Here is a 57,671-nt window from a genome sequence, read left to right as displayed (position 1 = left end):
TCTCGCCCGTTGCAGTCGATCCGCCGAGACGGCTTCCGCCTTGCCCGGTAATGAACGAGACCACGAGAACCAGGATCAGCATCAAAGCGGGAATCGTTATCGCCACGGTGACGAGTACCGAGCCGTCAAAGGGGAACAGCAAGAAGAATTGAATGAACGAGAACAGTACGAGCATCAAGAAGCCCATGACCATCAACACGAGAGACCAGATCCGGCGGAACCGGATGTTCTGCTCGCGCGATTGCTCGGGGGCATTCGCGTCGATCTGCTGTTTGCTTTTGCGGATTACCGTATTGATGGACGCGAAGATGAAGATCAGGACCAGCTGCATCACGTTCGGGAAAAAGACGTTCCAATACGTTTTCGGCTCGGTGGCTGTCGGGTTACCCTGCATATCGTACCGCGACACGAGAATGTCCGGAAGCTTGTCGTAATTCCACAAAGCAATGACGGCGCACAGAGCGACGAAGGCCAGATGAACCAGATACCACCAGTCGGAATACGTCGTTTTCCGGTTCCGAAACGAGGTGTCGACGGCAATGAACCGGGCGCTGGCGTTTTCCGCGGGACGCGCAGCCTTCCACCGCTTCATTTTGTTATAATAAACGAGAAAGCTGACCGTCGACGCCGCCAAAAGCGCCAAGGTAAAGCCGATGATGAACAGTCCTTGCTGCGTCTCGTTCGTTCGCTGGATGCCAAAAAGCAAAACGATGAGGAGCACGGCTCCGAACGCCCCGTTCCACCAGGCATAGCGGCGGCGCATCGATTGCAGCTCGGGATCGTGATAATGCCGTGAATCGATCGATACGCCAAAATGATTCGTCGTTCTCGTAAAATAGGGTAAACCGGCCAGCATTACAATGACCGGCACAAAAATGGCTGCGACCAGCAACGCGATTCCAATATGCATGTAGCCCCCTCCTTAGTTCCCGGCACCTTTGATTTCGTTGAAAATGCCCTGAATAAACCCGAGCAGCTCCTCCTCGCGCATGCCGCGGCAGATGGCTTCGGCTGCGATCGGCGTCAGTTGCTCGCGCAATTTATTTTTATACGCCTCGGTTACCTGGGGCATGCCGTCGGGCTGGACGACAACCCCTTTTTGGCGGTGAATTTGAATGAAGCCTTCCTGCTTCAGAAGAGTGTAGGCTTTATTCACGGTATGCAGATTGATGCCGATATCCGAAGCGAGACTGCGTACGGAGGGAAGCGCCTCGCCGGGCTTCAAGGCGCCGCTCGCGATGCCTTCGAGAATCTGGTTCATCAACTGGGCATAAATTGGAGTCTCCGACTGTAAATCCAATTTAATAATCATGAAATCCCCTCGTACCTTGGGCTTCCGGGGTTAGCCCCGTAGTCCGGCCTCAAAATTAGTTTTTGCCTGTCAGCCACCCGGCGATATCGTCAATCACGTAGGACGGCACGTTGCCGGGAAGGGCGTATTCCTTGCCGGTGGAAGGCTGGTCGGACTCGACGAACCCGTGGTTCAGCTTCGGATAAAGCTTGTAAACGACGTCTTGGCGTGCAGATAGGGCCGACTTCCAGCCGTCCAGATTGCTTGGGGTCACTTGAAAATCGTTATCGCCCTGCAGGATGAGGAGCGGCGTCGATTGACGCTTGGCGATTTCGCCGCCCCGATAGTTCCGGAAGTCGAACCACCAGACCGGATTACCCAGCGCAAAATCTTTCGGTATGTTCGTCTCGGAATATTGAGGGTCCTTCAACAGAGCGACTTGATGCTCCATCGCTTTCACCTGCTGTTCCAGCCCTTCGGTCGGCTGCCCTGCTTCCTTCGCCCATGCGAGCGCTTGTTTATTTTGCTCCAGAACAATGTCCTCTAACGGTCGGGAAGGGCCGGCCATCACAATCGCTCCGGCAATGCTTTTCTGCTTGTCGGACCCGATGATGGACGGGACCAGCATCCCGCCCTGGCTGTGGCCGAGGACAAAGATGCGCTTCGCATCGATGCGGCGGTCCTTTTGCAGCGTATGCACCGCGGCGATCGCATCGTCAACCGTTTCTTCTTTGACGGTAAAAGCCGGATGGAGCGCGCTCTTGAGCGTGTGCACCCGCGTCCGCTTCTCGTAACGGAGCACGGCGATGTTGTTGGCGGCCAGACCGACGGCCAGATCGCGGAATGTCTTGTAGCTGCCGAGCGTTTCGTCTCGGTCGTTCGGCCCGGAGCCGTGGACGAGCACGACGGTGGGGAACGGCCCTTCGCCCTTCGGCAGCGTCAGCGTGCCGGGGAGCGGCGCTTCGCCTTCGCCGACTGTCACTTCCTCCTCCGAATAAAGCTCCGGCTTGTCGTACTCCGGCACACGGTAATTGCCAGCGGGAGAAAGCGGCATGAAAATATCGTCGATTTTGCCGTTCGCGTCAAACCGGACGGCGATGCCCAGCGGCGTCGATTTTTCCGTCATATAGCCGAGCAGGGCGTTGCGCTGGACCGCCGTAATTTCCCGCTTGAGCGAGATGAGCCGTTTCGGCGCCCCTAAGATGCCGGTATTGCCGGTCCAGTACCCCGCAAGCTTCGCTTCCGGCAGCCCGGCCCGCAGCTTGTCGCTCAGCATCCGGCTTGCCGCTTGAAATTGACCGCTTTGCAGCAGGTAAATGAAGTGGCTTCCCGCTGCGGTCACATCGGAAGGATCGATGGCCAGCCCGTTTGCGTCGTCCCATTCGATGGAGACTTGAAAGGCTTGCCGAATCGTCTCCAGAGGAATCCGTGTCGTATCGTTAACGATAGCAGCTTCCTTCGTCATGGAGATCGTTGTGGTTCCATTGACTTTTGCGTTCCGTTCGCCGATTTTTACGGAGAGCTGGTTTATGCCGCGGTTGACGGTAACCAGCCTGTTCTCCGCGTCCCATTCGACCTCCGCGCCAATGGCTTCGGCGACGGCCCGCAGCGGGACCATCCGTGCGAGTGCGCTGGAAGAGCCGGTATCGGCTTCCTTGGGTGCTGCCGCTTCTTGGGCGCTCATCTGTTCCGCAGGTACGCTTTCCGCCAGGGCGCTTACCGGTTGGACGATCGCCGCTGCAAGCAGCGAACCGACGGCCAATTGTTGCACGCTGTGATTCCATCGTTTTTTGCTCATATGCTGTTCCTCCCCCAATTTGTTGGTTTCATAAACGGCCGAGTCGCCGTGCGGACTGGAGCTGCTACGCGACATCAACAAAGAAACGACCGAAGCGCGCTTGTCCAAGATTGCGAAGTTATATCTGTTATACTATATATATAACAGATAACCATAGAGAGTCAAGGATCGGTTGCAAATTTCAGATGCTAAATTATAATTATTACTACTAAGCTCGAAGGCGATCCGACAACCCGTTCGGTTTTCTGTTATAATGGGAACAACGGATAAGCTTGATTAGGATGAAGGCGGTGTTATGTCTTGGAAAAAGTGCTGCAAGATCAATGCGATGAGACCTGTGAAGGCACCTCTCAGATTGAAGATTTGAAGGAAAGTCTGATCCCGGAAGCGACGGCGGCTGGACTGGCGGACGTATTCAAAGCGCTGGGCGACCCGACACGGGTGAAGATCATATATACGCTGCTGCAAAAAGAGCTCTGCGTGCACGACCTGACCTTGGTTCTGGAAATGGGGCAGTCGGCGATTTCGCATCAGCTTCGCTATTTGCGCAATTTACGCATCGTGAAGCGGCGCAAAGTAGGGAAGACGGTATTCTACTCGCTCGACGACGAGCACATCGAGCAAATTTTTGTCCAGATGCTGCAGCACGTCAAGCACGGCTAGCGGTAAGTGAGCATACTAAAGCAGGGGGAGATCCTCCTGCTTTTTTATTTTTTTTTTTCATTGCTGCTTCAAAAAAGAAGGGCGGACGACGGTTGACAGATCTGCAATGGATGACATAAGATGGTAATAAACGTATGAACAATTAATCATGTATTGTATAGAGGAGATGGAGATATGTCCGGCAAACCATCCTGCTGCGGGTCCGGAGCGCCGCACGGCAGCAAGCCTGACGTTCATGGAAACAGCGATCCCCGGCACGGCCAAGAGCTTAAGCATACGCATGATGCCGGGTGCGGACACGGCCACGATCACGAGCATGGTCATGATCACAGTCACAATCACGGTGACGCTCACGATCACGGCCACAGCCATGACGCCTGCGGCTGCGGGGATCATCACGATCATAACCACAGCCACGGCCACAATCATAGCCACGATCACGGCGCTTGCGGCTGCGGAAGCAGCCACGAGGAGGATGCGGCCAACGCCGCCCTGGCGTCGGCTGCTGCGGAAGCTGCGGCGGCCGGAGCGATATCCAGCGTGTACCGCATCGAAGGAATGGACTGCGCGGATTGCGCGCGGAAGCTGGAGAAACGGGTCGGGGCGCTGGCGACCGTTCAGATCGCTTCGGTCAATTACGGGGCCGCCAAAATGACCGTCATCCATGATGGGACGGCCGGTGAAGCTGTCGTGCAGACGGTAAGGCAGGCGGGCTACACGGCCATCGCCGACAACGGCACGCTGTCTGGGACCCACGGCGAGCAGCCGTTCTGGAAACGCAACAAAAAAGCGGTGCCGACGGCGGTGTCCGGAGCGGTGTTTTTGGCTGCCTGGCTGCTTGCCTCAATCAAAGTCGCGCCGGAGTCGGTCGTCACGCTGCTGTATGTCGCGGCCATGGTGATCGGCGGATTCCGCATCGCGCGTACCGGCATCTACGGGCTCAAGTCGGGGACGATCGGCATGGATCTGCTCATGACCGTAGCCGCGGTCGGCGCCGGCTGCATCGGGCAGTGGGAGGAAGGGGCCGCCGTTGTGGTGCTTTTCTCGCTCGGCGAGACGCTCGAAGCCTACACGATGGACCGGACCCGCAGGTCGATCCGCGGATTGATGGATTTGTCGCCCAAGGAGGCGCTGGTCCGCAGGCAAGGCAGCGAGATGAAGCTGCCGACGGGGCAGATCGAAGTCGGGGACATTCTGCTCGTAAAGCCCGGCGAAAAAATCGCCATGGACGGGATGGTCGTTCAAGGAACTTCGTCGGTGAATCAAGCTCCGATTACGGGCGAATCCGTTCCGGTGCTCAAGGAAACGGGCAGCGAAGCGTTCGCCGGCACGATCAACGGGGAAGGGGCGCTGGAAATCCGGGTAACCCGGCGCGTGGAAGACAACACGCTGTCCCGCATCATCCGTATGGTCGAGGACGCTCAGGCGCAGAAAGCGCCGTCGCAGCGGTTCATCGACGCCTTTGCAAAGTACTATACCCCTGCTGTGCTCCTTATTGCGCTTGGGATTGCGGTGATTCCCACGCTGGCCTTCGGCCAGCCGTTCGAGCCGTGGTTTTACCGCGCGCTGATGATGCTCGTCGTGTCTTGCCCTTGCGCCTTGGTCATTTCTACGCCCGTCAGCATCGTATCGGCGATCGGCAACGCGGCAAGACACGGCGTATTGATCAAGGGCGGCGCGTATTTGGAACGACTCGGCGCTGTAGAGGCTGTCGCCTTCGACAAGACCGGCACGTTGACGGCAGGCGTGCCCGAAGTAACGGAATGCATTCCGCTGGGAGGAAGAACCGCGGAAGAGGTGCTGACGATCGCAGGAGGGATCGAGGCCCGGTCAGGGCATCCTGTCGGCGAGGCCATCGTCAGGAAAGCGAAGCGGGAGGGCGTGCCGCTTGCGGACATCGCGGAGTTTGCCGCCGTGCCCGGACGGGGGGCCAAAGCTCAAGTGGGCGGCAGCTTATTCTTTATCGGGAGCCCCCGGTGGTTCGTCCAAGAGCTGGGGATTTCCCTGGAATCGCTGCAAGGGGAGCTGGAGCGGCTGGAAAGCCAAGGAAACACCGTCATGGTGCTGGGCACCGCGAAGGAGCCCTGGGCCGTATTTGCGGCCTCCGACGAGCTTCGTCCGAACAGCCGTACGGCGTTAGAGCAGCTTCGCGCCGCGGGCATCCGTCAAGCGGTGATGCTGACCGGCGACAACCGGGGAACGGCAGAGGCGACCGCCTCCAAGCTGGGCGGGATCGCCTACCGCGCCGAGCTGCTGCCGCAGGACAAAGTAACCGCCGTCCGCGAGCTGATGAACGAGCACGGGCATGTCGCGATGGTGGGGGACGGCGTCAACGACGCGCCTGCGCTGGCCACGGCTACCGTAGGCATCGCAATGGGGGCGGCCGGCACCGACACGGCGCTTGAAACGGCCGATGTCGCCCTGATGGCAGACGATCTGTCCAAACTGGCGTACACAGTACAGCTAAGCCGTCGTGCACTGCGGATCATTAAGCAAAATATCGCCTTTTCCCTGCTTGTGAAGGCGGTCTTTCTCGCTCTCATCTTCTTCGGAGCTTCGACGCTCTGGTTGGCGGTGCTCGCCGACACGGGCAGCTCGCTTATCGTCATTGCCAACGGCATGCGGCTGCTCCGCATCAAGCCGTAAAGCCGCGAGGCTCCATGTCCAACCGCCTTTCTTTGCGAAAGGCGTTTTTTTTGCTTCAGCCTGAAAGCCGCGCCGTTCGTTTCCATCCGCTCCGTCTTTTTCCCGGCCGGTCCGCATAGACTGTAACAGACAGGCCGTACAGGCCGGGGAAGGGGGAGCCGCGGTGCTGAGGCGCAGATGGAGAAGCAGTCCCTCGGGCAAAAGCAAGCTGAAGCGCACACTGTTGATTGTGCTGGTCGTTCTGCTGCTTCTCTGCATGCAGGCTTATTTGTACGTTGAGCGAAATTTAAAGGAACCGCTGGTGCATTTGGCGCGGGTGCGCGTGAAGCAGATCGCGACGGAAGCGATCAATTCGGCGATCGCGGACCGGATGGCACAGAACACCAATTTCGAGAAGCTGATCGATTGGCGTACCGACAACAGCGGCAAAATTACGGGCTTCATGCTGAATTATGCGGAGCACAGCCGGATTACCGCCGATACGGTCAATATTGTCACCAAGCAGCTCGAAGCCGTAGGCTCCGTCCCGGAGCATATCCCGCTCGGTCAGGCGATGCATTCGCCGCTCCTCGCTTCGTTCGGGCCGAACATTCCGATCCGGCTCGTACCTGCGGGCACGGCCAAGGTCGAGCTGAATACGCGCTATCAGAGCGCCGGCATCAATATGATTTTGGTGGAGGTATACGTTCATGTGACGGTCGAAATGACGGTCATTATTCCATTTGATTCCGCGCCCGAAGTGATGGAAACGGAGCTGCCCGTATCCTATTCACTGGTGGTCGGAGATGTGCCTACCTATTATTTCGACGGCCGGGGTAATCCGGTAGGCCAGTCGGGGCCGCTGCCCCCGGGGATCTCGCTCCCGAATGTAAACGTTCCGGCAGCAAAGCCCGACGCATCGGAGGCGCGAAGCAAGGAGTCGTCCGTTGAGCCGAAAGCAAAATAAATCCGGTACGGGATTCACGGAAGCTTCCGCGTTTACGCACCGGATCATTTGCAAATGTATCCCCTCTTAGGCAGAAGGAAGCTCCGTCACGGGGTAGTTGTCTTGCGCCGCATACGCTCTTCCCGCTCCCATTTGCGCAAATGGGGGTACGGGTCGAAGGACCATTCCGTCAGCCCGTTGTCCCGGTATAACCCGTAATGCAGATGGGGCGGAAACTTCCCGGACGTGCCGGGCTTCCCATAGCCGGAGCTGCCGACCCAACCGACCACTTGGCCGGGCTTCACGATACTGCCCTGCTGCACTTCTTTTTTATTAAAGCCGGACAAGTGTGCGTAATAGTGATACACGTTGTTTAAATCGCGAATCCCGATGCGCCAGCCGCCGTACGGATTCCAGCCCATCACTTCGATGATGCCGTACGTGGCGCTGCGCACCGGAACGCCGTAGCCGGCGAAGATGTCGGTTCCTTCATGAATGCGGTATCCGCCCCAGCCGCGGCTGGCCCCCCATGTGCTGCGGTAGGAATAATCGGCACCAAGCGGCATCACGAAGCAGTGCTCGTACAAGTCGAGCGTATCGAAATGGGCGTAGATTCGGGCGAATTGCTGAATCCGCTCGACGCTTCGGGTATTTTGGTAATAGTCCCAGAGTCCGATACGGAGGTCTTCCTCGGCGCTCCCTTTTTTAAGCATGTTGGCAGCCATGGCATACAGCCGGTCAATATCGTTCATCCGGTCCGCCAAGCCATCTCCGGAGCCGTCTTTGCCGATTCCTCCGAACCATTGAATGCTCTTTACATTTTTGTCCTCGTGGTCGGGGTTGAGCATGCCGCCCCACTGCAGATCGGTAAAATAAATGGCGACTAGTCCGTCAGGGGCCGGGCGCTTTTTGGCCAGGTTGATCGTCCGTTCGTATTGATCGACTGCGGCCAAATAATACCAAGGAATGCCGGTAACCGCACTGACTTTGTCGAACAGATCCTTGCGCTCGGCCAACACGGCTTTCATTCCATTCACCGTCTTGCTTGCTTTCGGGAATGCAGGAGTCTTGGCTGCGGGAGCATAGGCGAACCCCCGGTTTTCCAGGCTCCCCCATACCGGACCAATGAGCAGAGCGGCACACAGAGCCGCTGCGGTTAACAATCGTGCGTGGGATGCCGCCATACCGTATAGCTGCCTCCTTCGTTCGGGTATCGATACACTGGTTTCATTTAACTGTAGCATGTGCAGGGCGCTGCCTTTTTATCCCTTGTCCGGTTTGATATGATGAAGGCATGGGGGGATGCCGGATGCCGTTTGATCACCGGGAAGAGCATGTAGATGACCGCATGCTTATTTTGCAGGCTAATATCGACGACATGAATCCGGAATATTGTTCGTACGTGACCGACCTGCTGCTGGAGCAGGGGGCCAACGACGTATACTGGATTCCGATCATAATGAAAAAAGGACGTCCCGGCGTCATGCTGAACGTACTGACCGACGATGCCGGCGCGAAGCGAATGGAGGACGTCATTTTCCGGGAAACAACGACGCTTGGCTTGCGTTATTTGCGGGCCTCTTGCCACCGCCTGGGAAGAGAGTTTCACAGGGTCGATACGCCCTGGGGGCCGATTCAGGTAAAAGCGGGATTCCATCAGGGAGAGCTCGTCCAGTTCGCCCCGGAGTTTAAGGAATGCGAGCAGGCGGCCAAAACGCACGGCGTGCCGCTCAAGCAAGTGTATGACGAGGTTCGGCGGCGGTTTATGGAGCGCGGCCGCGCTTAAACAAGCCAACGGACGACTCTGCCGTAGCAGACCTTACGTAGTATCTGCTGGCGGAAGCCGTCCGTTGGTCGTTTTACCGTAGTAGAAGTAGAGAACGAAAAAGCGGCCTTTTCCCTGAGGAAGAGACCGCTCGTTTTACCTATTGCCGTATGCAAGTATCATCCGGACCGTCATTGTCATGCTTGTGGTGAACGTGAGGATTCTCCTCATCGTGCGAGTGATCGTCATGGCTATGTTTTTCGTGCCCGTGCTCATGGCCATGTTCGTGCGAATGCCCGTGATGGTGGTGCTCATGGTCGTTTTCGTGCGAATGCCCGTGATGATGGTGGTCATGGCCGTGTTCGTGCGAGTGTTCGTGATGATGGTGCTCCGGCTGATGATGTCCGTGCACGTGCTCGTGCGAGAACTCTTCGTGGTGCACCTGCCACTTGTTCAAATAGGGATCGGCCTGCCCGACGACGACGCGCAGCACGTTAGGCTGGTTTGGCAAATCGCGCGTTCCGGCCCCGTAGCCGATTGACTCCACGATCATCGGTGGAAGGCCCTTGGCGAATTCGTCGACGAGTCCGGAGACGATGCCCGCGCCTGTCGGCGTCGTCATCTCCAGCGAGTACGAGGTCGGCGCGATGGGCAGCCCTTTCATCATTTCCAGCGTCGCTGGGGCCGGCACCGGATAAATGCCATGATCGCAATGTACCGTTCCGGAACCGAGAGGTACGGCGGAGGACAAAATTTTCTCGATCTCCAGCGAATCGATAGCCAAAGCTACCCCGATCACATCGACGATCGAATCGATCGCGCCTACTTCATGAAAATGAACGCGCTCGATCGGGATGTTATGTATTTTAGCTTCCGCTACCCCGATCTTCTCAAAAATCGCGAGGCTCAGCTTGATGACGCGCTCGTTGAAGCCGGCACGATGAATCATCTCCACGATTTCCGAGTAATGGCGGTGGTGCGCCGGCGGCGTATGCGGATCAAGCACGACGTCGAGCTTCAGCGCGGATATGCCGCGCTTGTTCACGCGTCTCCATTCCAGCGTGAACGGTTCGATCTGAATTTTGCGAAGTTCCTCTTCAATATAGTGACGGTCCGCGCCGGCGTCGACAAGCGCGCCCAGCGTCATGTCGCCGCTGATTCCGGAGAAGCAGTCCAAATACAAGATTTTCAATTTTCATCCCTCTTTGTCCCGTTTTGGTGGATTAATGCGGCGTTATATCCGGCGCCGAAGCCGTTGTCGATGTTGACGACGGAAATGCCGGGCGCACAGGCGTTGAGCATGGATAGCAGCGCGGCGACGCCTTGAAAGCTGGCGCCGTAGCCGATGCTTGTCGGCACCGCAATGACCGGCACGGCCACCAGGCCGCCTAAGACGCTGGCGAGCGCCCCTTCCATCCCGGCGACGACCACGACTGCGCTCGCTTCGCGGATAACCGGCAGCCGGCGGAACAGCCGGTGAATGCCGGCCACGCCGACGTCGTAGACGCGCTCCACGCGGGAGCCCAGGCACTCGGCCGTCACGGCGGCTTCCTCCGCCACGGGCACGTCCGACGTGCCCGCGCAGACGACGGCGATGTAGCTGCCGCCGTCCGGTACGGCTTCGCCGCTCCGCAGCCAAGTCAGCGCCCGCGCCTCGGGGTGATGCTTCACGCCCGGGATGCGCTGCATGACATAGGCGGCTTTATCCGCGTCGACGCGCGTCGCCAGCACGCGGTCCGTATGGGCGGCCAGCCGCTCGAAGATCGCGGCGATTTGCTCCGCCGATTTGCTTTCCCCGTAGACGACCTCGGGGAAGCCGGTCCGTGCCGGACGGCTCAGATCAAGCTGCGCGTAGCCTAGACTGTCGTCGACGGCTTCCTCCGAAAGCGACAGGAAGGACGCCGTGCGGCGCATCGGCGTTTCCCCGGAGGCCTCTTTTACCGTTTTATCGATTGCCGGCTGCTCCGGCGTTCTTCCGGCCTGTACGGCCGTTTCTAGCCGACCGGCCGGGGCGGTATGCGCCCCGGATAGCCCTTCCTCCAGCAGCCGTTTGGCTTCGGCGATGTCCAGATCGCCGGATTGTACCAGTTTCAGTATGTTGTCGATGTTCATCATCGTGAATGCTCGAACCTCCCGCTCCCAAAAACCTTACTTCAGTGTACCATATTTCAACTCCCAAAGTAATTTCGAAAGTGGATTGTTAGCCTATTCGTGTTATAATAGCTTCAAATCCAAGCGCAAGAAAAGCTTGCTGCGGAACAGGAGTGCATCCATGGCGACTCATCAAATAGAACGCAAGCCCGAATGGCTGAAAATCAAGCTGACGACGGGGGACAACTACAAAGAGCTGAAAAACATGATGCGCGGCAAAACGCTGCACACGGTATGCGAGGAAGCGAAATGCCCGAACATCCATGAGTGCTGGGCGGCCCGGACCGCTACCTTTATGATTTTGGGCGACATCTGTACGCGTGCATGCCGATTCTGCGCCGTCAACACCGGGATGCCGACGGAGCTGGATCTGCAGGAGCCGGAGCGCGTCGCGGAGGCGTCGGAGCAGATGGGCTTGCGCCATGTCGTCGTGACATCCGTTGCGCGTGACGACCTGAAGGACGGCGGGGCTTCGGTGTTCGCCGCAACGATCCGGGCGATCCGGGGGCGCCTGCCACTGGCCGGGGTCGAAGTGCTCATTCCCGATTTTCAAGGGGACGAGGAGGCGCTCCGCACCGTGCTGGAAGCGAAGCCCGATATTTTGAACCACAACGTGGAAACGGTGGAACGGCTGTCCGACAAGGTGCGGGCCAAGGCCAAATACCGCCGTTCGCTGGAACTGCTTGAGCGCTCCAAGCGGATTGCTCCTTCGATACCGACAAAATCGAGCATCATGCTCGGCGTAGGAGAGACGTGGGACGAAATTTTACAGACGATGGACGACTTGCGCGCCGTCGATTGCTCCATTATGACGATCGGCCAATACTTGCAGCCTTCGCTCAAGCATTTGCCGGTGTCCAAGTACTACACGCCGGAGCAATTCGCGGAGCTGAAGCAGGAGGGCTTGAAACGCGGGTTCAGCCACGTGGAATCCGGTCCGCTCGTTCGCAGCTCGTATCATGCGCATGAACAGGTCCAATCGGCGAAGCAGTCGTAAACTCGGGGAGGTGACACGGTGATTCATATTGCGGGAAAAACGTACGAAGTAGTCGTTGACCATAAGAACGGCTGGCGTTTCGAGGCGTTCCGCGACCGGTACAGCGAAGTGCTGGAGCGGTACGATTATATTGTAGGCGACTGGGGCTACAGCCAGCTCCGGCTGCGCGGTTTTTTTAAGGACAACCATCCGAAAGCAACGAAGGACAGCATGATCTCCACGCTTCAGGATTATTTGAACGAGTACTGTAATTTTGGCTGCGCCTATTTCATCATTGAGAAGGTGCCGAACAAGAGCGGAGTGGAACCGACCGGGTCGCCGGGGGACTTCTATGAGGACAGTCCGGCAGCCGAGGCAGGCGCAGGGACGGAACAAGGCGCACAGCCCGCTGTAACGGCCGAAGCCTCTGTACACCGGCATGAGGATACGGCCGCTGCTGCGGCCCCCCGCACGCCACAGCATCAACGCTACAACCCGTCCGGCAAGACGTACGGTTCCCGCCATGGACAAGGCCAGCAGTCCGGCGGCCAAAACCAGTCCAAATCGCAGCACGGTTCTGCGCGGCAGGGCGAGGGAAGATCAGGGGGGCGGCATCAAGGCCAAGGCCAGAACAGGCAGCAGGGGCACGCGTCCAAGCCGAAAGGCGGACAGCCCTCCCAAAATCCGCCGAAACCCAAGCCGGAATCGTCTCGCGTAGAGGCGTAACGACAAATAAAGACCCGTTGCTTCGTCCCCCTGCAAAAGTACTGGGAGGACGAGGCATCGGGTCTTTTTACGCCAGCCCATTGCAGCATGATCAGACCATGTCATAGCCGATGAACGCTTCGCGCACGCGGCTCCAGAACGGAAACGGGCGGAAGCGGGCGAACTTGACCTTTTTGCCGGCGGCGACCAAGCTGCGGATTGAGATGATATCGTTGCGCTGCATGTACAAGTGATCGAGCGACAGCAAAATATTTTGGTTCGCGCGCGGATAAATGTCGCAGTGGTGGTGCTTCGGCAGCAAGATCGGCGAACCGAGCGTACGGAATACGCGGTTGTTGATCGAAGCGATCTCCGCAATCTGAATGGCATCGAGCGACGGATGCACGATGGCGCCGCCCAAGCTTTTGTTGTAGGCGGTACTTCCCGACGGCGTGGAGATGCAGATGCCGTCGCCACGGAACGTCTCAAGCAGCTCGTCGTTAATATGCAGCTGGGCAACCAGCGTGGCATCGACGCCTTTCAGCGTAAATTCGTTCAGCGCAAGCTCCGTTTCAATCCCTTGGGGAGTCGTGATCTGGATCTCGACCAAAGGATATTTGACGGCGCGCAGGTCGTTTTGATTGGCGCTCTCGCCCATCAACTGGGCAAGCAGCTCGACCTCATCCGGCTTCCAGTCGGCATAAAAACCGAGTCTTCCGGTGTGAATCCCGGTAAATGCAATGTGATCGAGCTGGTCCTTATATTGATGAAACGCATGAAGCAGCGTCCCGTCGCCGCCAATGGACAGTACGATATCGGGGGACGCTTCTTCGTGAATGAGCCCGTACTGACGGATCAATTCGTGAAACCTGTGCATCAATTGGATGGAGATGTCATCGCCACGGTGTATCACATTGTACTTCAACCGGTTATCCTCCTATAACTATCCGCTTTCGTCAGCTGTCGGCTCCCGAAGCGGAGCAATACTCCTCCATAAGCGCGGCAGTGCTGTCCGGAACACGATGGAACCGCACGGCTACCCGGTAAGCATCGCTGCTGAAATGGGCCACGCGCACGATTTCCCCATAGACCGTAATCTTCTGGGCAATGCCGGGAAGAACAAAAGATAATTCCAATTCGAGCGGGCAAAACACACGGGTCGACGTCATAAACGCCATCCCTCCGCTGGACAAATCCAGGATTTGTCCTGTAAACGCTACGTTCTGATGCGATATTTGCTCCCGTACCCCGACGATTCGGGAAGTAACCGGCGTGCGGGTAGGCAGGGCAATACGCGGATAGCGCCTTTTCTGCGACTCTTTCAGCTCCAGCGGCGCGGTTAAGGTTAACGTGCATACATTGCGCTTCGTTTCCAAATGCAGCAGATCAACCAAAGCATAATACAGAATGCCCTGCTCGCGGAAAGAAAATTCAATAAAGCATACATGATGCAGCTTCTCCAGCGGATGGATCGACGCGGCATCGAGTGTAACCGTCAATTCCTCCGCGGAAGCTTTGAGAAGCGTAAAGTTGTCCTCGTAGCAAAAGGGCGAGCCCTCTTTGGTTTCGCCTACCACGATGAGACTGCAGCTTCTGGGGAACACAACTGTTTCGTTTGCCAAGGCCAAGGTCCAGTTCATCAGTTATCACCACACGGTATGATTTTCTGAAACTTTCATTACCGTTTACATCCATAATAATCAATAATGTAAAATAACACAATGCCGGAGCGCGGAGTTTGGGTTCGTTCCAGCGTCTTCCCGGCTTTGCGCGCGCGAGTCTGCCCTCCTGACGCTTTCGGTCGGAGAGCAGGCTCTATTGTTTTGTGCCGTTCCGAGCACGAGATGATATTTATCACCCGAAAGAGATGATACGAATAACTACAGCCTCAGGCCGCGGAATTATATGATTTAACCAAGGAAGTTAACCCGAACAGCAAAGGTGATGAAATCATGAAGCACGCGATCGAACTCGAACATGTAACCAAGCAATACCACGAGAAAAAAGCCGTGGACGACATGACGCTGCATATCGAGCAAGGCAGCATCGTTGCGCTGCTTGGGCCTAACGGCGCAGGCAAATCGACGACCGTCAACATGGTATTGGGACTGACCGCCCCCACGGCAGGCACCGTACGGTTGATGGGCGGCAGTCCGCGGGATCGGGCCGTCCGCAACCGGATCGGCGCGATGCTGCAGGAGGTAAGTGTGATCGACAGCCTGAAGGTGGAGGAGACGATCAATCTGTTCCGCAGCTACTATACAAGTCCGTTATCGACCGGAGAGCTGCTGCGAATGTCCGGGCTCGAAGACGACCGGGGCAAGTACGCCACTTCACTGTCCGGGGGACAGAAGCGGCGTCTGGGCTTCGCACTGGCGATGGCCGGCGACCCGGAATTGATTTTCCTGGACGAACCGACGGTGGGGATGGACGTGACGTCGCGGCAGTTGTTTTGGCGGACGATCCGCTCCTTTGCCGGCAGCGGGCGGACGATTATTTTGACGACCCACTATCTGGAGGAAGCCGACAGCATCGCTGACCGGGTCGTCGTCGTCAACCAGGGCAAAATCGTCGCCGACGGAACGCTGGCCGAGATTAAGGAAAGCGCCGGCAACCGGCACGTGTCCTTCACCGCCGGAGCGAATGTTATGACGAGCGAGCTGCTTGATCTCCCCGGCGTCACCGACTTGCAGTGGACCGGCCGCCGCGTGAAGCTGTACGGCAAAGATACGGACGGCTTGCTCTACGCCTTGGTCCGCAGCGATCTGGACATTCAAGATATCGAAACGCATAAGGGCGGGCTGGAAGACGCATTCCAATCGCTGATCGGCTCGCCGGAATCGGAAGCAACGGTCTAAAGCACTCGAAAGCACAGGAGGATTATAAAATATGAATATGTTCATTGACCAATGCAAGGCAGAACTGCTTCGCTCGCTTCGCAACAAAAAGGTCGTTATATTTTCCATCGGCGTTCCGATGCTGTTTTATCTTATTTTTACGAATTCCGCCGGGGGCAGTGCCGATATGGGCGGTACCGCCTGGAAGACGTATTATCTCATGTCGATGACGGCCTTCGGACTGCTGTCCATCAGCATTAATACGCTCGGAGTCCGCATGTCCCAGGAGCGGGCGCAAGGCTGGGTGCGCTGTCTGCATGTAACGCCTTTGCCTTCCGGCGCGTACGTCGGCGCCAAAATCGTCTCGATGTCGGTGGTGAATGCGGCGATTATCGCAGTGATGTTTTTGGCGGGCGGCTTGATTAAAGGGGTTCAGCTCAGCATGTCGCAATGGGTCGGCTGCGGCCTATGGCTGCTAATCGGTTCGCTCACGTTCCTTGCGCTCGGCACGCTCGTCGGCATGGTCAAAAAGGCGGAATTCGCCCAAGTGATCGCCAGTCTGCTGCAAATCGGGTTGTCGCTGATCGGCGGCCTTTGGATGCCCGTCGACGCGATGCCGCCGCTGATGAAGGCCATCGCCGTTTGGACGCCGTCCTACAATTTCGGAAACGGGACTTGGTCGCTGATTGCCGGCCATTTGCCCGAATGGACCAGCTTGATGGTTTTGGCTGCGTATTTGGTTGTTTTTGTGATACTATCTTCTTATCTTGCTAAAAAACAGGAAGCGGTGTAAATGAAGCTGCGTTTACCATTCCGGTTGTTTCCGGAAAATATGAGGCATTTCGGATTCATTTGGATCATCAATATGACGATCCCTCTATATTACTTGCTGCAGCTGCCTTTCCAGAAAGCGTGGATCGGCTATGCGGCTGTAGCCATCCTGGCGTTTGCCTTCCGGCAGGCGCTTTGGAACACGGAGGGGCGTCTCGTTTATGCGCTGATCCAGATTACCTCCGTCGCCATTTTGGGGTACGTGTATAACCCCTCCTTTTTATATTTCGGCTTCTACTGCATCATGGCGATCGGCATGCTCCCTACCGTCCGCAAAGTGGCGTTTACCGTCGCGTACATGGTGGCCGCCTTCGTCTTGACGCTGTATTTGTTTTATCAAAAAGCGGGCGAAGCGGTACATCTCGACTTTATTCCCAGCCTGATCATTCTTGCCATACTGCCCTTCGCCATGAACTCCCACCGGAAGGCGGAACAGCTGCGCAAGCAATTGCGGTCTGCGAACGACGAGATTGAGCGGCTGATCAAAAACGAGGAGCGCCAGCGAATCGCGAGAGACCTGCACGATACGCTTGGCCATACGTTGTCTCTGATTACGCTGAAGGGCGAACTGGTCGAGCGGCTCATCCCGCACGATCCCGAAAGGGCGGTGCAGGAGGCGAAGGATATCCAGGCGACGTCGAGAACCGTGCTGAAGCAGGTCCGGGAGCTGATCTCCGATATGCGCGCGGTGCATCTTGCGGACGAGCTTCGGCAAGCCGGGCAAATTTTGAGCTCGGCCGGTATCGGTTTCGAGACGGCGGGGGATGCGAAGCGGATTCGGACGTCCCCTGTCGTCATGAACATCCTAAGCATGTGCTTGCGGGAAGCCGTGACCAACGTAGTCAAGCACAGCAGGGCGAAGCATTGCAAGGTGGAGCTGATGGAGAAAGCCGGTTCCTATGTACTCAAGGTACACGACGACGGGGTAGGGATCGACGGCGCGGGAAGCGAGCTCGGACAGGCCGGAAGCGGCATGCTGGGGATGAAGGAAAGGCTGTCGCTCATTGAAGGGACACTGGAGTTCTCCAAGCGGGAGGAGACGGGAACGACGTTGATTATTACCGTTCCGAACGTTGTTAAACGGCAGCAAACGGAGGGAAATCGATGAACATCGTCATTGCGGAAGACCAGGGCATGCTCCGGGGCGCGATGAGCACGCTGCTCTCGATGGAAGAAGATATCGAGGTCGTCGGTCAAGCCGGGGATGGGGAAGAGGCGCTGCGGCTTATCCTGAGCCTGGACCCCGATCTTTGCGTCATGGACATTGAAATGCCGGTGCTCAGCGGACTCGACGTGGCCGAGCGCTTGAAAGCGGAGAGAAGCCGGTGCCGGATCGTCATCGTGACGACATTTGCCCGGACCGGCTATTTTCAACGCGCGATCCGGGCGGGGGTACAGGGGTATCTGCTGAAGGACGCCCCCGTATCCGAACTGGCTGGCGCGCTGCGCACCATTCATGCGGGCGGCCGGGTCATCAGTCCCGAGCTCGCCTACTCGATGTGGGAACAAGAAAACCCGCTCACGGAGCGGGAGCAGGATATTTTGCGGCATTTGGCCCAAGGATCGACGGTGGGCGAAATTTCCGGCGCCTTGTTTTTATCTCCGGGCACGGTTCGCAACTACATCTCGGAAATCATGCAGAAGCTCGAAGCCAAAAACCGAATCGACGCCGTGGCGATCGCCCAAAACAAAGGCTGGATCGAGACTTGACCCGGCGTTCCGTTAAAAGGTCGTAACCAGCGGCAGCTCGAAGCGGCGGGCGAAGTTTGCGCTCACCGGATACACGCGCACGCTGTAATGGGGGCCGTGCTGAAGATGGGGCGGAAGGACCGCCCGGTACAGCACGGTATTGTCTCCGAGCTCGCGCACGGGCTCCATCGTCACGATCACCGGGTCCCAGCCCCCCGCCTTTTCCTCGTAGTAGACAATCTCGACCGCCGTATCTTTATACCAGACCGGTCCGAACTTCACCGTGGCCGTGACCTCCTTGGGGGAGGTTGCATTCGTATGGGCCAGGGGATCGTTCAGTTCGGCGACGCGGACGTGATGCCAGTTTTTCCGGATAAACCTCTTATAGTCGGCGACTTTGGTCGCTTCGTCATAGCGGCTGGCTACAAAATGCTGCGTCCGCTTCAGGGCGGGGACGTAAAAGTCGTTCACGTACTCCATGACCATCCGGTCCGAATTGTATGCCGGCGCGAGCGTGCGGATCGAGCGTTTCATCCGGGCGACCCATTGGGCCGGGATCGGGCGTTGATTGTAATAAAGCGGCACGATCTCCGTTTCGAGCAGACGATAGATCGCTTGGGTGTTCTCGTGCTCCTGCGTACCGGCATCCGCCCCGTCGCTCGATTCGATGCTCCAGCCGTTGGCGCCGTCGTAGCCTTCCTCCCACCAGCCGTCCAGCACGCTGAAGTTGATGACGCCGTTCATCGCGGCTTTTTGACCGCTGGTGCCGCTCGCCTCGTACGGCCGCCGCGGGTTGTTGAGCCACACGTCCACCCCTTGCACCAGATGGCGCGCCATGTTCATGTCGTAATTTTCAAGCAGCACGATTTTGCCGCGGAACCGGTCCGTCTCGGACACCCTGTAGATCTCGCGAATCAGCTCCTGCCCGGGGCGGTCGGCCGGGTGCGCCTTGCCCGCGAAGACGAACTGCACCGGCCGGTTCGGATCGTTCACCAAGCGGTCCAGCCGATCCAAATCGTTGAAGATCAGATTGGCCCGTTTGTACGTGGCGAACCTGCGGGCGAAGCCGATGGTCAGCGCGTCGGGGGACAAGTAGTCCCGGACCTCCTCGATCCGATCCGCCGGCAGGCTGTTGCGACGCCGCTGCTCGCGCAAGTTGGCGCGGGCGAGCCGGATCATCCGCTGCTTCAGCTCCAGATGAACGGACCAGAGCGATTCGCTTGGCACCAGATCGACGGTTTTCCACGAGTCTTTATTGGCTTGATGGCTCAGCCACGTCCCCGGCAAAAAGCGGACGAACAGCTCCTTGAGCTCGGGGGCGAGCCACGTGCTCAGGTGGACGCCGTTGGTCACGTGCCCGATCGGTACCTCCGGGACGTCGATGCCGCCGTGGAAAGCCCGGAACATCTCGCGCGACACGTGGCCGTGCAGCTTGCTGACCCCATTGCGCAGCGCGGAGGTGTTCAAGGCAAGGTGGGTCATGTTGAACAGCTGCTTCGACTCGTCGAGCCCAAGCTGGGTCCATTCACGCCGGGCGGACGGGTAATCGACGAACAGGCGGCTGAAATAATATTCGAACATCGGGAGCGGGAACGCATCGTGCCCGGCCGGTACCGGCGTATGCGTCGTAAATACGGTGCTGGCGCGGATGACCTCCAGCGCGACGTGAAACGGCAGGCCTTTGTCGAGCTGCTCGCGGATGCGCTCGAACGTTAAAAACGCCGCATGCCCTTCGTTGATATGGAACGTGCCGGTCGGAATCCCGAGCGCCCGAAGCGCTTTGACGCCGCCGACGCCGAGCAGCACCTCCTGCGCAATCCGGATATCCTGATTCCCGCCGTATAACTGAGCTGTCAGCTCGCGGTCCCAGGGGCTGTTTTCCTCCAGATCGGCATCGAGCAAATAGACCGGCACGCGGCCGACCTGCACCTGCCATACCTTCAAGCGGACGGTCCGGTCGGCCAGCGGCACGTCAACGGTCAACTCCCGCAGCGGAGGTGCGCCGTCCCCTTGACCTTCGGCGGGCTCTTGGCCTTCCAGCACCGGAACATAGGCGGGGACGATCGGCAGCTTGTTGAAGTCGTAGGCGATATTTTCGGCCAGCTGCCCTCCCTCCGTATCCAGCTTTTGATCGAAGTAGCCTTTCTTGTAAAGCAATCCTATACCGACCAGCGGTACGCCCAAGTCGCTGGCCGATTTGCAGTGGTCCCCCGCCAGAACGCCAAGCCCTCCCGAGTAAATCGGAAGCGATTCATGAAAGCCGAATTCCGCCGAGAAGTAAGCGATTGCCTGGCGGACGTGCTGCGGGTATTCCTTCTGAAACCACGTTTCCGCCTCGCGGTACGCGTCCCACTCGGCCATGACGTCACGGTATCGCTGCAGGAAGGCTTCGTCCTCCGACCGTTCCTTCAGCACGGCCGCATCCGTTTCCGTCAATAAACGTACGGGATTGTGCCGAAACTGATCCCACAGCTTCGGCTCGATAGCCGCGAACAGCTCCTTGGCCCCGTCGTTCCAGCTGAACCACAGGTTGAAAGCAAGCTCGGTCAATCGCCCGATCGCAGGCGGCAGCGCCAAATCTCTTCGATGGAACATCGTATACATCGTTTCACCTCGACCCTGAATTTGGTTCTTCGACTGCGGAAGCAGAAGGAACCGGTTACGCTTCTGTTGGCTCCTAGTAGTATCTTATGATCGAATCCGCTTCATACATCTTTTCCCTATAAGAAAGCAGAAGGATAGGAGCAGCGATGCGCCCAGCACCGCGGCAAACGTAAGCCCGGCCGCCGGAAGCGTATGCTGCGCCAGCGTCTCCAGCGGGCGGTTCATATCCGGCACGGGGAAAAAGGCGGCAAGCGCGGCATGATAAGGGGCAAGCGGCCGCCACAAAGCGATGACAAGCCCGACTGCCAGCAGGCCGTGGACGAACCGGGCCGCGACGAACGGCGCGTAGCGCAGGTTCGTATGGTGCAGCAGGCTGATGATCTGCGCATGCACCGAAAGGCCCCCCCAGGACAGCACCCAGGCGGCGATCGCCACCTGATACACCAGCGGGACGCCGGCTGCCGCACCCGCGGCTTTGGCCCCGAGCGTCACTTCGAAGAAGCCGCTCGCTACCGCTTCGGCGAGCGGGAGCGGCAGTCCGAAGATGCCCAGCACCGATTCGATGACCGCATAGAACAAGCTCATCACCTTTGCGGAAGCCATTACTTCCATGACGACGGAGAAGAACACGACGAGCCCGCCGATCACGAATATCATCTGCAGCGCCGAGGCGAGCGCTTGGTGCAGCATCGTGCCCAGCGTCCGGCCGTCGTTCATCCGGGCATGGTGCATGGCTTCGAAAGCGCGGCGCCACAGCGGCTGGCCGGGGGAGGCTTCCAGGAGAGACGTGAACGCCGGTTGGCGGTAGTCGTCGACTTGCTTCCCGGGCCTGCCGTGAAACCGCATCAGGAGGCCGATCAGCAGAGCCGAGCCGTAATGCGCCGCGGCGAGCACGCCCGCAAGCGCGGCATCGTGGAAAAAACCGACGGCTACGGCGCCGATCAGAAAGATCGGGTCGGACGATGTCGTGAAAGCGACCAGCCGCTCGCCCTCTTCCCGGTTGACGAGCCGCTGCGTCCATAGCTGCGACGTCAGGCGCGCGCCAATCGGATAGCCGGAGGCGAAGCCCATAGCCATAACGAAGCCTCCGATGCCGGGAATGCGGAATACCGGCCGCATCATCGGATCGAGCAGCATGCCGAAAAAATGCACGATACCCAGCCCGAGCATGATTTCGGCGATAACAAAGAACGGGAACAGCGCCGGAAACAGCACGTCCCACCAGATAGACAATCCTTTTAGCGAGGCGTGAAACGCCTCGGCGGGGAAAGCGAGCATCAAGCAGGCCAGCAGGACGGCGAGCGATGCAGCGATATGGACGGATATTCGTTTGCCAAGCAAAGGTACCACTTCCTTTCGAGAAAGGCCTGTCATTCTGATATATGAGCCGCTGCGGGGAGACATGCCTCCCGGGCGTGCCGGCATAGAGACGAAAAAGTTGCCGGACCGTCAGAAAAAGGCTGAATTTTCGAGCTATGTATGGTACAATAGTACCAATATGAGAATGGGAGTGATTTCAGATGATGGGTATCATTGCTGGAATTCTCGTATGCGCTTTTGTGTATGTCATTAGGGAGACGTTGATGACGTCGGGCGAAGAGGATGTATAAAGCGTTTTACAAAATAACGATGCTAAGGTGCAAGGCAGCTTAGCATCTTTTTTCGTTGGGAGATGAACCGCATGACCCGGGAAGAACGGGAGATGACGTTTTACGAAGCGATCGGCGGGGAGGCGGCCATCCGCAGCATTGTGGAGGCGTTCTACCCGAAGGTGCAGGCGCATCCGCTGCTGGGGCCCCTGTTCCCGGAAGACATTACGCCGGTCATGGAAAAGCAGTACTTGTTCTTGACGCAATTTTTCGGCGGACCGCCGCTGTATTCCGGGCAGTACGGGCACCCGATGATGCGTGCGCGGCATTTGCCGTTTCCGATCACGCCGGAGCGTGCGGACGCCTGGCTCGGCTGTATGGCGGAGGCACTGGAAGAAACGGGGATGGAACGAGAGCTTCGGCTTGCCGTACTGGAGCGGCTGAAGGGCCCGGCGTATCATTTTGTCAACAGCCATAGCAATAGCTAACGAAGCTTATCGAAACCAGAAAACGAAGCTGAGGAAGTGTGTTCCGTGGTCGAACCTTTATTTCAAGTCAGCGTCAGATGTCATCACTGCGACGCCGTATTTCAAACGTCCCGCGTCCGCCCGAGCTTCAAGAAGGCGTCCGGCACCGACACCGATTTCTGCGTTCATTATAAGGACATTAACCCAGACTATTATGTCGTACGCATCTGCCCCCACTGCGGGTTTGCGGGGACGGAGAATTCCAAGGACCGGCTAACGCCCGCACAAAAAACGGCATTCCGCGAAAAAGTCGCCGACCATTGGACGTACAAGGACTACGGGGGCGAGCGGACGTGGGAGGATGCGCTTTACGCCTACAAGCTTGCGCTCGTTACGGCCCAGACGGTCAACGATAAAGGGCGCATTACCGCCGGGATGCTGCACCATATCGCCTGGCTTTACCGCTACCGGAACGACAAGGAGCAGGAAGCCCGGTTTTTGCAGCATGCGCTGGATGAGTATACGCGGGCATTCGAGACGGAAGCGGCGGAGATGAACAATGCCCGTCTCATGTACCTGATGGGGGAGCTCAGCCGCCGGCTGAAGCAGTATAACCAAGCGGTCAAATGGTTCTCGCGCGTCATTAACGACAAGCGCATCATGGATGCCGGCATGATTCGGGCATGCCGCGAGCAATGGGCCGTGACCCGTGAGGATATGCATGCGGATTCGGTTGTGCTCGAACCCGAGGCCCAGGAATTGACCTGATGCCTTCAACTCAAAAACGCTTCAAGCTTCCCGGCATCGATCCGAGAACGCTTCAAGCGTTTTTTTGCTGTGTTTGTGTTTGATCCGCCCGATAGAACGTATAGCGGTTTTTGCCCGATTGCTTGGAGACGTACAGCGCCTCATCCGCTTCGGCAATAAGCCGGCGGAGCTCGTCTCCCGGCATGCGGGAGATGGAGATGCCGATCGAAATCGTCGTTCCGGCCACGGAATCCCCGTAAAAGCGGTACTCTTCAATGTTGTGGCGCAGCCAGTCCGCATAGTGTGACAGCTGGGCTTCATCCGTCATGTGGCTTAAAATAATGAATTCTTCTCCGCCGTATCTGGCGATGTAATCCTGCTCGTGGACGGCCGTTTTCAGCAGCTGTCCGGCTTCCCGAAGAAGCTGATCTCCGTGCAGGTGTCCGAACGTGTCGTTGTACCGTTTGAAATTGTCGATATCGATCATCATGATCGCGATGCGCCGGCTGCGGACGGTCCGCTTGGCGATATCCATAAAGCCGCGCAGATTCGGCAGCCGGGTCAGGTTGTCCTGCTTCGCTTCGAGCTCCAGCTTCCGCTGCATGATCCAGATTTTGTTCTCGTCGTTGAACATATAGATCAGGGCCATGATCGCCAGCCCCGAGTAGACGAGCATCAGCAGCTGCGACAGCCAAAACACCGAGGTCTGGGTAGTCTCCAACTGGACATGCGAAACCACGCGTACTACGGTAAGAATCGCGCAGACGCTCCACCCGTCGGTCAGCCGGATGAAAAAATAACCGGAATCGTATTCTTTCCGATGAAACAGCGAGCTGATGATGGCGGGCAGCAGAAGGGATTGAACGGCTTCAATCCCCCAGTCCGGCTTGTGCTCCAGCAGCATGTACCCCGCAGGAAGCAAGGTGGACAGCAGAGAGGAGACCCAGCCGAACCGCAGGCCCGCCATGACGATCGGCGCGAATTTCAAGTCGCTAAACAGGGAGTCCCCCGGCAAGGACAAGAGCATCATCACGATGCTGGCGGCTCCCGTCAGCACAGGCACGGCTATTGCTTGTAAGCGTTCGATAACCAGCCAATTGCGTATCTTAAGTGCCATATAGCTGAGCGCTATCAAGGTACAAGCATGCGTAAGCGCAAAGAAATCCATGAAGATGTCTCCTGGGAAGGCGGGAACGCTTACTCTTTGCCGTATCGGCGCAGCGGACGGCCCGCAAGCAAATAATCTTGGTCGGCATCGACCAGAGTCTCTTTATTTCGGCAGCAGGGGAAGACGAGCAGTTTTTTGACGCCTTCGCGAAGTTCCGAGAGGTCTTTAAGTTTGAGCGGCAGCAAAACATTGGCAGCGTGGCAAAAGGGGCAGCTGTGCACATACACGTCTTGTCCGATCCGTTCATAGGGCCATGTATTTTCAAATGGAATCATAGGTTTACTCCTGGCCGGAAACGCTGGAATCTTTATCCGGAGCCGGAGCCGTGGAATTGTCCTTCGTCTTCCCGGCAAGCTCGGCCAGCTTTTGCAGAAGAATGTGCTGAGGCATATGCATCAGGTGTTCGATCGGAACGTTCAATTCCTTCGCGAGTTTCTGCGCCGTCTCAGGTGAAATCTGCAAAGGTCTCATTCGCAGTCCCTCCAGTCTATAGATCTACAGTCTCCATTTAATCATATCCGAGACCTAAAATTCAACCAAAAAATGGGGCCGCGGCATTTTGGTTTTGCGCCAAATTGTGGTTTAATGGAAAGAGATACATAATGTATAAATAAGGAAGGTGTTTATCCATGCGTAATCCTTTGCCGCAAACTTGGAATTTGGAGCGTTTTTTTCCGGGAGGCAGCGGGTCTGATGCTTTTATTCAATTTTTGAAAGAGCTGCAATCGAACATCTCCGAGCTGGACGAGACGTTAAGCGGGCTGGCCGTACCGGAAACGCCAGAGCAATCGGCATCGCTGCTCCCCGTGATTGTGTTGGTGCAAACGGCCTTATTGAAAATACGCGAAGCGGAATCGTTCACCGGCTGCCTGACGGCGGAAAATCAAAACGACAAGCGTGCGGTCCAGCTCACTGGGCAGGTGAAGTCGATTCAAGCCGCTTTCGCTTCCGCCTCGACGCGTTTTGACGATTTCCTGCGCCGCATTCCCGAGTCGGCTTGGCAAGGCTTGCTTGCTCACGCGGAGCTTAGTGAAATCACTTACCCGCTTGAAGAGCGGCGCCGGCTTGCATCGGAGAAGCTGTCACCGGAGCAGGAAGCGCTAATCCACGACCTTGCCGTAGACGGGTATCACGGTTGGGGCGAGCTGTACAATACGACGGTGAGCAAGTTCAGCATCCCGTTCGAAGAAAACGGGACTGTAACGGAGCTCTCGGCGGGACAGGCCGCCAACAAAATGTACAGCCCGGACCGCAGCGTACGGCAGCGGGTATTCGACTTGTGGGAGCGGGAGTGGGCGAAACATGCCGATTACTGCGCCGACGCGCTCAATCACCTGGGCGGCTTCCGACTTAAGCTGTATGAGCGCCGGGGCTGGGATGAGATTCATCGGGAGCCGCTAACCATCAACCGGATGTCGAAGGAAACGCTGGATGCGATGTGGGGCGTGATCGAGCAGAGCAAAGACGTGTTCGTCCGTTACCTGGAGAGGAAAGCGAAGCTGCTGGGCGTTGAGAAATTGGCATGGCATGATGTCGACGCACCGGTCGGAGAAGGCAATATGACGTTCAGCTATGATCAAGGCGCGCAACTCATCGTAGAGCAGTTCCGCCGCTTCAGCCCGAAAATGGCCGAATTCACCGTAATGGCGTTCGAGAACGGCTGGATCGAAGCGGAGGACCGCGCAGGCAAGCGTCCTGGCGGATTCTGCACGTCGTTTCCCATCTCCGAAGAAACGCGCATCTTTATGACGTATGCGGGCACCGCATCGAACGTATCGACGCTCGCGCACGAGCTCGGACACGCGTATCATCAACATGTGATGAACGATCTGCCGGCGCTTGCCCAGGAGTACGCCATGAACGTCGCCGAGACGGCTTCCACGTTCGCCGAGATGGTCGTCTCCGATGCAGCAGTGAAGGCAGCGGAGACCGATGAAGAGCGGTTAACGCTGTTGGAGGATAAAATTCAGCGCTCGGTCGCTTTCTATATGAACATTCATGCCCGGTTCTTGTTCGAGACAGACTTTTACGAGGCGCGCCGCCACGGGCTCGTGAGCATCGAGCGCCTGAACGAATTGATGGAAGCCGCTCAGAAGAAGGCTTACCGGAATACGCTTGCCGAGTATCATCCGCACTTCTGGGCGTCGAAAATGCATTTTTACTTGACGGACGTGCCGTTCTACAATTTCCCGTACACCTTCGGCTACATGTTCAGCACCGGTCTGTACGCCGAAGCGCTCCGCCGGGGCGCGGCGTTCGAAGACCAGTACATTGCGCTGCTGCGCGATACCGGACGGATGACGGTCGAAGATCTGGCGAGCAAGCATCTCGGCGTCGACCTACGCAAGCCGGACTTCTGGCAGCAGGCGATGGACGTCACCATCGCCGACGTCAACGAGTTCCTGCGCTTAACGGAGTAATCTTTAGCCCCGCCTCTTTTTAGGCGGGGCTTGCTTTTTGAGAAACCCGCTTCGCATAGAAATTCTCTGCATATGCCGGTGGGGTATATCCCTCCAGCCGCTCTTGAAACCCGTGAACTTGATTAGAATTAATGGTATTTTCACGGGTCTCAAAGGCGGACGTAAACTCTTACGGGATATACCCCACCTCTATTGGTCTGAGATTTTCTCCATTCTGGGTTTCTTAAAACAACCTGGGCCCCGCCTATTTAGGCGGGGTTTGTTATCTAAAGGGTTCCTAGAGCTGAAAAATTGGATAAACGGGTCCGTCGGAGAGTTTACGTGCCGCCTTTGATATCGGGTCAATACCTTTCAGTTATAATTCAAATGACCCGATATCAAGAGCGGCCGGAGGCGGACCTGTTTATCCCTCATTTCCAGCGCAAGATATGCCTTTCGACAAAAAGCCCCGCCTAACGCTACAATTTAAAGATACTCATCGTCTGCTGGAGTTTCGTCACCAGCTTCGTCATCTCCTCTGACTGGGCCACGATGGCCTGTACGGCCGAGATCTGGTCGATCATCGACGCGGACACCTCCTCGGTCCCGGCAGCGGATTGCTGCGTAATGGCCGATATATTTTCCATCGTAGCCGAAATATGCTTGGCTCCGGCCAGCATTTGCTCCGTCCCATCGGCGAAAGCGGCGATTTGCTCGGAAATGAACCGGACGCTGCTGACGATTTCTGCGAAGACCCGTTCCGTTTCGCCAATAAGCTTCGTCTGCTCCGCGACGATCTGCTCGTTCTCGGCCATGGACGCAAGCGCGTGCTGAATCCCTTGTTCGATACTGCGAACAAGACCGAACACCTCTTTGGTCGAGGCAGTGGCTTCCTCCGCCAGCTTCCGGACCTCCTGGGCGACGACGGCGAAGCCTTTGCCGTGCTCGCCTGCACGCGCAGCTTCGATGGAAGCGTTCAACGATAACAGATTCGTTTGTTCGGCAATATCCGAGATGGTTCGGGTCATTTGCGAGATGCTGCCGGTCTGCCGGGCGAGCGAATCGATCGTTTGAGATACGTTGGCCGTAGCGTCGACATTTTTGCGCATGCCTTCGCTCTGGGTTTCCACCGACTGAAGTCCTTTGTCTACCAGCGCTATCATTTGTCTGGCCCGCGAGTTCATTTCCCGGGTCGATTCCGTATATTCGGTTACCCGCTGCTCGATATCCTTCGTCGCCGAGGAGACGCCGCCGATCTCTTCCGAAATCTGATTGGCTCCGGACGCAAGCTCTCCGGCGGCGACGGACACTTCCTCAAGCACTGTTTTCATCTTCTCATTTTTAAAATAAATATCCCTGCTGGAGTCGAACACATGCTTCGAGGCCCGTCCCGTTTCCTGCAGAAGCTCGCGCAGCTTCTCCGTCATGCGGTTAAAGGCCGTCCCCAACTCGCCAAGAGCGTCGTCGGAGCGGATGTGGATCTTTTGCGAGAAATCTCCTTTGGAGATGCTCAGGGCGGCGCGGGAAATGTCGCTAATCGGTTCTGTAAGCGCTCTCTCCAACCAGCGTATAAAAGGATAGCTGAGTCCTGCCATCACAGCCAGAAACACGAACCCGAGAATGGGACTTAAGGAGGAGGTGGAAATAAGCAGAAGCATGGCGGCAGAATAGACGACAACGAGGGTGTAGCAGCCGATTTGCAGCTTCTTCTTGAACGAAAGGCCCAGAAACCAGTTCATAAATTAACGACTCCTTTGAAGGTGTAGGATAAAATGCTTACGTCATCGCCCTGGCTGTATGGGTAATTATACCACCCCCAAGAATGCCCGGTCCATAGTTTTCCAACGAGAGCAATCGTTCAGTCACTTGAATGAAAGCGGTCCCATATGCGCGGTGCCTTACGATGTAAAATTTTGTTGGATTATCGTGAATTTTATGAAAAAATTTGTTGTCAACGTGGTTATATTGTCCTATAATGGGTCTAGAGCCTCAGATATACATAATATTCCAATTATACTACTTGAAAGGAGGAACTCTGTGATTTTAGAACAGTTGCCTTTAGCCAGACAGTTGGATTTGGTGTTTCGGGAATTGAGAGAGGAGCTGGCTCAGCTTACCTCGGGGACGGTTTTCGTCCAGATTCGAAATAACATGGTCGGGAAGTTCGGCATCCGGCATTTTCCTCTGGAGAGCAAGGGTACGGAGATCAAGGTGGCAGAGCGTGGCCTGTCCGAAAGCCATCAGCTTTCGTTCCGCCAGACCGCTCTGGAATCGTTGAAGCTGAAACGTTGGACGCACGGTGAGATTCAATTTGAATTCGCGATGCGCCAAGACTTGCTCTGCACCAGCGTGACTTTTGAGTCGAACTATAACATGGCGAATTTGGTTAGCGAGTCCAATAAAAACAAACGCGATTTTTGAACGATATAGAATTTATAAATTTTCAGCGAAGCTGAACAAATTCTATATCCCAAGAAAAACTTCCGCTAAACCGCGGTCGCTCATCCATGAATAGACTTCGATAGAAGTTTTTCTTATTGATCAAGCTTACTGCACTCATACCAAGGTTTTCTTTTATCCCATTATAACTATTTTAAATTGTTTTATGGTTTCAACTAAATTCAATCCTTCTGATGCTCTAAATGTTCGATATAACTTACAGCCTCCCTTGATCGGGAGGTTTTTTTGATTTTAATAGGGGGTTATAGTATGGAACTTTTTGGAATAGTGGGTGTATAATCAATTCGGAGGTGATTAACATAGAGTTTTTTGCTATTGGGAGTATGCTGATTTATGTCATTTTAATCGGTCTTTCCATTTACTGTTTAATTTTATTTATTCAGCTTGCGCGCAGAGGGATTGAAGCGCTCGATCTGTACATCCATGACAAGAAAAATAACAAGCATAATCCACCGAATGACACACCTCATTAAGCACCACAGGGGTGTGTTTTTACGAATGAAAGGGGTACCGATATGATCGTACTCGAAACCGACCGGCTGATTCTTCGCCACCAAACCGTAGAGGACGCGGCGTTTATTCTGGAGCTTATGAACGATCCTTCCTGGATCCGCTACATCGGCGATAAAGGCTTGAGGACGCTCGATGACGCGCGGAGCTTTATTATAAAAGGGCCGCTGGACTCATATGCCCGTTTGGGGTTCGGATTTTACTTGACGGAATTGAAAGATGGGGGCACGCCGGTCGGTATCTGCGGATTTGCAAAACGGGATTTCTTAGAGGATGTCGATATCGGATATGCATTTCTTCCCGAATTCCGGGGGAAAGGGTACGCATTCGAGGCTGCTTCTGCCGCGCTGGCTTATGCCAAATCCGAACTGGGGCTACAACGCCTTGTGGCGATTACCACCAAAGATAACCATGCGTCGGCCAAGCTGTTGGAAAAGCTGGGAATGCATTTTGAAGGCACGATCCCGTATGCGGATACGGATGAGGAAGTACGGCTCTACGCGATTAACTGCCGGAAGCAGTCATAGAAAACGGTCCCCCCACTAAACTTGGCCGGTGGGGGGTTCTTGCCATTTGCTGGACAGGCGGGCGTACTCGTTCAAAGCGTCGTCCAATTTTTTACTGGCCTTGATGACTTCAGGATCTACCAAGGATGTCTTGTTCTCGGATAAGGCATTGAGCCCTACTCTAAGCTGTTCTATTTCTTTCATCATGTCTGCAAGCAGCTTATTGATCTCGGACATCGTTACCATTTTTGGCTCGACTTAAGCTATTACTTAAGTTTGTGGCCGGAGAATGAGCAAACCTAATTTGCTCTTTACCGTTTACCTGTCTCCCATTCCCATTCAAAAAGATCATCCATATAACAATTGAGGTAATCCGCCGCCATCTTCATCTTGAGAACGGATAGCTTGCTTTTCCCTTTGATGATTTGTGAAATGTAAGATTCAGTAACTCCCAAATGCTTTGCTAGATCTGCCTGTGTCCTGTTTGTCTGAGCCAGCAATTCAGGCAAACGGCTTCTCCCGAACCGGAGAGCCAAAAGCAATCCTCCTTTTGAGGGACTATGCCCTCCATTATACTTAAGTCATAGCTAAAGTGGCAAATAGAAAGCAAATGATAGTTTTGCTATAATGAATGGCAACGGAAAAAGGCGGTCCCTAAGGAGCCGCCCGGTTAAGTATTGAGGTCGTGCATTATCTTGTGAACTTGCCTGCCAGCTGCTGCTCGGCGATTTGAACCAGACGACGAGTGATGTGACCCCCGATTGCCCCAGTATCACGGGTTGCCATGAAGCCATAGTAACCGTCTTGAGGAATCTGAATGCCCAGCTCTTGAGCAACTTCATACTTCAGCTGATCCAAAGCTTGGTTAGCTTGAGGTACGACCAATTGGTTGCTGCTGCGGGATTGTCCTGCGCCCATCGATATCACCTCCGTTCACTAGGTAGTATGTTCCACACGAACGAATATACACGGACTGGAAATTGGTAAATCTGACCATACAACGAGGAGGGATTGTCTTGGGATTCATGCTGACGTGCAGCAATTGGTCCTTCGATGCGGACCTGCAAATCGTGCATGCCGACGTTAAACTGGAGATTGACGGCGAAACGCTGATTGACGAACCGCTGTGCATCGACGTAGGGCTTCCGGCGCTGTTGCTCAGCGTTCATGAAGATGTGGAGCCGTTTCGTTGGGCGCCGGCGGACGAATGGCAGCGCGTGCCGTTCTTCTGCTGCGGCTGCGGGGATCCGGAATGCCGGGCGTTCTCGTTTATCGTACGGCATAAGGCCGACGACCGGTTGGAATTGACGGAAGTGGAGGAACGGGAGGGGAGGTCCCCTCGTCAATTGGGCACGTATGATATCGATCGGTCGGATTACGCCAAGCAGGTAAGGGAGATCGGGGAGACGTTTTTGCGTTTTGTCGAACCTTTGGATTACCGGCCGTATTTCAAGGATACCGTCGAAACGGTAAAGCGGCAGCTTGCCCGGGGCTAGTTGTTATTTTTCGGCTTCTTGAGCGCTTCCATCTGTTTCATTAAAGCGGTCATTTCTTTCTCCAGTTTTTCCATGTCCTTGAACATGGTCTTCATCTGTTTGTCCTCGGTCAACAATTTGGTAATTCCGTCGAACCAATCGGATTTGCTGATGCTCATCTGTCCAGCCTGCCTTTCCGCGTTCTTTTTCTATATCGTACGAAGAAGAGCGGGGCAGGTGCGTGTTTCGGACGCGAAAAGGAGGAAAAGGCTGACGCCCTGCGGCTCAGCTTTTTGTCATTCTACCGCTAATCGACGAGCAGCTCCGGCATCCACCGCCGCATATGGGCGGCGATCTCCTCCCGTATGCCACGCACGCCGGGAAGCTCTGCCTCCGAGGCTTGGCTTAACGGAATGACGCGATATCCCCGCCAGGCCTGAAACCGGATATAGGTCGGCAAAAAGCGAACTCCGCCGACCGTGACGGCCGCTCTGCCGCCAGACGCCCCGCTCGGCTTCCGCAGCTCCGCCTTCAAAATACCGCCGATCCGCACATACGGATCGGGCTTCTTTTGTGCGGCCAGGAAGTTGCCAAGGGAGTAAGCGACGAGCGTCCTCCCGCCGTTTCCGTTATCGATCCATTCCGGCGGCTGGAGCACGTGCGGATGATGGCCGAGGATGACATCGGCTCCGGCGGCTGCGGCCAAGCGGGCCCATTTTCGCTGCTGCTCCGATGGAAGCCGGGCGTATTCGGTTCCGAAATGAAGGCTCGCCACGACAGCGTCGGCCTGTTTTTTCGCCTCGGCGATTTCTTGCCGGAATGCGCGCTCCTGTTCAAGCAAATGGACCAAATAAGGCTTGCCCGGGGGCCGGGAAATCCCGTTCGTCCCGTAAGTCCAAGCGACGAAAGCAAGCTTCAAGCCGTTGTGCTCCACGATCCGGAGCCGCTTGCGGTCCGCTTCGTTCTCGCTCGCGCCCGCATATTCGACGCCAAGCTGCTTCCAATGCCGGATCGCCTGACGCACCGCCTGTTCTCCGCGATCCAGCGTATGATTGTTCGCCATCGAGACGATATCGACTCCCGCGTCACGGAGGGCGTCGGCTGTCTCGAACGGACTGTTAAAGGCTGGGTAATCGGACAGCCCGAGCGCGGTTCCGCCGGTAATGCTCTCCTGATTGGCGAACGCGACGTCGGCCCCCTGCAAATGCGGCCGCACCGCCTCGAAGACGGGTCGGAAATCGTAGTTAAGCCGTGTCCGTGCGTCCTCGTAGATCGTACGGTGAATGAGCACGTCGCCGGCTGCGGCCAAGGTCACCCGGCGTTCCGCAGGGGCATCCGGTTCGGATGACGGCAATGGGGAAGGCGTGGGAGTCGCTTTCGTGTCGGTCCCCATCCGGGGTTCGCTTGAAGACGGTGCCGGAGGCGCGGTACGCTCGGCCGCAGGAGAGCACGCGCCCGAGATCAATAGGATCAGAAGAACGGAATAACGGCAATATCGTTTGGCCATTGCGCGGGTCCTCCAGAACGCTGAATTCCAAGCTATTAGCTAATATTTGCGTACGGACTTCGAATTATAGACCCGCGTAGAAAAAGGAAAAGAATGGGGCGCGAGGGGGCTTTAAAGCATGCGGAAAGGCCCGCGTCGCCCGGTTTCGTTCCGGGCTGCCCGCGAGCCTTTTTTAGCCGTTTTATGTTCAAGTTATTTGTAAGTAACCTCAAGCTTTACTTCGAGCTCCAGCGAACCTCCCGGTTCGATGGCGCGGAAGCCCGTCACCTCGGCCGGTTGATCGATATTCGGTGCGTTAGTAACCCAAGTGTATGGCTCCAGGCAGATGAAATCCCGGGCTTCGCCCTTCGTATAAACGACCCATTGCTTGAACAGATCGGAGCCGCTGTAGCGGATATCCGCCTTCGGGCCGGACAGCACGGCGAGGCAAGGGTAGTCCCCGATTTGGAACACGGTATCCATGTCATGGCCTTTCAGCACGTCGCCTTCAGGCAGCTTCGCGTACCTGTCGCTAAGCGGCGCGATATGGCCGAGAGGAACGTTCGTTTCGTCCAGCTCCCAGATGCCGCTCGCCGGCAGCTGCAGCGTCCAGTTCTCCGGCTCCCCGTCCAGCAAAAACCACGTATGCAGCCCGTAGCCGAACGGAGCGGACGTTTGTCCCCGGTTAGTCGCCTTCAGTAGGTGACGGAGCGTGCTGCCCCGCAGCTCGTAGGTTACCTCAAGCTCCAGCTCGTGCGGGAATTGATGCTGCACGTGTGCATCGGCGGCCAAACGAAAAACGGACGTGATATAGAGGACCCCGTCCTTTTCGCCGGTGGCAAGCACGGTCCAGGGCTGGCTCTTGATCACGCCATGAATATGATTGCCCTGCGCGTTGTTGATCTCGAATTGGTAGCTGCGGCCCTCGAACGTGAAGCGGCCATCGCGTATGCGGTTCGGCGGCATCAGAATCGGCGTGCCGTATTGAACCGGCTCGTCGGCCATTGCGGCCGGCGAGGCCGGGACGCGCAGCATTTCGCGCTCCAGCGTTTTATCCCAAATGCTGTAGACGTTGTTGCCGACGGATGGGCAAATGCTGACGATCAGGTTGTCGTTTTCGAGCGTATAGGCCGGTGTTCCCTGCCAGTCGATCTGCTTAATTATCATTCCGAAGTTCTCCTTTGCCCGGTAAAATAGTCCGATCGTAAATCGCTTCCATTGTACCAGAGGAGCCGGGGACTGTCACCCGGGAAAATCCTTTGAATCAGGCGCCGAAATCGAAGTTCGGGTAGACGTACGGCACTTTGGCCGGCTCGGCTTTGGCGATTTTCTCGACCTTCAGCACCATGATGTCAGCATCGTTCAGCTTCGTTTTTTGAATCGTTCCGGTGACCGTAACCCAGCTGTCGTCTGCGAACGTATTGGCCCGGTCATATTCGGCCAGCACGCCGAACGGGGCGGCGTCCGCGGAGCAGCATTGGATGGAGAAGCGTGCCACGACGAACTGGTTGCTCTTCATCTCCTCCTGCCGGTAGACGAAGCCGGTGAGCTGCAGCTTTTTGCCGACGAACCGGTCGAGATACAGGTCGACGGACGTCAGCGTTTCGATGAATAAATCTTCTTTCACCGTAATCAAATCGGATTTGTAGAGCTGCTTCGCATATTTTGCGTATTGCTGGGTAAATTTATCTGCCGGAAAAAGCTCCCCGTCCGCAGACACTGCCGCCTGAGTCCCGGGTGCTTGAGCGCCTGGAGCAGCGGGGGCGGTATCCGTACCAGCGGGAGTCCCTGCCGGGGCGCTCGTGGTTCCGGTCTCCGCACTGGCGGCTTCGCTGTCTTTTTTCACCGAGCTGGAGCTGCTGAGGTTCATCCCTTTTTTGGCGGCAAGACTGCTGCCCATCGTGCTGTCGGGAAGTAGAAAGCCCAGCAGCAGCGGGAAGAAAAACAATCCGTACACGACGATGTTTTTGAACAGCGACCGCGATGGGGTGTGATCATGGTCGCAATCGCAGACGACGGATGCCCGGCCGCGCCAGGCGCGAAGCGTCAAGTAGAGCTGGTAGGCGGCGACGGCGTACAGCGCGACGGCCGACCATTTGACGTAATCAACCATGCGGGGGGCTATGTACAGCAGAATGCCGTCGGTTTTGACCAGATAGGCGATGTAGACGGCGAAGCCGAGCAGAATTATGGTTTTCAATGCATGATGCAGGCCCAGTACCCGAGAATTCACGGCACACACTCCTTTTGCCTTGTTTGGAAGTCAATTTACAGGAAGAAAAGCCGTTCGTACAGCAGCGATGCGGCGAGCACGACAATAACGACCAGTGCGGACAGCAGGAGCACGAAGCGGGCGCGGAAGGCCGACAGCAGCATTAGCGTGCTTTTTATATCCAGCATCGGGCCAAAGACGAGAAATGTCAGCAGCGAGCCGGTCGAGAAGGTTGCGGCAAACGACGAAGCGACGAAAGCGTCCGAGGTGGAGCAGAGCGACAAGACGTACCCGAGCCCCATCATAAACAGATGGGAGGTAAAATCGCCTTGGCCGATGGACACGAGGCTTTCGCGCGCGACGAGCGTTTGAATGAGTGCGGTCAGAAACGCGCCGAAAATCAAATATTTTCCCATATCGAAAAATTCGTCCGAAGCGTGTCCGAGGACGCCGAGCAAACGGCTGCTGCGGCTATGTCCATGATCGTGCGTATGGTCATGGTCCGCATGGCTGTGTGGATGCGTATGCCCGTGATGGTGAGCATGGTCATGATGATGCATATGGACATGGTGCTGCTCATGGGAATGGCCATGCTTATGTGTATGCTCGTGCTCGTGCGCGCTATGCCGGGCGTCGTCGCGCCGATGCAAGGCTTGGGGAGCGCCGTACCCGTTGGCGCTAAGCTCCGGCGCCGCCCCGCGGATCGGATTGCGCTTCACGAACCGGTACACGATAAGGCCGATCGCCGCCGCAACGATGAAGGCGAGCGCCATCCGGGAATAAGCGATCTCCGGCCGCGTGCGGAATGCCATGAAGGTCGCCGCGTACACAACGGGATTGATAATCGGACCGGCGAGAATGAAGACGACGGCCACATAGACCGGCATTCCTTTCAGCACCAGCCGGCGGATGACCGGTACCATGCCGCATTCGCACAGCGGAAAAATGATCCCGACGACGCAGGCGAACAGAACGCCGAGCACCGGATTTTTCGGCGTCAGCCGGCGGATGGTCTGCTCGGACACGAACATCTGCAGCAGGGCGGACACGAGCACGCCGAGCAGGACGAACGGCAGCGCCTCGAGGATAATGCTGATGAACAGCGTTTTGAAATTTTGCATGCCGGCACTGCTTAAAAAGGAAAAGTCCGGCGGCTGCTTTTGCGTATAAATGAGAACCAGCATCAGGATGCACAGCACGGCGAGAATGTTCGTAACCCACCGTTGGACGATTGTTTGCAAGGGGCATGTCTCCTTATTATTCGTAATTATTATTATATAGTATGCTTTCCGATTCGTACATAGGACAAGTTTTTAAAGCTTTATGAAGACTGGAAAAGCGCGTGGCTGCGGCGGTGGACGTTCCTGTTCCGATTCCGAGGTTGACAAGGAGGATGGCGTTTAGGTAAAATGACGTCTAATAAGAGCGATGACGGGAATAAGTAGGCGGCAGGCAAGCTCTGCAGAGAGCCGGTGGGTGGTGTAAACCGGCGGGCGGCAGCCGAACGAATGGATCCCTGAGCTGAAGGTTGAACGTGCGCAGACGCACCCGGGCCCGGGTAAGCTTCGATTCAGCGTTGCGCGCCGGTAGGCCGTTCCGGTTTCCTCCCCGTTACAGGAGGCTGAAGGCCCGTGGGATCTGTCTTGTACAGACGATTGCGGGTAAATTAGGGTGGCACCACGGTCTCTCGTCCCTTGCGGCGGGAGGCCTTTTTGTTTTTCTCGGGAAGCTTACAGGCGAAATAAAATAAAGGAGGCGGACTGCAAAATGTCCAAATTGAGAGTATTGTCCGGCATGCAGCCCAGCGGTCAGCTGACGCTCGGCAACTATATCGGTGCATTGAAAAATTACGTAAAGCTTCAACATACGCACGATTGTTATTTTATGGTGGTGGACCTGCACGCCGTCACGGTGCCGCAGGAGCCGGAAAAGCTGAAGGATCAGTCGGAAGCCGTCGCTGCGCTCTACCTGGCGGCAGGCATCGATCCTAACGTGGCGACCGTGTTCCTGCAATCGACCGTATCTGCGCATGCCGAGCTCGGCTGGCTGATGACGACGCTCACGTACATGGGCGAACTGGAACGCATGACGCAGTTCAAAGACAAATCCGCCGGCAAGGAATCCGTCGGAGCCGGTCTGTTCACTTATCCGTCGCTGATGGCGGCCGACATTCTGCTGTACGATACGGCACTTGTTCCGGTCGGCGACGACCAGACGCAGCATTTGGAGCTGACGCGCGATCTGGCGCACCGCTTCAATCAGCGTTACGGCGATACGTTTACGATTCCGAAAGGCTACTTCCCTGAAGTAGGCGCACGGATTATGTCTTTGGACGACGCGTCCAAGAAGATGAGCAAGAGCAGTCCGAACGCCGGTAGCTACATTGCGATGCTGGATGCCCCGGACGTCATCCGAAAAAAAATAAGCCGGGCCGTAACCGACTCGGGGCGGGAAGTGAAGTTCGACCCGCAAAACAAGCCGGAGGTCAGCAACTTGATCAGCATCTACGCCGAGTGCGCGGACAAAACGATTGCGGAGATCGAAGCGCAGTACGAGGGGCAAGGCTACGGGCCGTTCAAGAAGGATCTGGCTGAAGCGGTCGTAGCTGCTTTGGAGCCGATCCAGCAGCGGTATGCGGAGATCCGCAGCTCGGGTGAGCTGTACGATATTTTGCGTCAAGGCAAAGAGCGCGCGGGAGCGCAAGCGGAGCAAATGCTGAAGCGGGTTAAAGAAAAAATGGGCTACGTCGTTCTGTAGCCCATCCCCAGAGCTTGTCCGGACGAAACTTTCTTCGTCCCGGGCAAGCTCTTTTATTCGTTTCGTTTTCTCAATTTGGCTTTCACGATAAAGCCGGCTCCGATAAACAGCACCGACAACAAGCCGAACAGAGCAGCCAGCCAAGGCTTGCCCGTGGCCATAAAGAAGCTGATGCACGCGAGGAGCGCCGTGCCCCCGAAGGCAAAAAACAACCCTAATCCTTTCGTCATGACGAGTCCGCACCTGCCTTTCCGATAAAATTTGAAACTCCGATTGATTTTTTCAAAAGGGAGTATAAGTTCAGACATACGACACATAATAAGCTTGCAAGCTTGCAAATACATCAAAGACATCATCCCGTTGAAAGGAGTGCTGAACATGGGTGCAGGACAATCCCGCAGCAGCAATCAATTAGTTGTACCTCAAGCAAACCAAGCTTTGGAGCAATTGAAGTACGAGGTTGCTCAAGAACTGGGCATTCAAATTCCGCAAGACGGCTACTATGGTTACATGGCTTCCCGCGACACAGGTGCAATCGGTGGTCACATTACCCGCCGCTTGGTCCAAATCGCCGAGCAAGCTATCTCCGGCGGCGCTGCCCGCTAACCGCAGGGCTCTGGAACAAAGCTTCATGAATATAAGCTCAAGGAGAAATCCTTGAGCTTTTTTCCGTGGCAGCAGAAAAAGAGGAGGATGAGCCGCTTGTTAAGCGCCGCCCATCCGCAGCTTCTTTTCGAGCCGGGATTCGCTGACCCAGCCTACGTACGAATCGATCGGATTCAGCTTTTTGTCGAGCAGGAGCACCGCGACGAACGGATACTGCTTGCGGTGCCGGTAGCGCACGTCGGCCCAGCGCACCTCGTACCCCCAGGCGTGCTCCTTCAGCTCGGCGCAGGCATAGGAAGTAAAGTACAGGAAGCAGGCGACGTTCGGGTGCGTCTTGGATGCTTCAACGGCCGGGTGGACGGCGCAGGAAACCCGGTCGATCCAATTGAACTTGCGGTTTTTGAGCTCTCCGAGCTGGAACGAGCCGTCCTGCTTCCGCTTCACGATCTGCCATTGGTGCAGATGGACCGTCGGGATCAGCGTATACCGGTCGCCGGGCTCGTAAGTCGAATCCTGCGGGCGAAGCCCTGACTCCAGCCGGTAATGGGTCCATGAACGCCATATATAATAGAGGGCGAGGAATGCGTATAATATAGGAAACAAAACTTCCGGACGCATGAGATGCACCGACCATATAAAAATGGCGAGCACATGAGACGAGAAAATGACCGGGTCGAAAATGTGAATGATATTCCACGAGACCCATCGCTCCGAAATCGGGCGAAGCGCCTGGGTTCCATACGCATTAAACAAATCGGTAAATACGTGAAACGCAACCGCGATAAACACCCACATTGTTACATGCCACATCGGCAAAGCGGGAAAGACAAGCCAGAGAATCCCGGAGATGAGCGCCGTCCAAAGCACCAAAGCAGGCAGCGAGTGGGATAAGCCACGGTGATTTTTAATGTAAGCGGCGTTACCTTTCAGCCGCAGCAGCGTATCGGCATCGGGTGCCTGCGAGCCGGCTACCGTTCCGATCAGTACGGCTGTCGAAACCATCGGATCTGCTGCCACAACCGGATCGATATAAGCCAGGCCTGCAAGGCCGAGCCCGATCACTAGGTGTGTTCCGGTGTCCATGGACTAACCTCCTGAACGTCTAATTTTTCAATAGTCTACTCTAGCCCATTACTATTAGTGTATCATTTTCTTGTCCAAAATAAAGCAAAGGCTGTGAAAAAAATGTGTATCGTTTTTGTCGAATACCGAATTGATGCGTCCTATCGCCTCCCGTACTTAGAATGGTCTGAGCGGCTGCGCGACGATTTCCCCCAGGTGGAGCTGTACGAGGGAACGGATCAGCCGGGGCTATTCGTGGAGCTGTGGAGCGGGCTTGGCGACGACCAATACCGGTTCATGCGGGCCGTCCGTACCCGGAAGGACGAATACGCCGCGGAACCGGGAGTGTGGGACGGAACCGATCCCGAACGTTGGGCGCCTCTCGAACAATGGGTGACGGGCGGGTGTACCAAAATTCATATTTGGCAGTTCCAAAAAGTCAAATAGTCCATTTTATTAGGTAAACATATCCATGGTTTCTTCCTCCCGATCGCGGTACCCTTACAATAGTCTTCAATTGCCACGGAGGAAAACGGATGGAGAATAACAATATATTCTGGTCTCATATCAAGCGGAACCGTTTGCCCTACCTTATGGGCTTTGCATTATTGTCCATATCGTCCATCCTGCAGCTGATCATTCCCTGGCTGCTCGGACGGTTTACGGACAGTCTCCAGACAGGCGCGCTGACCTACGATCAGGCGGTCCGTTTCGGCGTCTGGATGATTGCCGCAGGATTTGGGATCGCTTTCTTCCGGTCTGTTTCCCGCATTTATTTGTTCCGGCTGTCACGGCAGCTGGAGATGCGGGTGCGCGGCGAGCTGTTCGTCCACTGGGAGAAGCTGTCGGCGCAATATTTCAACAATCAGCGGATCGGGGACTTGATGTCGCACGCGATCAGCGACGTTGGGGTCATCCGCGAGGTGACGATGCAGGGGTACTTCAACGTCATGGAAGCGGTGTTTCTGATCGTTGTTTCCGTTGCGGCCATGACGAGTTCGGTCAATCCATGGCTTACGCTGCTGACGATGCTGCCGCTGCCGCTGCTCAGCCTGCTTGCCTATCGGTTTAACAAGCGGATCATGCAGCAATCGAAGGATATGCAGTCCGCAATCTCCGATTTGACGAGCCGCGTGCAGGAATTTACCGCGGGCATCCGGGTTGTCAAAGCATTCGTACAGGAAAAAGCGGAGCGGGAGCTGTTCACCCGAGACAACCGGCAGGCTGTCGAAATGAACCGGCGGTACGTGCGCTCGAACTCGTTATTCGGAGCGCTCAGCGCCGGGATTGTCGGGTTCAGCTTTCTCGTCTCGGTCGTGCTTGGCGGCATCATGGTACTGAAAGACATCATTACGCTCGGCGAATTCGTCGCTTTCAATACGTATTTGTCGCTGCTTATGGGACCGATCGAAAGCTTGGGCCGGGTCGTCAACTTGCTCCAGCGCGGGAAGGCTTCGGAACTGCGGCTGCTGGAAATCTTCAATACGCAGCCGGACGTGGTAGATGATGTCGTTGCCAAGCCGGAGATTCAAACGATCGGTGGCGAGATCGAGATCCGCGACCTGACATTCTCTTACCCCGAAGCGAAGCGGCCCTCCCTCCGGAACGTCTCGCTCAAGGTACCGAAGGGCTCCAGCCTTGCCATCGTAGGCCGTGTCGGCAGCGGCAAAAGCACGCTGGTGCATCTGCTCGTGCGGCTGTACAACCCGCCGAAAGGAACGGTGTTTATCGACGGGCATGACATCCATGAAATTCCGCTGCGGACGCTGCGCGGCCAGATTGGCATCGTGCCGCAGGACCAGTTCCTGTTCTCGTCCACGATCCGGGACAACATCGGATTCGATCCGAAGCCTTACAGCGACGAGCAGGTCGTCGAAGCGGCCAAGATCGCCCAAGTGTACGAAAATATCGTCGAGTTCCCGAACCAGTTTGAAACGGCGCTCGGCGAGCGCGGCATCTCGCTTTCGGGCGGCCAGCGCCAGCGGGTAAGCATCGCGAGGGCCGTGATCAAGAAGCCGTCGGTGCTGATCTTCGACGACAGTTTGTCCGCGGTCGATACGATCACGGAGGATTTGATCCTCGAAGGGCTCCAATCCGTGATGAACCGGCGGACGACGATCATTATCGGGCACCGGATCTCGTCGGTGCAGAGCGCCGACCAAATCGTCGTCATGGACGAAGGCCGTATCGTCGAGCGCGGCAATCACGAGCAATTGCTGGCCCGGGGCGGCATTTACGCCGACATGTACCATAAGCAGCTGCTGGATCAGGAAGCCGAGCGGGAAGACGGACAGGAGCAGGACGCCGCTTCTTCGCGACAGATGCGGGGAGGGGCGGGCGCATGAATATACACGCGGAAAAAAACGTCAAGACGATGAAAGACACGCAACTGCTTACGAAGCTGCTGTCTTACGCCAAGCCTTATTGGCGAATGATCGCGCTTTGCGTCGTCCTGGCCTTCCTGATCGTCGTCGCCGACTTGGCGCGTCCATATCTCATTAAGGTGGCGATCGACGGCCATATCAACGGGCTGCACAAGCCGATGCTGTCGGCGGAAGCTTCTCAGGCCGAGCGTCTGCGGAGCTACGGAGCCGTGACGGAGTGGAACGGCAGAGCCTACGTCCGGCTCGAACCGGACGCAGCCGGGCGGATGGCCCGCCAGCCGGAGCCTGGAGCGCAGCAGGCTCAGATCGTCCGGATCGGCGGCAAAGACTGGCTCATTGCCGGCTGGATCGCCAAGCAGCCCGAGCAGGCGATCGTGGCGGAAGCGGGCGGCAGAGCGGAAGTGCACGCCGGAGGGCAGACGTTCGCCGCCGAGCCGCTGGACGCCGCCGCGCTGGAGGCGTTCCGCAAGCAGGATTACACCGGCTTCCTCTGGCTGGGCGTCGCTTTTCTTAGCGCGGCCGTCGTCGCGGCACTGCTCAGTTATCTGCAAAGTAATCTGCTGCAGTATACGGGGCAGACGATCATTTTCAACATCCGGCAGCAGCTTTTTCAGCATTTAAGCCGCATGTCGATGTCCTACTTCGACCGCAATCCCGTCGGGAGGCTCGTCGTCCGCGTCACGCAGGATACGGAGGCGCTTAACCAGTTGTATTCGCAGGTTGTCGTCAACCTGATCAAAGACGTCATCGTGCTGATTGGCATCGTCGCCGTCATGCTGCAGCTTAGCGTCAAGCTGGCGCTGCTGTCGTTTGCCGTGCTGCCGTTTCTGGCCGTGCTGACGTTCTGGTATCGGTCGGTCATCCGAGACGCCCAGCGAAAATCGCGGGCGATCCTGTCGCGGCTCAATTCGTTTCTGGCAGAAAACTTGTCCGGCATCCGGATTACGCAATTGTTTATCCGCGAAGAGCGGCAGTGGGAGCAGTTCGATCATCACAATACGGCATATTACCGGGCGGGGATGCGGGGAACGGTTATCAACTCGATATTCCAGCCGGCGATCGGCTTCCTCGGCAATCTGGCTATCGCGCTGCTTCTCTGGTATGGCGGCGCGAATGTCATCGACGGCGGCCTAACCTTCGGGATCGTGTATGCCTTCACGCATTACGTGCGGCAATTTTTCCAGCCGCTCCAGAGCTTGGCGGAGAAATACAACCAGATTCAGACGGCGATGGTCGGTGCGGAGCGCATCTTCGAGACGCTCGGCGAGAAGCCCGCGATCGTCGACCCGGAGCAGCCGAAGCGGCTGCCGAAGGAAATCCGCGGCGAAATTGTGTTCGAGAACGTATGGTTCGCCTATATCGGCGAAGATTGGGTGCTGAAGGATGTCAGCTTCACGATTCAGCCGGGGCAGACGGTGGCGTTCGTCGGCGCGACGGGGGCGGGCAAAAGCTCGATCATCCAATTGATCAACCGGTTCTACGACATTCAAAAAGGCAGCATCAAGCTTGACGGCGTCGATATCCGCGACATCCCGCTGGACGACCTGCGCCGTTACATCGGCATCGTGCAGCAGGACGTATTCCTGTTCACCGGAGACATCGCCTCGAATATCCGGCTGAACCACCCGGAAATTACCGAGGAGCAAGTTGTCGCCGCGGCCCGAATGGTGCATATGGACGAATTTGTCCGCAGCCTGCCCGGCGGCTACAAGACGCTGCTCGGCGAGCGCGGCATCAATCTGTCGCTCGGCCAGCGGCAGCTGCTGTCGTTTGCCCGCGCCATCGCGTTCCGTCCGCAGATTCTTATTCTCGACGAGGCGACGTCGAACATCGATACGGAGACGGAACTTATCGTGCAGGATGCGCTGATGAGCATCTCGGAAGGCCGGACGACGCTGATCGTGGCGCACCGCTTGTCGACGATCCAGCATGCCGACCAGATTATCGTCATGCATAAAGGCAAGGTTCGAGAGACTGGAAACCACTACCAGCTTCTCGCGCAGCGCGGGTACTACTACCGTCTGTTCGAGCTTCAGTACAAGGAACAGAAGCCGGTGCCGAAGGCAAGGTAAGAGAGCGAAGATGCGCTTCGGTAAATGGGTGTGTGCATGATGATTGAGAAAAACTTTATTCAAAAATATAGACGCTTACGATTGTTATTGTTGGTTGGAAGATGGGGATAATTATTAACTCAACTTTCGCAGCTTAATTGGTTGAACAAACCTTTGATATAGCTGGGCAAACCGGAAATCCACTCGCGGAGTTGATAAAAAACAGTTGATTTATCCCTTATCGTCTTGGCTTCAGCCATCGGAAGAAATAACGTTATCAATTGCTGCAACGCGGTTTGGTAATCTAGGTCACGCACTTTGTCGGCAAATAGGAAAAATAAACCACCCAACGACTTGGGGGCGTTCTCCTGCCGGCGCTCGAATTCCATCACCAAGTAGCGGCTGAATACAACCGTTGTATGGCTGATGAGCATGTCGAAGGAACGGTCCTGAAACTCGGTGCCGAGCTTAAGATAACTTTTTGTGAATTTGAAAAATGTCTCAATATTTCACCTCATGCCGTGAATCCGAACAATTTCCTCCGCATCGATTGTTAGGTCTGTGCTGAGGATCGCCAACCATTCCCGTCTCTTGTTGCGGTTTTGAACAAACACTAGCTTGATCGGCAAGCCACAGGCTCTGACAAACAGTGCTCGTTCGACCATGTCGGCGACAGCATCTGGTTTACGGGAAAAAGCTTCTATCCGGCGTTTATAGCCCTGACTACGCTTGGACAAATGCTCGTTCATCTCGCAGATGCGGTTCACAAGCTTAGCGGAAGAAAGCATGACAAAGTCGATCGGCGCAAAGCTGAAACCGTCCGACCAGCCAAGAGTCAGCATATTGAAGCCCCTGGTAAAGCAGCCGGTTGTATGATCGAACACGCGGGCTAAGAGCTCGGCTTTCTTGCTGCGGTTACGGCTTAAGACGGAATCGTCAACGATGAAGACACGCGTGCGCGAAGACGAAATGAGCGACTCGAAGTGCAAAACGATTTTCAAAGCAAAGCTGTGAAGAAACTTCCGCCAGTTAAAAGAAGCCTGATTGAGAAAACGGTAGACAACATCTTTGCGGGGTAGCGACTTTCCACGATCGCTTTCCAAAAGACGAAACCAGTTCCGGCCCTCGAAGACGAGTGAAAACAGAATTTGAAACACGGCCAAGCTGGAATAACCGAATGATTTGGAAATACCAGCCTTACGTAGCAAATGGCCGATTTGCAGGGTGGAAAACACGGCTGAAAAGCGACTTTTCGCTTGTTCAGACAAGGAATTATGGTGTACCATAGGAGTTACGCACCTTTCTTTGTTTGCATGGTTGCTGGACACTTCCATGATACCAAACAAGAAGGGTGTTTTTTTGTCAAGAGCGGACTTTTATGTCATCGAACCCTGCAGTACAAAGTGAATGAGCCGATTTTCAAGCTGTGAAAGTGGAGTTATTAATATTTTGGAAAATAAAATGACCGAAAAGGGCCCCAGCTAATTTGAAGGGATCGATCGAGAGCTGGAGCTCATGGAATTTCAATGCCGCACAAGAACTGGTCAATATACGGATCGCATCCGGAATGTCCAGGGATGTGAAGTCCAGCGCAGTGCTGTCCATAAATGACAAAAGTAGTATTAGATTGATAAAGGGATTTTATATGGGGGATTTCGCTGAATTGAATATATAGGATTAGGAGCAGTCGAGGTAGGCGTGGCAAAATTGCTGAGCCGCCGGTACTCCGATTAATGAAGCCCTCGGCCAGCTTGTTAAAGGGACCTCTTAATTATTATAAAAAACGCCGACCTTTCTTGAAAGTAAGAGAGGTCGGTTTCTCTAACAGTACGGGTCCGAGTCTTTTGGCGTAACGTCTCTATACTCCGTGCTTCTTGTCATCCTGCGAGATTATCTTCAGTCAGGGCTATGCTACGCAAACCATTGGACTAGTTCCGAATTGAAGAGATTAACTGATATTCGGCGTAGATTCCCTGATAATAGGTTTTGTGTAAATATGGGAAACCTGGTAAGGCTGTTTGGGATCGTGAATGCGGGAGAGAAGCATCTCCGCACCTTTAATGCCCATTTCACTGCTGTAAATGTGGACGGTTGTCAGATGAGGCTCGACAAGGACAGATTCCGGCCCATTGTCAAAGCCGCAAATAACAACATCCCGGGGGATATGAATGTTCCGGTTCCGAAGCGCTTTCATAAAATTTGCGGCAAGGTAATCGTTGGCGCAAACAAAAGCTGCGGGAAGCTCGTTCATTTTGCTGACTCGCTCATCCATCCAGCCGGGCCGCGAGAAAAGGCAGTCATCATCGACGAGGCATTGGGAGAGGTCGAGGTTGATCCTGGCTTCGGCAAGCGCCCGGTTAAAGCCCGTCCATCTTTCGTTAAAGCTTCGGCAGTGGGAGTAGTTTCCGATAAAACCAAAGCTTCTGTAGCCGCCGTCAATAAGCCGCTTGGTAAGCTGATAAGTACTGTGTTCATTCTCCATCAGCAGAACATCGGCTTGAAAGTCGGAATAACAGATGGAGGCGGAGCAGTCGACAAATAGGGTAGGAATACCGAGATCTGTAATGAGCTTGCTGTATTCCATATCAAACAGCTCGATACAAATAATCCCGTCCACATTAGCGGCATCGAAATTGTTAGGCAACGACAAGGTGCTGCGCTCAATGTCTCTGACGATGTGAATGGACAGATTATAGCCTTCGCTGCTGATCCGCTCCTCCAGTCCGCTGATCAGGGGGGACCCGAAATGGGAAGTATTCGGCAGGTTTTCCGTTAAAAGCGCGATGTTCCCCGATTTTTTGGACAACTTGCTTTCGCTTTCCATATACGCAAACTGTTTATATTTTAACTCTATCGCTTTCTTAATGACCTTGTTGCGAGTCTCCTCCGGAATGCTTTTGCTTCCGTTCAGCGCCTTGGAGGCGGTGTTGCGCGAAATGCCCAGCGCGTCGGCGATGTCTTGTATGGTCACGCGTTCCTTCGTCATTATTTCACCTCAAGTTTCTCTCTACAGATCTCCTTCCAATTTATAATAGTTTGTGAAAAATAGCAATATGAGTTTACAAATGCACAAATAAATTTGCGTTTAAAAATTTCCGATATTTTTATTAATATGCATTTTTAACTGATTATAGTAGCAGATGAATAGGCAAGAACGTCTCTTTTGAATCGGCATTCCCATAAAATAATAGCTTTTAAACGATCTTCAAGGCTCGGGTTTGTGCAAATGTAAAGTTAAAACATATCAAATTCACACAAGTTTGTAATCAAATTGACTAATATTAATTTACATTTTGTATTGACTTCTGACGAAATGAAGTGCTAAATTGTAAATGGATAGGGAAGCAGAGGGCATGAAACGATGTTGATGAAAGCCTTTACGGTTGGCAAATGTAAACTTCAAGGAGGGACGGAGGGTAAGAAATGCACCATGCACTCGGCTATTTGAAAAAGCATTATTTTCATTACATACTGCTTGCGCCGGCTCTTATATTAACCCTGATCTTCAAGTACGGTCCTATGTACGGAGCCGTTATTGCGTTCAAGAATTTCAGCCCGATCAAAGGGATTATGGGAAGCGAATGGGTCGGATTGAAGCATTTCGAAAAGGTTCTGTCCGCACCGAATTTTGAAGTGATTCTCATAAATACACTCAAGCTAAGTGTGTACGGTCTTCTTCTCGGCTTTCCCGTACCGATTTTGCTGGCGCTCATGTTAAATCAGGTGCGCAGAGCAGGCGTAAAGAAGAATATTCAATTATTTTTGTACGCGCCCAACTTCATCTCCGTCGTTGTTATCGTCGGGATGCTGTTTATTTTCCTATCGCCGACAGGACCGATTAACCAACTGCTTGTCTGGATGACGGGTGAACCGGTCATGTTTATGTCCCGTCCCGAGTACTTTAGGTGGATCTATATTTTGTCCGATATTTGGACCGGGGCCGGCTGGGCATCCATTATCTATGTGGCCGCGCTGGCGAACGTTGACCCCGAACTGCATAATGCGGCCAGCCTTGACGGAGCAAATCTGATCCAGCGAATTCGACATATCGACCTTCCAACCGTCCGTCCGATTATGGCTATCGTCTTTATTTTGGCTGCCGGCGGGATTATGTCAATCGGATTTGAAAAGGCTTACTTAATGCAAACGGCTATGAATCTGCCAACCTCGGAGATTATTCCGACCTATGTCTACAAAATCGGATTACAGGCAGGGGACTATTCGTATTCCGCCGCCGTAGGGCTGTTCAATTCGGTGATCAATGTCGTCCTGCTCGTTACCGTAAACATTGTCGTCAAGAAGCTGAATGAGGGCGAAGGACTTTACTGAAGAAAGGAGCACCATCATGCCCATCAAACATTCCAGACTGGATCGCTATTTGCTGGTCCTGATCGCCGGTTGCCTGACGTTGGCCGTCCTGGTTGTGGTTGTGCCGCTGCTGTACATCGTCGTGGCCTCCTTTATGGACCCTTCCGTTCTGCTTAGCCGGGGGCTATCCCTTAATGTCTCGGATTGGACCTTGGACGGGTACGAGAAGATTTTGACTAACCCGGCGATGGTTCGAGGCTTTGGAAACGCAGTGGTGTACTCGGCCGCTTTTGCCGCTATAACCGTCCTGGTGTCCATCTTTGCGGGATATGCTTTGGCGGATGGCCGCTTAAAAGGGCGCAGATTTTTTATGACGCTTTTTCTCATCACGCTGTTCTTTGGCGGAGGACTGGTGCCTACCTATCTTCTTGTCAAAAAATTGGGGATGATCGATACCATTTGGGCGGTACTCCTTCCCGGCGCGGTGAACGTTTGGAACATTATTTTGTCCCGAACCTTCTTCAAAGGCGTGCCCCACGAGCTGAAAGAAGCGGCAAATGTGGATGGCGCCTCCGAAATGAAAATTTTTGCCCGCATTGTTCTGCCGCTCTCCAAACCGATTATTTTCGTACTGGCGCTTTACGCTTTTGTCGGCCAATGGAATTCGTATTTCGACGCCATGATCTATCTCGATAATGCGAAGCTGCATCCGCTGCAGCTCGTGCTCCGCTCTATTCTGATCCAGAATCAGGTTGATCCGGGGATGATTGGCGATCAGCTTGCCATGGCGGAGATGAAGCGATTGTCCGAGATTATTAAATATGCGGCAATCGTCATCTCAAGTCTGCCGCTTATCGTGATGTATCCGTTTTTCCAAAAGTATTTTGAAAAAGGTGTCTTGGTAGGTTCCCTCAAATAGAGGGCTGCATTACATAGATACGATTTAAAATGGGAGGTCATTAGGATGAAAAAGTTTAAACAACCGAAATCTGCCTTCAAGGCCGCATCCGCATCCGTACTTGCTTCCGTGCTCCTGCTTTCCGCCTGCAGTAATGACGGGAGCGGCGGTTCCGCCAGTCCCCAGCAGGACCCAAGCGGGAAAGTCACGCTGAATGTGATGACGCAAAGCTCTCCGCTTGCCCCGGCCGATCCGAACGAAAAGTTAATCTTTAAGCGTCTTGAGGAAAAAACGAATGTTCACATCAACTGGAAGAACTTCACCCGGGATGTGTTTGTAGAAAAACGAAATCTCGCAATGGCGAGCGGCGACCTGCCCGATGCAATCTTTGACGCGGGGTACGGTGATTATGAGCTGTTGAAGCTGGCGAAGGACGGGGCCATCATCCCGCTGAACGATCTGATTGAGAAGCATATGCCGAACTTAAAGAAAGTGCTGGAGGAAGCGCCTGAATACAAAGCGATGATGACGGCTCCGGACGGTAAGATTTATGCATTCCCGTGGATCGAAGAGCTCGGCGAAGGAAAGGAGCGCATTCAGGCTGTCGACGCGGTTCCCTGGATCAATGTGACGTGGCTAAAAAAGCTGGGACTCCAAATGCCGAAAACGACGGAAGAGCTGAAAAAGGTGCTGATCGCCTTTAAAACGCAGGATCCGAACGGCAATGGAAAGGCGGATGAAATTCCGCTGTCCTTTATTAACAAACCGGGCGCCGAAGATCTCGTCTTCCTGTTCGCGGCATACGGGCTTGGGGAGAACCCGGACCACGCGGTAGTGACGAACGAGGGCAAAGTCGTCTTTACCCCTGCTGAAGAAGGGTACAAGAATGCGGTAAAGTTCATTAACGAGCTGTATAAGGAAGGGCTTATCGATATTGAAGCGTATACGCAGGACTGGAGCACCTACCTGGCTAAAGGGAAGGATCACAAATACGGCCTTTATTTCTCCTGGGATAAGAGCAATATCTCCGGTGCCAATGACAGCTATGACATCATGCCTCCTGTAGCCGGGCCAAGCGGCGAAACCAATGTCACCCGGACAAACGCCCTCGGTTTCCACCGCGGCAGAATGGTGATTACGAGCGCCAACAAAAACCTGGAGACGACGGCGAAATGGGTCGATCAAATGTATGACCCGATTCAATCCGTCCAAAATAACTGGGGCACCTATGGCGATGACAAGCAGCAAAATATTTTCGAGTTTGACGCTTCGAACAAGATGCTGAAGCACTTGCCGCTGAACGGTACGGCGCCGGTAGAGCTGCGCGAGAAAACAAGCGTCGGCGGTCCGCTCGCGATCCTGGACGGCTATTACGGCAAACATACAACCTTGCCGGACGACGCCAAAGAAAGAATGCAGATCGTCAAAAAAATTATGGTTCCTCACATGAAAGCGGAGAATGTGATGCCGAGCGTCTTTCATTCGATCGATGAGCTGGATCGCCTGACGACCATCGAAACAGACCTCTTCGCCTACGTGCTTAGAATGCGCACAGAATGGTACCAAAACGGCAAGATTGACGAGCAGTGGGATGCCTATTTGAAAGAGCTTGATCGGCTGGGGCTGAAGGAGTGGCTTAAAATTAAACAATCCGGTTACGATCGGGCCGCAAAGAAGTAAGGGATGTCCAAGCGGAGGTTGTGCACCTGGCGGCGATGAAGGCGTTGAAGTGCGCAGCCTCCTACTAATTGAGATATATAGAGACAAATTCCGGCACGACAGTCGGACGGATCTGATTTCGGAGAGAAAAGGAGAGCTGCACCATGTCTACCACGGTCAAGCACAATTATAGAGGTACGTATCATTTCTCGCCTAACGAGAAGTGGATGAACGATCCGAACGGGATGGTCTATTTTAAGGGCGAATACCATCTGTTCTTTCAGCATCATCCCAACGGGATGACTTGGGGTCCGATGCACTGGGGCCACGCCGTCAGCAAAGACTTGGTCGTCTGGGAGGAGCTTGATATCGCGCTGGCGCCGGATGAGAACGGTATGATTTACTCGGGGAGCGCTGTGGTCGATTGGCGCAATACAACGGGTTTTTTCGGGGATGAGCCCGGACTTGTCGCTATTTTTACGCATCATCTTCCGCAGGAGGGTGACCTCTACCTCCAAACGCAGAGCCTCGCGTACAGCAAAGACAACGGGAGAACCTGGACAAAGTTTGAAGGCAATCCGGTATTGAAGCATGAGTCTTATATCGACTTCCGCGATCCGAAAGTATTTTGGCATGAGGACACGAATCGCTGGGTCATGGTCATCGCATGCGGGCGATCGGTATGTATCTACCATTCCCCCGATTTGAAATCGTGGACATTTGGAAGCGAGTTTGGCGCCGGCATCGGCTTCCATGGCGGAGTGTGGGAGTGTCCGGATTTATTCGCGCTGAATCTTGACGGAAATTCGTCTAAGCAAAAATGGGTGATGCTGGTCAGCATCGGCGATGATCCCGCCTATAAGGAAGGCTCGCGGATCCAGTATTTTACTGGCAGCTTTGACGGAATCGCGTTCACGCCGGATGAATCGTCCCACACGGTGCGTTGGCTGGATTATGGCCGCGATAACTATGCGGGTGTAACCTGGTCCGACGTTCCTGCGGAGGATGGAAGACGCCTCTATATCGGCTGGATGAGCAATTGGAAATACGCCAATCTTACTCCGACGGAGGGATTCCGTGGTGCGATGACGGTACCAAGAGAGCTGCAGCTTCGATCCGGAGCGGACGGCTGCGAAACCTTGGTGCAGAAGCCGGTGCGTGAGCTCGAGTATGCCCGCGTTCAGGCGCTGGAGCTGACGAATGTGTCCTGGCAAGAAGCGGAAGAAGCACTCGCTTCCTTGCGGTTGGAGAGCTATGAGTTGAAAGTGGTCGCGTCGTCCGGCTCATCTTATGCATTCAAGGTGAGAAAGGGCGATCAGGGAGAGACTATAGTCGGGGTGGATGCAGCGCGTGGAGAAGTGTATGTAGACCGGACAAAGTCCGGATTACACGAGTTCCATGAGCAGTTCCGAGGCGTTCACGCGGCAAAGCTGCAATCTCCGGGAGCGACGATCGATCTTCAAATTTATGTGGACCGTTCCTCCGTCGAAGTATTTGCCAATGGCGGCCAGGCGGTCATTACCGACCTGATTTATCCCCAAGGCGATGCTTTAGGAATTTCACTAACGGCTGATGATGATCGGCTTCTGCTGGCTTCATTGTCGGTTTATGAAATAGCGCCGTCCGCCAAGGGCTCGAACTAAGTACGGAAGGGGGCAACCCGATATGCTGCACATTGGAGGAATCGAAGCGGGCGGAACCAAGTTTGTATGCGGGGTCGGAAACGAACGCGGCGAAGTCGTCGACAGCATCAGCTTTCCGACGGAGGATCCCGAGACTACGCTCGGTAAGGCGATTGCTTATTTCAAAGAAAAATCCGTGGATGCGATAGGGATCGGATCTTTCGGTCCGATCGACCTTCGCCTCGGGAGTCCGACCTACGGATATGTCACCACAACGCCAAAGCCGGGCTGGGGGAATGTCGACTTTCTGGGGACTCTGCGGCGCGAATTCGATGTTCCCTGCGGATGGAACACCGATGTGAACGCGGCCGCCTTTGGCGAGGCGACCTGGGGGGCGGCCAAGGGATTAAAAAGCTGCCTCTATTACACGGTTGGGACAGGAATCGGCATTGGCGTCTTTTTGGAAGGCAGGCTTGTCCAGGGGCTGGTCCATCCAGAAGGCGGGCATATGCTAACGAGGCGGCATCCGGGGGATGATTTTGCAGGCTTATGCCCTTATCACGGCGACTGCCTTGAAGGCATGGCGTCCGGGCCGGCGATCGAGGCCCGTTGGAACGTGAAAGGGCATGAGCTCCCGTCGAACCATCCGGCTTGGGAGATGGAAGCCTACTATATTGCGCAATCGATTACCGGAGCCGTTCTTTTGAATTCGCCGGAAAAGGTCATTCTCGGAGGGGGCGTCATGCAGCAGTCCCAGTTGTTCCCGCTCATCAGGGAAGCGGTGAAAGCGAATTTGAACGGTTATGTGAGCGCCGGCGAAATTGTGGAGCGCATGGACGAATACATCGTACCCCCGGGACTTGGACAGCAGGCCGGTTTATGCGGGGCATTCGCGCTTGGTCTTGCCGCCCTGCAGTCTCAGGTTCCTTCACTTTAACTTGACGCTGCAGCTATAATGTTCGGAAGATTTGTGAAAAAGGGGAGCTGGCTGTGCGGGCGGCTCCTTTATTCCCATGATTCAGGGAAGGGAACGCAGTGACAGCGGGTTCAATAATAGACCCTTTACGCGATGGCATTGCTTATTGTTACCTTGAAAGAATAGAGGAGGCCTATGGATGAAATTCGAGAAAGGTTTGCCTATTCTATTATCCTGTATGCTGCTTTTCACTTCGATTCCGATGTTGACCGCCTTTCCGTCAACGGGCCGGGCAGCCGGGGAGCTATCGGCACTTCAAACCGAAAAGGAGGAAGCTCTCATATCTGAAAGCGCAACCAAATTGAATAGTGATCTATCGGGCTGGAGAATCTCCGGGAAAGGGAGGCTGGAGGATACAGAGCAAGGGATTCGGCTGGCCTCCGAACCCAAAGAGAATGTTCTGGCCATCTCGGATACTGTGGCGGATGATTTTATTTATGAGGCGGATATCATGCTGACGGACATGAACGCCGATGCAACGCTGCTCTTCCGCTCCAACGAGGAAGGTTGGTCGTCTTATATGCTGCAGCTTGTGCCTCAAGCCGGTCTGCTCCGTTTGAAGGATGCAAACGGGAAGGGAGCGCTAAAGGTGGAACGACAGGTCGCCCTTGCGGCGGGCGAAATTTATCATATGAAAGTGAAAGTCGAAGGGGACAACATCAAGGTTTATTGGGGAGACCGGTACCAACCGCTCATCGATGTAAAAGATGGTGCCTACAGTTCGGGGTATCTTGGGCTACATGTCTGGGACGGCTCAGCGCTCTTTCAGAACGTGAAAGTAAGCGGCATGAAAGGGAATCTCGGCACCCCGCAGCACCGTGCAGGAACTTGGCGGCCTGATCTTAGAGGCTATAAAGGAACGGGAGCCGCCGGGCAGCAAGCGCTGCAAATTTTTGGGTTGACCCATGGCGATGTCATGTTTGAAGGGGATATGTCCTTCGGCAGGGACTCGGCAGACGGTGCCATGCTCTTCAGGACCGATAAAACGGGGCATTCGGGCTATGCGGTTTCTTTACGGAAAGACGGCAATCAAGTCCGGGTCCAGCTGCGAAAAGCGGACGGTACCGTCATCAAAACTTCAGCACAGTCTTATCTTACGCAACCGGACTCTATACATCATGTCGAAATCCATGCCGTGGGCAATCGGATTCAGGTATTTGTCGACGGGTACGCCGAGGCAGCTGTCGATGTTACCGACAACAGCTTTAAAAGCGGACACGTCGGAATTTCCGCCTTTAAGGGAAGCGTTTACTTTCAAAATATGTATGTGACTGCGGCAGCCGACTATTACACGGAGCAGTTTCGCCCCGCCTATCACTACTCGCCTGCCCGCGGGTCCGCCAGCGATCCGAACGGGCTTGTCTATTACGAAGGCGAATACCATCTGTTTCATCAGGATGGGGGAACCTGGGCCCATGCAGTCAGTACCGATCTGGTGAATTGGAAGCGGCTTCCGATCGCCTTGCCGTGGAATGATTACGGACACGTATGGTCAGGCTCGGCTGTTGCCGATCTGGAGAATGCGTCCGGGTTATTCACGGAATCGGGAGGCAAAGGGCTGATCGCCTATTATACGTCCTATAATCCGGATTTGCCTGGCGGCAATCAGCGTATCGGGCTCGCTTATAGTACAGATCAAGGGCGGACCTGGAAGTACTCCAAGGAGCGGGCGATCGTGATCGAAAATCCCGGAAAGCAAGGAGATGACCCGGGCGGCTGGGATTTTCGCGATCCCAAGGTTGTCAGGGACGAGGAGAACGGCCGCTGGGTGATGGTCGTATCCGGAGGGGACCACATCCGTTTTTTTACCTCGACGAATCTGCTCGATTGGACGCTGACCGATAATTTCGGCTATGGAAATTATGTTCGCGGCGGGGTATGGGAATGCCCGGACTTGTTTCCTTTAACGGTGGAAGGGACGGGTGAGAAAAAATGGGTGCTCATGATCAGCACGGGCGCCAATCCGAAGACGCAAGGCTCGGATGCGGAGTATTTTGTCGGCGAGTTGACTACGGAAGGGAAGTTTTTCAACGATAATCCCGTCGGCAAGGTGCTGCGAACGGATTACGGCAAAGAATTTTATGCGTCCATGTCCTTCTCCAATCTGCCGGATCATCGACGGATCATGGTGGCTTGGATGACCAATTGGGATTATCCCTTCGCATTCCCAACCGTAGGCTGGAAGGGAGAAATTACGCTGCCGAGAGAAGTGACGCTAAGGCGGACGGAAGAGGGAATTCGGCTCGCTCAGGCTCCGATCGAAGAGCTTAAGTCTTTGCGAAGCGAGCTTTATACCGCGGTCCATAAAGAAGTGAACCCGAATGGGGCGAATTTGCTTCAGGGTATCGCTTCAGGAGCTTATGAAATCGAAGCCGAAATTGAAATTCCGCAGGGAAGCGGGGTGCGCGAATTCGGGTTTCATCTCCGCGAAGGAAACGACCAAAGAACCATTGTAGGATATCAAGTCGCTGAAAAACAGATGTTCGTGGATCGTTCGAATTCAGGCGCATCCGATTTTTCACATTTATTTTCAACGGTTCACACAGCTCCGCTTCAGCCGGAGGGCAGACGTGTTAAACTTCATGTTTTCGTGGATGAATCCTCCGTTGAGGTGTTCGGGAATGACGGCAGGGTTGTCTTCACGGATGTCATCTTCCCCGACCCGTCAAGCCGGGGCATGAGCTTTTACACCGATGGCGGCAAGGTGAACGTGCTGTCTATGAAGGTGTATGCGCTTAAGAACGTGTGGAACCAAACGGCGGATGGAACAACCCGAATGTTGGCGGATACAAGCATCCGGGAAATGAATGTCGGGGACAGTCAAATTTTGAATGTCGCAGTAGAGAACGGCAAACGGAACGGGACACAGCCGATCAAATGGAAAACAAGCGACCCCAAAATTGTGAGGATCGAACAAGCCGACCATGCGAAAGCCGTTATTCGGGCGACCGGCAAAGGCGAAGCTGCTATTACCATTACTACTCTAAACGGGAAAGCAGCGGCGACCGTGCCCGTAAAGGTGTATGACGGCAAGTTCCTGACGAATCTAACCGGCTGGACTTCCGATCCGGCTTCGTTAAAATGGGTAGCTACCGAGCGCGGTATCCGTGGCAGTTATCCAAGCAATGCCCATTATATGGCACAGGAAACGGCGGGCAATTTCGTCTACGAAGCGGAGATGATGCTTGCCGAATCCGGCGGGGCAGGTTCCCTTTTGTTCCGGGCGATCCGGGACGGACGCAGCGGATACTATTTTAATCTGGATCCGAATATGAAGGCCTTCAGGCTCTTCTACAAGATCGACGGAGGCTTTGCGGACAGACAGGTGCTGGCGAAGGTACCGGCTTTTGTCCAGCCCGGGAAAACCTACAGCGTCAAAATCGAAGTCGATGGACCCTATATCCAAATCTTCGTGGACGGAACAAGGATCATGGACCTTAAGGACGGG

The 57,671-nt window shown here is 55.3% G+C and carries 52 protein-coding genes and 1 pseudogene (1 of these 53 running past the window's edge); 27 read left to right on the top strand and 26 right to left on the bottom strand.

From position 1 onward, the window contains the following. The 3 genes in view from QMG93_RS26215 to QMG93_RS26205 are tightly spaced (at most 55 nt apart) and all read right to left on the bottom strand, a layout consistent with a single transcriptional unit that may run on beyond the window. On the bottom strand, positions 1-910 hold the 5' portion of the coding sequence (locus QMG93_RS26215) for a DUF1648 domain-containing protein (RefSeq protein ID WP_281941784.1). Its footprint begins 206 nt before the window's first position; 910 of the gene's 1,116 nt are visible here — the first part of the coding sequence; it begins with the start codon at positions 908-910; its stop codon lies off the left edge, out of view. Between the two features lie 12 nt (positions 911-922). Beyond that, positions 923-1,312 (bottom strand): GntR family transcriptional regulator, encoded by a 390-nt coding sequence (locus QMG93_RS26210; RefSeq protein WP_281941782.1) that lies wholly within the window; start codon positions 1,310-1,312, stop codon positions 923-925. A gap of 55 nt (positions 1,313-1,367) precedes the next feature. Then, the gene (locus QMG93_RS26205) at positions 1,368-3,089 is read right to left on the bottom strand and encodes an alpha/beta fold hydrolase (protein WP_281941780.1); all 1,722 of its coding nucleotides are present in this window, start codon (positions 3,087-3,089) and stop codon (positions 1,368-1,370) included. Positions 3,090-3,389: 300 nt separating this feature from the next. On the opposite strand from QMG93_RS26205, the gene QMG93_RS26200 reads away from it, so the two are divergent. From QMG93_RS26200 to yunB, 3 genes are all read left to right on the top strand, one after another. Beyond that, positions 3,390-3,752: an ArsR/SmtB family transcription factor gene (locus QMG93_RS26200; protein WP_054972207.1), complete on the top strand. Its 363-nt coding sequence runs from the start codon at positions 3,390-3,392 to the stop codon at positions 3,750-3,752. 174 nt (positions 3,753-3,926) lie between these two features. Continuing rightward, positions 3,927-6,398, top strand: coding sequence for a heavy metal translocating P-type ATPase (locus QMG93_RS26195; protein WP_281941764.1), 2,472 nt, complete (start codon positions 3,927-3,929; stop codon positions 6,396-6,398). Positions 6,399-6,561: 163 nt separating this feature from the next. Continuing rightward, positions 6,562-7,344, top strand: a complete 783-nt coding sequence (yunB, locus tag QMG93_RS26190) for a sporulation protein YunB (RefSeq protein ID WP_281941762.1) — start codon at positions 6,562-6,564, stop codon at positions 7,342-7,344. Positions 7,345-7,430: 86 nt separating this feature from the next. On the opposite strand, the gene QMG93_RS26185 is transcribed toward yunB, so the two are convergent. After that, entirely contained in the window at positions 7,431-8,507 is a 1,077-nt protein-coding gene (locus QMG93_RS26185) for a M23 family metallopeptidase (RefSeq protein ID WP_281941760.1), read from the bottom strand. Positions 8,508-8,632: 125 nt separating this feature from the next. Between QMG93_RS26185 and larC the strand changes: the two genes are divergently transcribed. Then, positions 8,633-9,109, top strand: coding sequence for a nickel insertion protein (gene larC, locus QMG93_RS26180; protein ID WP_281941758.1), 477 nt, complete (start codon positions 8,633-8,635; stop codon positions 9,107-9,109). Positions 9,110-9,248: 139 nt separating this feature from the next. Here larC and QMG93_RS26175 read toward each other — a convergent pair whose 3' ends face one another. Together QMG93_RS26175 and larB are read right to left on the bottom strand one after the other, a co-directional pair. Next, a complete protein-coding gene (locus tag QMG93_RS26175; RefSeq protein ID WP_281941757.1) occupies positions 9,249-10,280 on the bottom strand; it encodes a LarC family nickel insertion protein in 1,032 nt (343 codons plus the stop codon). After that, positions 10,277-11,203 (bottom strand): nickel pincer cofactor biosynthesis protein LarB, encoded by a 927-nt coding sequence (gene larB / locus QMG93_RS26170; RefSeq protein ID WP_281941755.1) that lies wholly within the window; start codon positions 11,201-11,203, stop codon positions 10,277-10,279. Before larB ends, QMG93_RS26175 begins: the two co-directional genes overlap by 4 nt. Before the next feature lie 157 nt (positions 11,204-11,360). Here larB and lipA point away from each other — a divergent pair, with 157 nt between their 5' ends. After that, positions 11,361-12,236, top strand: a complete 876-nt coding sequence (gene lipA / locus QMG93_RS26165; protein ID WP_054974066.1) for a lipoyl synthase — start codon at positions 11,361-11,363, stop codon at positions 12,234-12,236. An 18-nt stretch (positions 12,237-12,254) separates the two neighbouring features. Beyond that, positions 12,255-12,941, top strand: coding sequence for a YutD family protein (locus tag QMG93_RS26160; RefSeq protein WP_281941753.1), 687 nt, complete (start codon positions 12,255-12,257; stop codon positions 12,939-12,941). Positions 12,942-13,032: 91 nt separating this feature from the next. Here the strand turns inward: QMG93_RS26160 and QMG93_RS26155 are convergent, their stop codons facing one another. Then, positions 13,033-13,845 (bottom strand): NAD kinase, encoded by an 813-nt coding sequence (locus QMG93_RS26155; RefSeq protein ID WP_010496445.1) that lies wholly within the window; start codon positions 13,843-13,845, stop codon positions 13,033-13,035. A 31-nt stretch (positions 13,846-13,876) separates the two neighbouring features. Beyond that, entirely contained in the window at positions 13,877-14,560 is a 684-nt protein-coding gene (locus tag QMG93_RS26150) for a PilZ domain-containing protein (RefSeq protein ID WP_281941751.1), read from the bottom strand. 312 nt (positions 14,561-14,872) lie between these two features. Between QMG93_RS26150 and QMG93_RS26145 the strand changes: the two genes are divergently transcribed. Genes QMG93_RS26145 through QMG93_RS26130 form a run of 4 tightly spaced genes read left to right on the top strand, consistent with a single transcriptional unit; the run spans position 14,873 to position 18,298 of the window. Then, a complete protein-coding gene (locus QMG93_RS26145) occupies positions 14,873-15,778 on the top strand; it encodes an ATP-binding cassette domain-containing protein (RefSeq protein WP_281941749.1) in 906 nt (301 codons plus the stop codon). Positions 15,779-15,809: 31 nt separating this feature from the next. Continuing rightward, positions 15,810-16,550: an ABC transporter permease gene (locus QMG93_RS26140; RefSeq protein ID WP_281941748.1), complete on the top strand. Its 741-nt coding sequence runs from the start codon at positions 15,810-15,812 to the stop codon at positions 16,548-16,550. Next, positions 16,551-17,696: a sensor histidine kinase gene (locus tag QMG93_RS26135; RefSeq protein ID WP_281941746.1), complete on the top strand. Its 1,146-nt coding sequence runs from the start codon at positions 16,551-16,553 to the stop codon at positions 17,694-17,696. It begins immediately after the preceding gene. Continuing rightward, a complete protein-coding gene (locus tag QMG93_RS26130; RefSeq protein WP_281941744.1) occupies positions 17,693-18,298 on the top strand; it encodes a response regulator transcription factor in 606 nt (201 codons plus the stop codon). The genes QMG93_RS26135 and QMG93_RS26130 overlap by 4 nt, the downstream gene beginning before the upstream one ends. Before the next feature lie 12 nt (positions 18,299-18,310). Here QMG93_RS26130 and glgP read toward each other — a convergent pair whose 3' ends face one another. Both glgP and ylbJ read right to left on the bottom strand, forming a co-directional pair. Then, complete coding sequence (gene glgP / locus QMG93_RS26125) at positions 18,311-20,872, bottom strand: alpha-glucan family phosphorylase (RefSeq protein WP_281941742.1); 2,562 nt, start codon at positions 20,870-20,872, stop codon at positions 18,311-18,313. 93 nt (positions 20,873-20,965) lie between these two features. Next, positions 20,966-22,222 carry a sporulation integral membrane protein YlbJ gene (ylbJ, locus tag QMG93_RS26120; protein ID WP_281941740.1) on the bottom strand — a complete coding sequence of 419 codons (1,257 nt, stop codon included), beginning with the start codon at positions 22,220-22,222 and terminating at the stop codon, positions 20,966-20,968. Between the two features lie 340 nt (positions 22,223-22,562). On the opposite strand from ylbJ, the gene QMG93_RS26115 reads away from it, so the two are divergent. Next, positions 22,563-22,958: a globin gene (locus QMG93_RS26115; protein WP_281941738.1), complete on the top strand. Its 396-nt coding sequence runs from the start codon at positions 22,563-22,565 to the stop codon at positions 22,956-22,958. Between the two features lie 45 nt (positions 22,959-23,003). Next, on the top strand, positions 23,004-23,705 hold the full coding sequence (locus tag QMG93_RS26110) for a DUF2225 domain-containing protein (protein WP_281941736.1): 702 nt from the start codon (positions 23,004-23,006) through the stop codon (positions 23,703-23,705). Positions 23,706-23,757: 52 nt separating this feature from the next. Here the strand turns inward: QMG93_RS26110 and QMG93_RS26105 are convergent, their stop codons facing one another. The 3 genes from QMG93_RS26105 to QMG93_RS26095 are packed head-to-tail and all read right to left on the bottom strand — an operon-like array spanning position 23,758 to position 25,323. After that, entirely contained in the window at positions 23,758-24,852 is a 1,095-nt protein-coding gene (locus tag QMG93_RS26105) for a GGDEF domain-containing protein (RefSeq protein ID WP_281941734.1), read from the bottom strand. Positions 24,853-24,881: 29 nt separating this feature from the next. Further along, positions 24,882-25,127, bottom strand: coding sequence for a hypothetical protein (locus tag QMG93_RS26100; protein ID WP_036692878.1), 246 nt, complete (start codon positions 25,125-25,127; stop codon positions 24,882-24,884). A gap of 4 nt (positions 25,128-25,131) precedes the next feature. After that, positions 25,132-25,323 (bottom strand): YycC family protein, encoded by a 192-nt coding sequence (locus QMG93_RS26095; protein ID WP_281941731.1) that lies wholly within the window; start codon positions 25,321-25,323, stop codon positions 25,132-25,134. A gap of 158 nt (positions 25,324-25,481) precedes the next feature. On the opposite strand from QMG93_RS26095, the gene QMG93_RS26090 reads away from it, so the two are divergent. Continuing rightward, entirely contained in the window at positions 25,482-27,272 is a 1,791-nt protein-coding gene (locus QMG93_RS26090) for a M3 family oligoendopeptidase (RefSeq protein ID WP_281941729.1), read from the top strand. Positions 27,273-27,730: 458 nt separating this feature from the next. Here QMG93_RS26090 and QMG93_RS26085 read toward each other — a convergent pair whose 3' ends face one another. Then, positions 27,731-28,990 carry a methyl-accepting chemotaxis protein gene (locus tag QMG93_RS26085; RefSeq protein WP_281941727.1) on the bottom strand — a complete coding sequence of 420 codons (1,260 nt, stop codon included), beginning with the start codon at positions 28,988-28,990 and terminating at the stop codon, positions 27,731-27,733. Positions 28,991-29,288: 298 nt separating this feature from the next. Here QMG93_RS26085 and QMG93_RS26080 point away from each other — a divergent pair, with 298 nt between their 5' ends. Both QMG93_RS26080 and QMG93_RS26075 read left to right on the top strand, forming a co-directional pair. After that, positions 29,289-29,672 carry an O-methyltransferase gene (locus QMG93_RS26080; protein ID WP_216789416.1) on the top strand — a complete coding sequence of 128 codons (384 nt, stop codon included), beginning with the start codon at positions 29,289-29,291 and terminating at the stop codon, positions 29,670-29,672. 554 nt (positions 29,673-30,226) lie between these two features. Beyond that, entirely contained in the window at positions 30,227-30,748 is a 522-nt protein-coding gene (locus tag QMG93_RS26075; protein ID WP_281941725.1) for a GNAT family N-acetyltransferase, read from the top strand. Between the two features lie 15 nt (positions 30,749-30,763). Here QMG93_RS26075 and QMG93_RS26070 read toward each other — a convergent pair whose 3' ends face one another. The 3 genes from QMG93_RS26070 to QMG93_RS26060 form a co-directional block, all read right to left on the bottom strand. Continuing rightward, positions 30,764-30,964, bottom strand: coding sequence for an aspartyl-phosphate phosphatase Spo0E family protein (locus QMG93_RS26070; RefSeq protein WP_281941723.1), 201 nt, complete (start codon positions 30,962-30,964; stop codon positions 30,764-30,766). 74 nt (positions 30,965-31,038) lie between these two features. Next, positions 31,039-31,236 (bottom strand): helix-turn-helix transcriptional regulator, encoded by a 198-nt coding sequence (locus QMG93_RS26065; protein ID WP_157999732.1) that lies wholly within the window; start codon positions 31,234-31,236, stop codon positions 31,039-31,041. 181 nt (positions 31,237-31,417) lie between these two features. Further along, positions 31,418-31,645, bottom strand: a complete 228-nt coding sequence (locus QMG93_RS26060) for an alpha/beta-type small acid-soluble spore protein (protein ID WP_036693306.1) — start codon at positions 31,643-31,645, stop codon at positions 31,418-31,420. A gap of 107 nt (positions 31,646-31,752) precedes the next feature. On the opposite strand from QMG93_RS26060, the gene QMG93_RS26055 reads away from it, so the two are divergent. Next, positions 31,753-32,223 carry a hypothetical protein gene (locus QMG93_RS26055; RefSeq protein ID WP_281941863.1) on the top strand — a complete coding sequence of 157 codons (471 nt, stop codon included), beginning with the start codon at positions 31,753-31,755 and terminating at the stop codon, positions 32,221-32,223. Here the strand turns inward: QMG93_RS26055 and QMG93_RS26050 are convergent. From QMG93_RS26050 to QMG93_RS26030, 5 genes are all read right to left on the bottom strand, one after another. Further along, positions 32,220-32,381: a hypothetical protein gene (locus QMG93_RS26050; protein WP_216789411.1), complete on the bottom strand. Its 162-nt coding sequence runs from the start codon at positions 32,379-32,381 to the stop codon at positions 32,220-32,222. The genes QMG93_RS26055 and QMG93_RS26050 overlap by 4 nt on opposite strands. Positions 32,382-32,509: 128 nt before the next feature. Beyond that, positions 32,510-33,709 carry a CapA family protein gene (locus QMG93_RS26045; protein ID WP_281941717.1) on the bottom strand — a complete coding sequence of 400 codons (1,200 nt, stop codon included), beginning with the start codon at positions 33,707-33,709 and terminating at the stop codon, positions 32,510-32,512. Positions 33,710-33,901: 192 nt separating this feature from the next. Beyond that, complete coding sequence (locus tag QMG93_RS26040; RefSeq protein WP_281941716.1) at positions 33,902-34,855, bottom strand: aldose 1-epimerase; 954 nt, start codon at positions 34,853-34,855, stop codon at positions 33,902-33,904. A gap of 97 nt (positions 34,856-34,952) precedes the next feature. After that, on the bottom strand, positions 34,953-35,921 hold the full coding sequence (locus tag QMG93_RS26035; RefSeq protein WP_281941713.1) for a TIGR03943 family putative permease subunit: 969 nt from the start codon (positions 35,919-35,921) through the stop codon (positions 34,953-34,955). A 35-nt stretch (positions 35,922-35,956) separates the two neighbouring features. Further along, a complete protein-coding gene (locus QMG93_RS26030) occupies positions 35,957-37,141 on the bottom strand; it encodes a permease (protein WP_281941711.1) in 1,185 nt (394 codons plus the stop codon). Between the two features lie 526 nt (positions 37,142-37,667). Here QMG93_RS26030 and trpS point away from each other — a divergent pair. Further along, positions 37,668-38,657: a tryptophan--tRNA ligase gene (gene trpS / locus QMG93_RS26025; protein WP_281941709.1), complete on the top strand. Its 990-nt coding sequence runs from the start codon at positions 37,668-37,670 to the stop codon at positions 38,655-38,657. 53 nt (positions 38,658-38,710) lie between these two features. Here the strand turns inward: trpS and QMG93_RS26020 are convergent, their stop codons facing one another. After that, positions 38,711-38,887 carry a hypothetical protein gene (locus tag QMG93_RS26020; RefSeq protein WP_281941707.1) on the bottom strand — a complete coding sequence of 59 codons (177 nt, stop codon included), beginning with the start codon at positions 38,885-38,887 and terminating at the stop codon, positions 38,711-38,713. A 148-nt stretch (positions 38,888-39,035) separates the two neighbouring features. Between QMG93_RS26020 and QMG93_RS26015 the strand changes: the two genes are divergently transcribed. Beyond that, entirely contained in the window at positions 39,036-39,263 is a 228-nt protein-coding gene (locus tag QMG93_RS26015) for an alpha/beta-type small acid-soluble spore protein (RefSeq protein ID WP_036693330.1), read from the top strand. Between the two features lie 99 nt (positions 39,264-39,362). Here the strand turns inward: QMG93_RS26015 and QMG93_RS26010 are convergent, their stop codons facing one another. Next, the gene (locus QMG93_RS26010; RefSeq protein WP_281941703.1) at positions 39,363-40,346 is read right to left on the bottom strand and encodes a metal-dependent hydrolase; all 984 of its coding nucleotides are present in this window, start codon (positions 40,344-40,346) and stop codon (positions 39,363-39,365) included. A 102-nt stretch (positions 40,347-40,448) separates the two neighbouring features. Between QMG93_RS26010 and QMG93_RS26005 the strand changes: the two genes are divergently transcribed. The 3 genes from QMG93_RS26005 (at position 40,449) to QMG93_RS25995 (ending at position 44,781) form a co-directional block, all read left to right on the top strand. Next, positions 40,449-40,772 (top strand): hypothetical protein, encoded by a 324-nt coding sequence (locus QMG93_RS26005; protein WP_281941701.1) that lies wholly within the window; start codon positions 40,449-40,451, stop codon positions 40,770-40,772. An 89-nt stretch (positions 40,773-40,861) separates the two neighbouring features. Continuing rightward, positions 40,862-42,670: an ABC transporter ATP-binding protein gene (locus tag QMG93_RS26000; RefSeq protein ID WP_281941699.1), complete on the top strand. Its 1,809-nt coding sequence runs from the start codon at positions 40,862-40,864 to the stop codon at positions 42,668-42,670. Then, on the top strand, positions 42,667-44,781 hold the full coding sequence (locus QMG93_RS25995) for an ABC transporter ATP-binding protein (protein WP_281941698.1): 2,115 nt from the start codon (positions 42,667-42,669) through the stop codon (positions 44,779-44,781). The genes QMG93_RS26000 and QMG93_RS25995 overlap by 4 nt, the downstream gene beginning before the upstream one ends. A 119-nt stretch (positions 44,782-44,900) precedes the next feature. Here the strand turns inward: QMG93_RS25995 and QMG93_RS25990 are convergent. Both QMG93_RS25990 and QMG93_RS25985 read right to left on the bottom strand, forming a co-directional pair. Then, positions 44,901-46,046: pseudogene (locus QMG93_RS25990) on the bottom strand (transposase). Positions 46,047-46,708: 662 nt separating this feature from the next. Next, positions 46,709-47,746: a LacI family DNA-binding transcriptional regulator gene (locus tag QMG93_RS25985; RefSeq protein ID WP_281941696.1), complete on the bottom strand. Its 1,038-nt coding sequence runs from the start codon at positions 47,744-47,746 to the stop codon at positions 46,709-46,711. Between the two features lie 437 nt (positions 47,747-48,183). On the opposite strand from QMG93_RS25985, the gene QMG93_RS25980 reads away from it, so the two are divergent. From QMG93_RS25980 to QMG93_RS25955, 6 genes are all read left to right on the top strand, one after another. Further along, positions 48,184-49,089, top strand: coding sequence for an ABC transporter permease (locus tag QMG93_RS25980; RefSeq protein WP_010495811.1), 906 nt, complete (start codon positions 48,184-48,186; stop codon positions 49,087-49,089). Between the two features lie 16 nt (positions 49,090-49,105). Next, positions 49,106-49,987, top strand: a complete 882-nt coding sequence (locus tag QMG93_RS25975) for a carbohydrate ABC transporter permease (protein WP_281941694.1) — start codon at positions 49,106-49,108, stop codon at positions 49,985-49,987. Positions 49,988-50,032: 45 nt separating this feature from the next. After that, on the top strand, positions 50,033-51,646 hold the full coding sequence (locus QMG93_RS25970) for an ABC transporter substrate-binding protein (RefSeq protein WP_281941693.1): 1,614 nt from the start codon (positions 50,033-50,035) through the stop codon (positions 51,644-51,646). A 143-nt stretch (positions 51,647-51,789) separates the two neighbouring features. After that, on the top strand, positions 51,790-53,268 hold the full coding sequence (locus QMG93_RS25965; protein WP_281941691.1) for a glycoside hydrolase family 32 protein: 1,479 nt from the start codon (positions 51,790-51,792) through the stop codon (positions 53,266-53,268). Between the two features lie 22 nt (positions 53,269-53,290). After that, positions 53,291-54,184 carry an ROK family protein gene (locus QMG93_RS25960; protein WP_281941689.1) on the top strand — a complete coding sequence of 298 codons (894 nt, stop codon included), beginning with the start codon at positions 53,291-53,293 and terminating at the stop codon, positions 54,182-54,184. Positions 54,185-54,362: 178 nt separating this feature from the next. Next, positions 54,363-57,671, top strand: a 3,309-nt coding sequence (locus tag QMG93_RS25955) for a GH32 C-terminal domain-containing protein (RefSeq protein WP_281941686.1), incomplete at its 3' end; no start/stop codon positions are given.

The organism is Paenibacillus tyrphae, from assembly GCF_027925525.1.
In the GTDB taxonomy this organism is placed as follows: domain Bacteria; phylum Bacillota; class Bacilli; order Paenibacillales; family NBRC-103111; genus Paenibacillus_G; species Paenibacillus_G tyrfis_B.
This window is presented reverse-complemented; position numbering and strand designations above follow the sequence as displayed.

Bases quoted from the DNA above. Each gene is read 5' to 3' on its own strand.
- QMG93_RS25960 (WP_281941689.1), top strand. From the start codon at position 53,291: ATGCTGCACATTGGAGGAATCGAAGCGGGCGGAACCAAGTTTGTATGC.
- QMG93_RS26210 (WP_281941782.1), bottom strand. From the start codon at position 1,312: ATGATTATTAAATTGGATTTACAGTCGGAGACTCCAATTTATGCCCAG.
- QMG93_RS26075 (WP_281941725.1), top strand. From the start codon at position 30,227: ATGATCGTACTCGAAACCGACCGGCTGATTCTTCGCCACCAAACCGTA.
- QMG93_RS25970 (WP_281941693.1), top strand. From the start codon at position 50,033: ATGAAAAAGTTTAAACAACCGAAATCTGCCTTCAAGGCCGCATCCGCA.
- QMG93_RS26130 (WP_281941744.1), top strand. From the start codon at position 17,693: ATGAACATCGTCATTGCGGAAGACCAGGGCATGCTCCGGGGCGCGATG.
- QMG93_RS26050 (WP_216789411.1), bottom strand. From the start codon at position 32,381: ATGAGCATCAGCAAATCCGATTGGTTCGACGGAATTACCAAATTGTTG.
- QMG93_RS26145 (WP_281941749.1), top strand. From the start codon at position 14,873: ATGAAGCACGCGATCGAACTCGAACATGTAACCAAGCAATACCACGAG.
- QMG93_RS26055 (WP_281941863.1), top strand. From the start codon at position 31,753: ATGCTGACGTGCAGCAATTGGTCCTTCGATGCGGACCTGCAAATCGTG.
- QMG93_RS25980 (WP_010495811.1), top strand. From the start codon at position 48,184: ATGCACCATGCACTCGGCTATTTGAAAAAGCATTATTTTCATTACATA.
- QMG93_RS25975 (WP_281941694.1), top strand. From the start codon at position 49,106: ATGCCCATCAAACATTCCAGACTGGATCGCTATTTGCTGGTCCTGATC.
- QMG93_RS26085 (WP_281941727.1), bottom strand. From the start codon at position 28,990: ATGAACTGGTTTCTGGGCCTTTCGTTCAAGAAGAAGCTGCAAATCGGC.
- QMG93_RS26020 (WP_281941707.1), bottom strand. From the start codon at position 38,887: ATGACGAAAGGATTAGGGTTGTTTTTTGCCTTCGGGGGCACGGCGCTC.
- QMG93_RS26150 (WP_281941751.1), bottom strand. From the start codon at position 14,560: ATGAACTGGACCTTGGCCTTGGCAAACGAAACAGTTGTGTTCCCCAGA.
- QMG93_RS26195 (WP_281941764.1), top strand. From the start codon at position 3,927: ATGTCCGGCAAACCATCCTGCTGCGGGTCCGGAGCGCCGCACGGCAGC.
- QMG93_RS26040 (WP_281941716.1), bottom strand. From the start codon at position 34,855: ATGATAATTAAGCAGATCGACTGGCAGGGAACACCGGCCTATACGCTC.
- larC (WP_281941758.1), top strand. From the start codon at position 8,633: ATGCCGTTTGATCACCGGGAAGAGCATGTAGATGACCGCATGCTTATT.
- trpS (WP_281941709.1), top strand. From the start codon at position 37,668: ATGTCCAAATTGAGAGTATTGTCCGGCATGCAGCCCAGCGGTCAGCTG.
- QMG93_RS26090 (WP_281941729.1), top strand. From the start codon at position 25,482: ATGCGTAATCCTTTGCCGCAAACTTGGAATTTGGAGCGTTTTTTTCCG.
- QMG93_RS26000 (WP_281941699.1), top strand. From the start codon at position 40,862: ATGGAGAATAACAATATATTCTGGTCTCATATCAAGCGGAACCGTTTG.
- QMG93_RS26095 (WP_281941731.1), bottom strand. From the start codon at position 25,323: ATGAGACCTTTGCAGATTTCACCTGAGACGGCGCAGAAACTCGCGAAG.
- QMG93_RS26045 (WP_281941717.1), bottom strand. From the start codon at position 33,709: ATGGCCAAACGATATTGCCGTTATTCCGTTCTTCTGATCCTATTGATC.
- QMG93_RS26140 (WP_281941748.1), top strand. From the start codon at position 15,810: ATGAATATGTTCATTGACCAATGCAAGGCAGAACTGCTTCGCTCGCTT.
- QMG93_RS26010 (WP_281941703.1), bottom strand. From the start codon at position 40,346: ATGGACACCGGAACACACCTAGTGATCGGGCTCGGCCTTGCAGGCCTG.
- QMG93_RS25985 (WP_281941696.1), bottom strand. From the start codon at position 47,746: ATGACGAAGGAACGCGTGACCATACAAGACATCGCCGACGCGCTGGGC.
- QMG93_RS26070 (WP_281941723.1), bottom strand. From the start codon at position 30,964: ATGTCCGAGATCAATAAGCTGCTTGCAGACATGATGAAAGAAATAGAA.
- QMG93_RS26100 (WP_036692878.1), bottom strand. From the start codon at position 25,127: ATGATTCCATTTGAAAATACATGGCCCTATGAACGGATCGGACAAGAC.
- lipA (WP_054974066.1), top strand. From the start codon at position 11,361: ATGGCGACTCATCAAATAGAACGCAAGCCCGAATGGCTGAAAATCAAG.
- larB (WP_281941755.1), bottom strand. From the start codon at position 11,203: ATGATGAACATCGACAACATACTGAAACTGGTACAATCCGGCGATCTG.
- QMG93_RS25995 (WP_281941698.1), top strand. From the start codon at position 42,667: ATGAATATACACGCGGAAAAAAACGTCAAGACGATGAAAGACACGCAA.
- QMG93_RS26015 (WP_036693330.1), top strand. From the start codon at position 39,036: ATGGGTGCAGGACAATCCCGCAGCAGCAATCAATTAGTTGTACCTCAA.
- QMG93_RS26005 (WP_281941701.1), top strand. From the start codon at position 40,449: ATGTGTATCGTTTTTGTCGAATACCGAATTGATGCGTCCTATCGCCTC.
- QMG93_RS26185 (WP_281941760.1), bottom strand. From the start codon at position 8,507: ATGGCGGCATCCCACGCACGATTGTTAACCGCAGCGGCTCTGTGTGCC.
- QMG93_RS26105 (WP_281941734.1), bottom strand. From the start codon at position 24,852: ATGGATTTCTTTGCGCTTACGCATGCTTGTACCTTGATAGCGCTCAGC.
- glgP (WP_281941742.1), bottom strand. From the start codon at position 20,872: ATGTTCCATCGAAGAGATTTGGCGCTGCCGCCTGCGATCGGGCGATTG.
- QMG93_RS26115 (WP_281941738.1), top strand. From the start codon at position 22,563: ATGACCCGGGAAGAACGGGAGATGACGTTTTACGAAGCGATCGGCGGG.
- QMG93_RS25965 (WP_281941691.1), top strand. From the start codon at position 51,790: ATGTCTACCACGGTCAAGCACAATTATAGAGGTACGTATCATTTCTCG.
- QMG93_RS26060 (WP_036693306.1), bottom strand. From the start codon at position 31,645: ATGGGCGCAGGACAATCCCGCAGCAGCAACCAATTGGTCGTACCTCAA.
- QMG93_RS26205 (WP_281941780.1), bottom strand. From the start codon at position 3,089: ATGAGCAAAAAACGATGGAATCACAGCGTGCAACAATTGGCCGTCGGT.
- QMG93_RS26135 (WP_281941746.1), top strand. From the start codon at position 16,551: ATGAAGCTGCGTTTACCATTCCGGTTGTTTCCGGAAAATATGAGGCAT.